44 protein-coding genes (2 of these 44 cut by a window edge) are annotated in these 57,671 nt (G+C 73.7%); 20 read left to right on the top strand and 24 right to left on the bottom strand.

Features of this window, described 5'->3' with window-relative positions; all coding sequences use genetic code 11:
• On the top strand, positions 1–272 hold the end of the coding sequence (locus ACZ6R9_RS14175) for an MFS transporter (protein WP_465538362.1). Its footprint begins 1,039 nt before the window's first position; the window shows 272 of its 1,311 coding nt (coding positions 1,040–1,311); its start codon lies off the left edge, out of view; its stop codon occupies positions 270–272.
• 6 nt (positions 273–278) lie between these two features.
• Here the strand turns inward: ACZ6R9_RS14175 and ACZ6R9_RS14170 are convergent, their stop codons facing one another.
• Positions 279–413 (bottom strand): hypothetical protein, encoded by a 135-nt coding sequence (locus ACZ6R9_RS14170; RefSeq protein WP_380478166.1) that lies wholly within the window; start codon positions 411–413, stop codon positions 279–281.
• A gap of 163 nt (positions 414–576) precedes the next feature.
• Here ACZ6R9_RS14170 and ACZ6R9_RS14165 point away from each other — a divergent pair, with 163 nt between their 5' ends.
• Together ACZ6R9_RS14165 and ACZ6R9_RS14160 are read left to right on the top strand one after the other, a co-directional pair.
• Positions 577–993 carry a hypothetical protein gene (locus ACZ6R9_RS14165; protein WP_380478167.1) on the top strand — a complete coding sequence of 139 codons (417 nt, stop codon included), beginning with the start codon at positions 577–579 and terminating at the stop codon, positions 991–993.
• Between the two features lie 94 nt (positions 994–1,087).
• A complete protein-coding gene (locus ACZ6R9_RS14160) occupies positions 1,088–2,656 on the top strand; it encodes a multicopper oxidase family protein (RefSeq protein ID WP_465538361.1) in 1,569 nt (522 codons plus the stop codon).
• Positions 2,657–2,733: 77 nt separating this feature from the next.
• On the opposite strand, the gene ACZ6R9_RS14155 is transcribed toward ACZ6R9_RS14160, so the two are convergent.
• The 4 genes from ACZ6R9_RS14155 to ACZ6R9_RS14140 all read right to left on the bottom strand — a co-directional run bounded on the left by ACZ6R9_RS14155 (position 2,734) and on the right by ACZ6R9_RS14140 (position 7,201).
• Positions 2,734–3,990: a lytic transglycosylase domain-containing protein gene (locus ACZ6R9_RS14155; protein WP_465538360.1), complete on the bottom strand. Its 1,257-nt coding sequence runs from the start codon at positions 3,988–3,990 to the stop codon at positions 2,734–2,736.
• Positions 3,991–4,108: 118 nt separating this feature from the next.
• Complete coding sequence (locus ACZ6R9_RS14150; protein WP_465538359.1) at positions 4,109–5,020, bottom strand: 2-hydroxyacid dehydrogenase; 912 nt, start codon at positions 5,018–5,020, stop codon at positions 4,109–4,111.
• Positions 5,021–5,127: 107 nt separating this feature from the next.
• Positions 5,128–5,802 (bottom strand): response regulator, encoded by a 675-nt coding sequence (locus ACZ6R9_RS14145; protein WP_380478170.1) that lies wholly within the window; start codon positions 5,800–5,802, stop codon positions 5,128–5,130.
• An 88-nt stretch (positions 5,803–5,890) separates the two neighbouring features.
• Positions 5,891–7,201: a sensor histidine kinase gene (locus ACZ6R9_RS14140; protein WP_465538358.1), complete on the bottom strand. Its 1,311-nt coding sequence runs from the start codon at positions 7,199–7,201 to the stop codon at positions 5,891–5,893.
• 167 nt (positions 7,202–7,368) lie between these two features.
• Between ACZ6R9_RS14140 and ACZ6R9_RS14135 the strand changes: the two genes are divergently transcribed.
• Together ACZ6R9_RS14135 and ACZ6R9_RS14130 are read left to right on the top strand one after the other, a co-directional pair.
• Positions 7,369–8,301, top strand: coding sequence for an ATP-binding cassette domain-containing protein (locus ACZ6R9_RS14135; protein ID WP_380478172.1), 933 nt, complete (start codon positions 7,369–7,371; stop codon positions 8,299–8,301).
• Positions 8,291–9,052 carry an ABC transporter permease gene (locus tag ACZ6R9_RS14130; RefSeq protein ID WP_465538357.1) on the top strand — a complete coding sequence of 254 codons (762 nt, stop codon included), beginning with the start codon at positions 8,291–8,293 and terminating at the stop codon, positions 9,050–9,052. Before ACZ6R9_RS14135 ends, ACZ6R9_RS14130 begins: the two co-directional genes overlap by 11 nt.
• An 83-nt stretch (positions 9,053–9,135) precedes the next feature.
• Here the strand turns inward: ACZ6R9_RS14130 and ACZ6R9_RS14125 are convergent, their stop codons facing one another.
• The 6 genes from ACZ6R9_RS14125 to ACZ6R9_RS14100 form a co-directional block, all read right to left on the bottom strand.
• The gene (locus ACZ6R9_RS14125) at positions 9,136–9,915 is read right to left on the bottom strand and encodes a GntR family transcriptional regulator (RefSeq protein ID WP_380478174.1); all 780 of its coding nucleotides are present in this window, start codon (positions 9,913–9,915) and stop codon (positions 9,136–9,138) included.
• A 172-nt stretch (positions 9,916–10,087) separates the two neighbouring features.
• On the bottom strand, positions 10,088–10,876 hold the full coding sequence (locus ACZ6R9_RS14120; RefSeq protein WP_465538356.1) for a sulfite exporter TauE/SafE family protein: 789 nt from the start codon (positions 10,874–10,876) through the stop codon (positions 10,088–10,090).
• Positions 10,873–12,339, bottom strand: a complete 1,467-nt coding sequence (locus ACZ6R9_RS14115) for an MBL fold metallo-hydrolase (protein ID WP_380478176.1) — start codon at positions 12,337–12,339, stop codon at positions 10,873–10,875. The genes ACZ6R9_RS14120 and ACZ6R9_RS14115 overlap by 4 nt, the downstream gene beginning before the upstream one ends.
• Positions 12,340–12,406: 67 nt before the next feature.
• Positions 12,407–13,606 (bottom strand): NAD(P)/FAD-dependent oxidoreductase, encoded by a 1,200-nt coding sequence (locus tag ACZ6R9_RS14110; protein ID WP_380478177.1) that lies wholly within the window; start codon positions 13,604–13,606, stop codon positions 12,407–12,409.
• 226 nt (positions 13,607–13,832) lie between these two features.
• Entirely contained in the window at positions 13,833–15,368 is a 1,536-nt protein-coding gene (locus ACZ6R9_RS14105) for a M1 family metallopeptidase (RefSeq protein ID WP_465538355.1), read from the bottom strand.
• Between the two features lie 304 nt (positions 15,369–15,672).
• A complete protein-coding gene (locus ACZ6R9_RS14100; RefSeq protein ID WP_380478179.1) occupies positions 15,673–16,851 on the bottom strand; it encodes a LuxR C-terminal-related transcriptional regulator in 1,179 nt (392 codons plus the stop codon).
• 231 nt (positions 16,852–17,082) lie between these two features.
• Between ACZ6R9_RS14100 and ACZ6R9_RS14095 the strand changes: the two genes are divergently transcribed.
• From ACZ6R9_RS14095 to wecB, 7 genes are all read left to right on the top strand, one after another.
• Positions 17,083–18,360, top strand: coding sequence for an ATP-grasp domain-containing protein (locus tag ACZ6R9_RS14095; protein ID WP_465538354.1), 1,278 nt, complete (start codon positions 17,083–17,085; stop codon positions 18,358–18,360).
• A gap of 208 nt (positions 18,361–18,568) precedes the next feature.
• Complete coding sequence (locus ACZ6R9_RS14090; RefSeq protein WP_465538353.1) at positions 18,569–22,291, top strand: amino acid adenylation domain-containing protein; 3,723 nt, start codon at positions 18,569–18,571, stop codon at positions 22,289–22,291.
• 44 nt (positions 22,292–22,335) lie between these two features.
• Positions 22,336–27,345, top strand: a complete 5,010-nt coding sequence (locus ACZ6R9_RS14085) for an amino acid adenylation domain-containing protein (protein ID WP_465538352.1) — start codon at positions 22,336–22,338, stop codon at positions 27,343–27,345.
• Between the two features lie 89 nt (positions 27,346–27,434).
• Positions 27,435–28,763 carry an MFS transporter gene (locus ACZ6R9_RS14080; RefSeq protein WP_465538351.1) on the top strand — a complete coding sequence of 443 codons (1,329 nt, stop codon included), beginning with the start codon at positions 27,435–27,437 and terminating at the stop codon, positions 28,761–28,763.
• Positions 28,764–28,776: 13 nt separating this feature from the next.
• Positions 28,777–29,967 carry an ATP-grasp domain-containing protein gene (locus tag ACZ6R9_RS14075; protein ID WP_465538350.1) on the top strand — a complete coding sequence of 397 codons (1,191 nt, stop codon included), beginning with the start codon at positions 28,777–28,779 and terminating at the stop codon, positions 29,965–29,967.
• Between the two features lie 103 nt (positions 29,968–30,070).
• Positions 30,071–30,589 (top strand): isochorismatase family protein, encoded by a 519-nt coding sequence (locus ACZ6R9_RS14070; RefSeq protein ID WP_465538349.1) that lies wholly within the window; start codon positions 30,071–30,073, stop codon positions 30,587–30,589.
• 569 nt (positions 30,590–31,158) lie between these two features.
• Positions 31,159–32,328, top strand: a complete 1,170-nt coding sequence (gene wecB, locus ACZ6R9_RS14065) for a non-hydrolyzing UDP-N-acetylglucosamine 2-epimerase (RefSeq protein ID WP_465538348.1) — start codon at positions 31,159–31,161, stop codon at positions 32,326–32,328.
• Between the two features lie 34 nt (positions 32,329–32,362).
• On the opposite strand, the gene ACZ6R9_RS14060 is transcribed toward wecB, so the two are convergent.
• Entirely contained in the window at positions 32,363–33,253 is an 891-nt protein-coding gene (locus tag ACZ6R9_RS14060) for a universal stress protein (protein WP_465538347.1), read from the bottom strand.
• Between the two features lie 294 nt (positions 33,254–33,547).
• Here ACZ6R9_RS14060 and ACZ6R9_RS14055 point away from each other — a divergent pair, with 294 nt between their 5' ends.
• The 3 genes from ACZ6R9_RS14055 (at position 33,548) to ACZ6R9_RS14045 (ending at position 35,641) form a co-directional block, all read left to right on the top strand.
• Positions 33,548–34,240: a response regulator gene (locus ACZ6R9_RS14055; RefSeq protein ID WP_465538346.1), complete on the top strand. Its 693-nt coding sequence runs from the start codon at positions 33,548–33,550 to the stop codon at positions 34,238–34,240.
• Positions 34,241–34,354: 114 nt separating this feature from the next.
• Positions 34,355–34,648 carry an SHOCT domain-containing protein gene (locus ACZ6R9_RS14050; RefSeq protein WP_380478189.1) on the top strand — a complete coding sequence of 98 codons (294 nt, stop codon included), beginning with the start codon at positions 34,355–34,357 and terminating at the stop codon, positions 34,646–34,648.
• Between the two features lie 15 nt (positions 34,649–34,663).
• Positions 34,664–35,641 (top strand): Acg family FMN-binding oxidoreductase, encoded by a 978-nt coding sequence (locus ACZ6R9_RS14045; RefSeq protein ID WP_465538345.1) that lies wholly within the window; start codon positions 34,664–34,666, stop codon positions 35,639–35,641.
• A gap of 2 nt (positions 35,642–35,643) precedes the next feature.
• Here ACZ6R9_RS14045 and ACZ6R9_RS14040 read toward each other — a convergent pair whose 3' ends face one another.
• Positions 35,644–37,362 carry a sensor histidine kinase gene (locus ACZ6R9_RS14040; protein WP_465538344.1) on the bottom strand — a complete coding sequence of 573 codons (1,719 nt, stop codon included), beginning with the start codon at positions 37,360–37,362 and terminating at the stop codon, positions 35,644–35,646.
• Positions 37,363–37,671: 309 nt separating this feature from the next.
• On the opposite strand from ACZ6R9_RS14040, the gene ACZ6R9_RS14035 reads away from it, so the two are divergent.
• Entirely contained in the window at positions 37,672–40,449 is a 2,778-nt protein-coding gene (locus ACZ6R9_RS14035; RefSeq protein ID WP_465538343.1) for a bifunctional acetate--CoA ligase family protein/GNAT family N-acetyltransferase, read from the top strand.
• 52 nt (positions 40,450–40,501) lie between these two features.
• Here the strand turns inward: ACZ6R9_RS14035 and ACZ6R9_RS14030 are convergent, their stop codons facing one another.
• Entirely contained in the window at positions 40,502–40,729 is a 228-nt protein-coding gene (locus ACZ6R9_RS14030) for a DUF1918 domain-containing protein (RefSeq protein WP_380478193.1), read from the bottom strand.
• Positions 40,730–40,955: 226 nt separating this feature from the next.
• Between ACZ6R9_RS14030 and ACZ6R9_RS14025 the strand changes: the two genes are divergently transcribed.
• Positions 40,956–41,654, top strand: a complete 699-nt coding sequence (locus ACZ6R9_RS14025; protein WP_465538342.1) for a CBS domain-containing protein — start codon at positions 40,956–40,958, stop codon at positions 41,652–41,654.
• A gap of 9 nt (positions 41,655–41,663) precedes the next feature.
• On the opposite strand, the gene ACZ6R9_RS14020 is transcribed toward ACZ6R9_RS14025, so the two are convergent.
• The 5 genes from ACZ6R9_RS14020 to ACZ6R9_RS14000 form a co-directional block, all read right to left on the bottom strand.
• Positions 41,664–43,493, bottom strand: a complete 1,830-nt coding sequence (locus ACZ6R9_RS14020; RefSeq protein WP_465538341.1) for a hypothetical protein — start codon at positions 43,491–43,493, stop codon at positions 41,664–41,666.
• On the bottom strand, positions 43,486–43,959 hold the full coding sequence (locus tag ACZ6R9_RS14015; RefSeq protein WP_465538340.1) for an ABC-three component system middle component 2: 474 nt from the start codon (positions 43,957–43,959) through the stop codon (positions 43,486–43,488). Before ACZ6R9_RS14015 ends, ACZ6R9_RS14020 begins: the two co-directional genes overlap by 8 nt.
• On the bottom strand, positions 43,956–45,068 hold the full coding sequence (locus ACZ6R9_RS14010; protein ID WP_465538339.1) for an ABC-three component system protein: 1,113 nt from the start codon (positions 45,066–45,068) through the stop codon (positions 43,956–43,958). Before ACZ6R9_RS14010 ends, ACZ6R9_RS14015 begins: the two co-directional genes overlap by 4 nt.
• A gap of 91 nt (positions 45,069–45,159) precedes the next feature.
• Positions 45,160–47,526: a phosphoenolpyruvate synthase gene (gene ppsA, locus ACZ6R9_RS14005; protein ID WP_465538338.1), complete on the bottom strand. Its 2,367-nt coding sequence runs from the start codon at positions 47,524–47,526 to the stop codon at positions 45,160–45,162.
• Between the two features lie 261 nt (positions 47,527–47,787).
• On the bottom strand, positions 47,788–48,339 hold the full coding sequence (locus tag ACZ6R9_RS14000) for an Rv1733c family protein (RefSeq protein ID WP_380478196.1): 552 nt from the start codon (positions 48,337–48,339) through the stop codon (positions 47,788–47,790).
• A gap of 779 nt (positions 48,340–49,118) precedes the next feature.
• Between ACZ6R9_RS14000 and ACZ6R9_RS13995 the strand changes: the two genes are divergently transcribed.
• Entirely contained in the window at positions 49,119–51,401 is a 2,283-nt protein-coding gene (locus ACZ6R9_RS13995) for a DUF7927 domain-containing protein (RefSeq protein ID WP_465538337.1), read from the top strand.
• A gap of 202 nt (positions 51,402–51,603) precedes the next feature.
• Positions 51,604–52,203: a class I SAM-dependent methyltransferase gene (locus ACZ6R9_RS13990; RefSeq protein WP_465538336.1), complete on the top strand. Its 600-nt coding sequence runs from the start codon at positions 51,604–51,606 to the stop codon at positions 52,201–52,203.
• 202 nt (positions 52,204–52,405) lie between these two features.
• Here ACZ6R9_RS13990 and ACZ6R9_RS13985 read toward each other — a convergent pair whose 3' ends face one another.
• The 5 genes from ACZ6R9_RS13985 to ACZ6R9_RS13965 form a co-directional block, all read right to left on the bottom strand.
• A complete protein-coding gene (locus tag ACZ6R9_RS13985; RefSeq protein ID WP_380478199.1) occupies positions 52,406–53,581 on the bottom strand; it encodes an MFS transporter in 1,176 nt (391 codons plus the stop codon).
• A complete protein-coding gene (locus ACZ6R9_RS13980; RefSeq protein ID WP_380478200.1) occupies positions 53,578–53,916 on the bottom strand; it encodes an ArsR/SmtB family transcription factor in 339 nt (112 codons plus the stop codon). Before ACZ6R9_RS13980 ends, ACZ6R9_RS13985 begins: the two co-directional genes overlap by 4 nt.
• Before the next feature lie 93 nt (positions 53,917–54,009).
• Complete coding sequence (locus tag ACZ6R9_RS13975; protein WP_465538335.1) at positions 54,010–55,437, bottom strand: RtcB family protein; 1,428 nt, start codon at positions 55,435–55,437, stop codon at positions 54,010–54,012.
• A gap of 5 nt (positions 55,438–55,442) precedes the next feature.
• Positions 55,443–56,426 (bottom strand): CapA family protein, encoded by a 984-nt coding sequence (locus ACZ6R9_RS13970; protein WP_465538334.1) that lies wholly within the window; start codon positions 56,424–56,426, stop codon positions 55,443–55,445.
• Between the two features lie 26 nt (positions 56,427–56,452).
• Positions 56,453–56,860, bottom strand: coding sequence for an archease (locus ACZ6R9_RS13965; protein WP_380478203.1), 408 nt, complete (start codon positions 56,858–56,860; stop codon positions 56,453–56,455).
• A 348-nt stretch (positions 56,861–57,208) separates the two neighbouring features.
• Here ACZ6R9_RS13965 and ACZ6R9_RS13960 point away from each other — a divergent pair, with 348 nt between their 5' ends.
• On the top strand, positions 57,209–57,671 hold the beginning of the coding sequence (locus ACZ6R9_RS13960; protein WP_465538333.1) for a site-2 protease family protein. 662 nt of this gene lie beyond the right edge of the window; only the first 463 of its 1,125 coding nucleotides appear in the window; it begins with the start codon at positions 57,209–57,211; its stop codon lies off the right edge, out of view.

Raw genomic sequence — 57,671 nt, 5'->3', positions numbered from 1 at the left:
ACCTCCAGGGCCGGATCTCGGCGGCGGTCATCCTGCTGGCCGGCAGCATCGCCTGGGCCGGGCCCGGCATCACCGGTTTCCTGATCTCCGGCACGGGCGGCCCGACCGCCTCGGTCGTCCTGGTCGCCCCCCTGCTGCTGCCCCTGGCCGCCCTCGCCGCCAGCCCGCGCCTGCGCGCCGCCGTCAACGCCGGCCCCGCGCCGGCGCCCGGCCCGGCCGCCACCCAGGAGCCCGCGCAGGTCGCCCCGGCCGCGCCTGCCGCGCAGAGCTGAGATCCGTCAGAGCTGACGCCAGTGGAGTTCGTCGGGATCGGTCACCCGGGTGGCGGTCCTCCCGGCGAACACCCCACGGGTCCGCCGCCCGTCCAGCGGAGCGGCGACGGCCAGGCGCGGGGCACGCTCGGCGATGGGCACGACCGCACCACCGGCCGACCCGTCACCCGCTCACTCATCGCCTACGTCCACTGACCGACTTCGGAACTACTCGTCCAGCCGGTCCGGCGGCTTGGCCCGGCGTTGGCGCGGCTACAGTTTGCGGACGGCGGCCGGGACCGCCCACAGAAACGGGCAGGAGCACATGGCGGCAGCGCTGACGTTCGGAGGACCGGTACGCCGGCCACGGGCACGCCTGCTCCACGTCCTGCTGCTCGCCCTGGCCGCGGCGCTGGCCCTGCTCGTGCATCACAGCGTCTCGGCCGAGGCGTCCCCGGCCATGTCAGGGATGCCCGGCATGGTTCACGGCACCACCATGTCGGCGGGTGTCCCGGTACCGGACGCGCAACTCGCCCACGCCCCCGCCGGCCAATCGTGCGCGGCCGGCACGCACTGTGTCGGAACCGACGTGCGTGGGCCGGTGCTCACCGCGCCGGCGGCGCACCCGGCGCCCGTCGTCGCGGCGGTGGCCGACACCGGATCCGGCGGCCCGCACGGCGGCCGGCATTCCGCCGGGCCGTCCCCGCCCGATTCGTCGCTCCTCTCGGTCCTGCGCATATAGGCGCGGGCCGCGGCTGCCGCATGCCCGGCGGCCGCTGCTGCCCACGTCCATCGGCACGGCCGGGCCGTGCCATGCGCACCCACCAAGAGGAACGATGAACACGATCAACCGACGCTCCCTGCTGCTCGCCGGACTGGGGCTGGTCGGCGGCGGAGCGTTGGCCGCCTGCTCCAGCACGAAGAGCGGCTCCGCCGAACTCGTCGACCCGTCCGGCTCCGCTGTGGCGGCGGCCGAGAGCAGGCGCGCCACCGGCGGCAGCGAACGCACCGTCGAACTGACTGCCGCCGCCACCCCTGTGGACCTCGGCGGTCTCACCGTCAACACCTGGACCTTCGGCGGGCAGTTGCCCGGTCAGGAGATCCGCCTCACCGCAGGCGACACCCTGGTGGCCCAGCTCGCCAACACCCTCGCCGCGCCGACCTCGATCCACTGGCACGGCCTGTCGCTGCGCAACAACATGGACGGCGTCCCGCCGGTCACCATGCGCGAGGTGCCGGCCGGCGGCGGCTTCGGCTACCGCTTCGTCGCGGACCGGCCCGGCACGTACTGGTACCACCCGCACGTCGGGGTGCAGCTCGACCGCGGGCTGTACGGACCGCTGATCGTCGAGGACCCGCACGAGCCGATGAAGTACGACGACGAGTGGGTCGTCGTCCTGGACGACTGGCTCGATGACGTGAGCGGCACCCCCGACGAGGCGTTCGCCGAACTCTCCAAGGGCATGGGCGGGATGGGCGGCATGAACCACGGCATGGGCGGCATGGACCACGGCTCGGGCGGGATGGGCATGGGCCAGAGCCCCTCGTCCACCGGCGGCATGGCGATGAGGTTCATGCTCATGGGCGCCACCAGCCCGCTGCTCGGGGGCGATGCCGGAGACGTGAATTACCCGCACCATCTGATCAACGGCCGACTGCCCACGGCCCCGGCGGTCAAGCAGGCCAAGCCGGGGGCCCGGGTGCGGCTGCGGATCATCAACGCGGGCGGCGACACCGCCTACCGTGTCGCCCTGGCCGGCCACAAGCTCACCGTCACGCACACCGACGGCTACCCGGTCGAGCACCAGGAGGACGACGCGCTGCTGCTGGGCATGGGCGAGCGGTACGACGTCCTGGTCACCCTGCAGGACGGGGTGTTCCCGCTGGTGTCGCTCGCGGAGGGCAAGAACGCCACCGGCACGGCGCTGATCCGCACCGGCTCCGGCGGGGCCCCGGCACCGTCCTTCCGTCCGACCGAGCTGGACGGCAGGCTGCTGACGGCCGATCAGCTGCGCGCCGACGCGAGTGTCCGGCTCGCCGCCCGCACGCCCGACGTCACACACCGGCTCCAGCTCACCGGCACCATGGCCGGCTACGACTGGTCGATCAACGGGCGGCGCTTCGACATGGACGACCCGGCCGCCGGTGCGTTCCTGGTCGGCCAGGGCCGGCGCGTGCGGCTGGAGTTCACCAACGCCGGCCAGATGTGGCACCCGATGCACCTGCACGGCCACACCTTTCAGGTGGGCGACACGGGACCGCGCAAGGACACCGTGATCGTCAAGCCGAAGCAGCGGGTCGTCTGCGACTTCGACGCCGACAACCCCGGCCAGTGGATGGTGCACTGCCACAACGCGTACCACGGCGAGAGCGGCATGATGGGCCTGGTCGCCTACCGCGCCTGACGGCAGACCACCGACCGGGACCGGCACCCGAGTGCCGGTCCCGGCGGCCTACCGGCCCGCCCGCAGCCCCGGCTTCCTCACCTGGCCGGAACGGGTGCGGGCGAGGACGACGGGGCACCACCGACCGCCCGCGCCGACGGCGACGGCGACGGCGATGGCGACGCGGACGCCGACGGCGCGGGAGCGTTGCAGCCGGGCGAGGGCGAACCCGTGGGCGTCGCGGAGGGCCCCGGCGCGGACGGCCACGGCGACGCACTCGTCATCGCCGACGGCGAGGCACTCGCACTCGTACTCGGGCTCGAACTCGCCGACGGGGACGGCGACGGGCAGCCGGAGGGAGTCCCGCCCGGTGTGGCGGACGCCGACGGTGACGGGCTCGCCGTGGGCGAGGGCGAGCCCGTCGGAGACGGACCGGCAGTCGGCGCCGGTGCGGACGCAGACGGGGACGGGGACGGGGACGCAGACGGGGATCGGGACGGGGTGGCAGCCGGCGCCGGTGCCGGAGCCGATGCGGCCTGGCCGGGCCGGTCCGCCGCCACCGAGGTGCCGGCCTGGAAGTGCACCATCCACGCCCGGACCGTCCGCAGGTACTCCGCCGAGTTGTTGTAGCCGAGGACCGCCCGGTCGAGCTGCGCCGGCACGGCCAGGTCCCGGCCGCCCGCGCAGAGGTAGCGGCCGGCGGCCAGCGCCGCGTCCCAGATGTTGTTCGGGTCCGCCTTGCCGTCGCCGTTGCCGTCCGCACCCCAGGTCTCCCAGGTGGACGGGATGAACTGCATCGGACCAACTGCCCGGTCCCACACGGTACTTCCGTCGTACCGTCCGCCGTCGGTGTCGGCGATCGCCGCGAAACCGTTCCCGTCGAGGACCGGGCCGAGGATCGGGCGATAGGTCGTGCCGGTGGCGTCCACCCGGCCGCCGTCGGCCTGCCCGGACTCCACCTGGCCGATCGCGGCGAGCAGCTGCCACGGCAGGTGGCACCCGGCGGACGAGGTGGCCAGGGACGCCTCCGCCTTGCGGTAGGCGTCGAAGACGGTGGACGGCAGCCTCGCCCTGCCCACGTCCTGGAGCGCGACGGTCTGCGCACCCGCACCCGGCGTCTCGTCCACCGGCGCCGGCGGCTGTGGGAGGGCACGGTCACCGCCACCGTCCAACGGCACCTGACCCGCCGACAGGTCGGCCACCGGGCCGCCGTCCCCGGCGGCGTCGAGCGAGCCGACTGCCGGTGCCTGCGCTGCCAGGGGTTCCGCCGGTGCCGTGGGTGCCGTCACCGCGGCGAGGGCCACCACCGCCCCTGCCGCGTGCAGGAGCATCCGCTTGCGTATCCGTCGTCCCATCCGGGTACCTTTCGCCGATCCTGCGGTCAGCAAGTCGGACGAACCGACGGCCGATCAGGTTCCAGGCCCGCGCGCACCACTGACCGCCGCACTCCCACCAGTGGCCCGGCCGCAGGTGTCAGCGCCCGGGGGCGAGCAGCTCGCCGTTCTCGAACCGCAGGATCTGCCGGCGCAGTGTGCGCTTGGCCCGCGGCAGGAAGGCGCTGCTGGGGCCGCCGACGTGCGGGGTGATCAGCACGCCGGGGGCGTGCCAGAGCGGGTGGTCGGCGGGCAGCGGCTCCGGGTCCGTGACGTCGAGCGCCGCCCGCAGCCGCTGCGCGGAGAGCTCCGCGAGCAGCGCCCCGGTGTCGACCACGGGTCCCCGCGCGACGTTGACGAGCAGCGCGCCGTCCTTCATCCGGGACAGGAACCCGGCGTCCACGAGATGGCGGCTCTCGGGGGTCAGCGGCGTCAGCAGCACGACGACGTCCGCATCCGGCAGCAGCGCCGCCAACTCCGCCACGCCGTGCACCCGTTCCTCGGGACGGGCGCGGCGTGCGACCCGGACGACCTCGCACTCGAAGGGCTCCAGCCGCGCGGCGAGCGCCCGGCCGATCGAGCCGTAGCCGAGGATGAGCACCGTCCGGTCGGCGAGGGACTGGTGGAACTCCTGGCTCCAACGCCCCTGGTCCTGAAGGCGGGTGAAGTGCGGCACGCCCCGCAGCGAGGCGAGGATCAGCGTCACCGCCAGCTCGGCGGTGCTGGCGTCGTGCAGTCCGCGCGCGCTGCACGCGAGGACACCTTCCGCCACGTGCGGCAGGACGTCGTCCATCCCGGCCGTGAGGGTCTGAACCACCTTCAGCGACGGCAGGTGCGGGATCAGCGGAAGCGCGGCGGCGTGCCGCAGGTAGGGCAGGCAGAAGAACTCCACCTCGCGAAGCGCCTCGTCCGGCGGCACCGGCCCCTCCCCGTCCCACACGAGGGCATCGAGACCGGCGGGCAGACCGCCGATCACGTCGGGGGCGTACGGAAGAAGGTAACGGGCGCTCATGCTCCGACCCTAGCCAATGCTCCCGCCGGTGGTCCCCGGCAGTCCTCCCGGCCTGCCCGGGCCCCCGGAGCAGCGGAGGCCCTGCGGCGGGGGCGGGTGCCGGACGGTCAGACCCGGTGGCGCGGGGTGAGCAGGCCGCTCTCGTAGCCGATGATCACCAGCTGGACGCGGTCCCGGGCGTCGAGTTTGTCCAGCAGGTGGCCCAGGTGCGTCTTCACCGTCGATGCGGAGACGTGCAGTTCCTGCGCGATCTCCGCGTTGGAGCGCCCGGCGCCCACCAGGTGGAGCACCTGCCGCTCCCGGCCGGTCAGACCGTCCAGTGCGGGTGACGGACCGGCCGGTTCGAGGGCGGGGTGGCGGCAGAACTCCGAGATCAGCCGCCGGGTGAGGTTCGGCGAGAGCAGGCCCTCGCCCGCGGCCACCACCCGGATCGCGTGCAGCAGTTCGGCCGGCGGGATGTCCTTGAGCAGGAACCCGGCGGCTCCGGCCCGCAGCGCCGCGAAGACGTGCGCGTCCAGGTCGAACATGGTGAGCATCAGGACCCGCACGCCCGGGTTCCGCCGGCAGATCGTCCGGGTGGCCTCGATGCCGTCCGTTCCGGGCATCCGCACGTCCATCAGCACCACGTCGGGCCGGTGCTCGGCCGCCAGCTCGATCGCGGCGGCGCCGTCCGCCGCCTCGCCGACCACGGTCAGGCCGGGTTCGGCGTCGATCAGCATCCGGAAACTGCCGCGCAGCAGCGCCTGGTCGTCCACCACCAGGACACGGACCGGCTCGGTCACAGGCTTTCCTCCACACGCTCGTCGTCCCGCCCGGGGGCGGGGTGCGCCACGGGGGCCGTCCCCGGGCGCCCGGTCGGGCCGGTCCCGGTCAGGGCTCCACCGGAACCTCGGTCCGGTACGGCAGTTCGGCCCGCACGGCGAAGCCGCCGCCGGGCAGCGGCCCGGCGGCGAACCGTCCGCCGAACAACTCCACCCGCTCCCTCATGCCGATCAGGCCGTGGCCGCTCCCGTCCCCGGCCGCCCCGGCCTCCCCGGTGGGCCCGTGCCGGGTGAGGTATCCGCCGCCGTGGCCTGCCCGACGGGCGGCCCGGGCCGGGGCGGCGCCCTCGTCGGTCACCTCGATCCGCAGCTCCCGCCCGTCGGCGAGCAGCTCCACCCGGCAGTGCGTCGGCCCGGCGTGCTTGAGGACGTTGGTCAGCGCCTCCTGCACCACCCGGTACGCCGAACTCTGCACCCCCTGCGGCAGATTGGCGGTGCCCTCGGTGCGCAGCTCGGCGGTGAGCCCGGCCGCGGTGGCGCCGGCCACCAGCTCGGGCAGCGCGGCGAGCCCGGGCGCCGGGCGCAGCCCGTCCGCCCCGTCGGTCTCCGGACCGGACTCGCCGGCCCGCAGCACGCTGAGCATCTGCCGCATCTCGGCCAGTGCCGAGCGGCTGGCCGTCTCGATCACCCGCAGCGCCTCGCCGGCCCCCTCCGGGCGGGTGGCCAGCAGGTGGTTGGCCACCCCGGCCTTCACCGCGATCACCCCGACGTGGTGCGCCACGATGTCGTGCAACTCCCGGGCGATCCGCAGCCGTTCCTCGGCGACGGCCGCCACGGCGACCCGCCGGGCCGAGCGGGCCGCCTGCGCACGCCGCTCGCGGACCGCCCGGCCGAGCACCCAGGCCATCCCGGCCACGGCCAGGCCGGCCAGGCGGAGCACCAGGTCCGGCCCGCCGCCGTGCGGGGAGCCCGAGATCAGGAGCAGCACCAGTACGGCGCCGCTCACCGCCCCGATCACCGGGGTGAGCACCCGCCGGGCCCTGGGGCCTGTCCGGCCGATCCTGCGGGGCGGACCGGCCCCGGTGGAGACGGCCACCTGGTAGAGCGCGAAGGCCACCGCGAGGAACGGCTCCCGGACGGCGCCAATCACCGAGGCCACCACCGAGGCCGCCGCGACCAGGGCACAGACCGCGGCCGGACGGGCCCGGCGCAGGGCCAGCGGCAGTCCCATCGCGGCCGCGAGGGCGAACCGGAGCGACCACCCGCCGTCGGGGCGCCACGCCGGGCCCGGCAGGGCCAGGAAGAGCGCGGTCAGCACCACCGCCACCAGGCAGTCGAGGGCCACCAACTCCCGGCGGCGCAGCGGCCGGACGGCGCCGTCACGGTACAACGGCTGCCAGGTCGAGGGGAGTTGGGACATACGCTCACCGTATCCGCTCGAACCCACCGGCACCTCGGCCGCGAGAACGACCGACCGTGGGAGGAGATCGGCGCCGGTGCGGCCCGCCGCCTCCGCCGCCCGGTGGAGGCGGCGGTTCGGAGCGCCGGGCGATGTGCCGGGGCACCGCTGCGCGACAGCCTGGTGCCGTGATCGAACTGAGGCAACTGACCAAGCGTTATCGCGGCACCGTCGCGATCGACGGGCTCACCTTCACGGTCCGGCCCGGCCGGGTGACGGGCTTCCTGGGCCCGAACGGGGCGGGCAAGTCCACCACCCTGCGGATGATGCTCGGCCTGGAGCGCCCCGACCGGGGCGAGGTCCGCTACGACGGCAGGGCCTACCACGAGCTGCGCGATCCCCTGCGGCACATCGGTGCGCTGCTGGACGCCGGGGCGGTGCAGAGCGGCCGCACCGCGTACCACCACCTGTTGTGGCTCGCCCAAACCAACCGGATCGGCCGCGACCGGGTCCGCGAGGTGCTCGCCCTGGTGGGCCTGGAGTCCGTCTCCGCCCGCCGGGCCGGCGGCTTCTCGCTCGGCATGAGCCAGCGGCTCGGCATCGCCGCCGCGCTGCTCGGCGACCCGCAGGTGCTGCTGCTGGACGAACCGGTCAACGGCCTCGACCCGGAGGGCGTGCGCTGGATCCGCACCCTGCTGCGCGGCCTGGCCGCCGAGGGCCGGACGGTTCTGGTGTCCAGTCACCTGATGAGCGAGATGGCGATCACCGCCGGGCATCTGGTGGTGATCGGGCGCGGCCGGCTGCTCGCCGACACCGGCATGGACGCGTTCGTCGCCGAGCACTGCCGTGCGCAGGTGCTGGTCCGCACCTCGCAGCCGGACCGACTGCTGGACGCCCTGGGCCGCGCCGGGCTGACGGCACGCCAGGAGGAGCGCGGCGCCGTGGTCGTCGACGGTGCCGGAACGGAGCAGGTGGGCCGGATCGCGGCCGGGGCCGGGCTGGTCCTCGGCGAGCTCGCCACCCGCACGGCCTCCCTGGAGGACGCCTTCCTCCGTCTCACCGACGACGCCGCCCAGTACCGGGCGGAGACCTTCACCGGGGGGAACCGGCATGTCCTCTAACGCCCTCACGGCCGTGGTCCGGGCCGAACTGACCAAGATCCGCACGGTCCGGTCGACGCTCCTCCCGCTCGTTCTCGTCCCGGTCGTCAGCGTCGGGATCGGCGTGCTGAGCTGCGCCTCGGCCCGTTCGGCGATCGACCGGAAGAGCAGGCTGCTCCGCCCCGACTTCAATCCCCTGGACGCCGGCTTCGTCGGCGTCCAGATCGGCCAGCTGACCCTGATCGCCTTCGCGGTCCTGCTGGTCTGCGCCGAATACGGCAGCGGCATGATCCGCACCTCGCTCGCCGCAGTGCCCGACCGCGGCCTGTTCCACCTCTCCAGGATCACCGCCGCCGGCGGGGTGGCCCTGCTGGTGGCCGTCCCTACGGTGTTCCTCTCCTTCCTCGCCTCCCAGGCGGCCCTTGGCCCGTACGGCGTCGGACTGAGCCGTCCCGGAGCGCTGCGCGCCGCCGTCGGGGCCTGCCTGTACCTGACCCTGATGTGCCTGTTCTCGGTGGGCGTCGCGACCCTGCTGCGCAGCACGGCGCTCGCGCTCACCCTGCTGTACGCCCTCGTCCTCGTGCTCCCTCCGGTGGCCAACGCCGTCCCGGGGCTGCGCACCGCCGCCCGCTACCTCCCCGACCAGGCCGGCACCGAACTCATGAAGGCCGATCCGACGCTCGCCCCGGGATGGGCTCTGCTGGTCCTCGCGGCCTGGACGGCGGCGGCCCTGCTGGCCGGCCACCTCACGCTGCGCGGCCGGGACAGCTGACCGGGGCCCCGCCCGGACGGCCCGGAGATCCGGCGCGAGCAGACATACCCACGCCGCACCGTGCGTGCACCGGACGGCCGTGCTCAGAGCGTGTGGATCGGTGCGCCCATGCGGTAGTCGGTGTGGGAGAACGCGGCGGAGACGGCGAAGCGGTCCGCGCGGACGAGGGTCTGGCGCCACTCGATCAGGCGCCCGTCGGTGTCGCGGCCGAGCCGGTCGATGGCGAGCAGGGCGGTGGTCGGGGGGCAGTCGAGCAGGATGCGCTCGCCCCGGCCGGGCACGACGGCGCGGATGCGTTCCCAGCCGCCGCAGATGCGGCTGCCGCAGTGGCGTTCGAGTTCGTCGTAGAGGGAGGTGTGGGTGAAGTCGACGTCGAGGAGTGGGCGGGCCACGTCCGCGGGGAGCCAGATCCGGTCGACGGCGAGTGGCTCCTCGTCGGCCAGGCGGATTCGTTCCAGGTAGATCAGCGGGGTGGATTCCTCCAGCCCCAGGCGGGCGGCGACGACGCCGTCGGCGCGCTGGTCGAGTGCGCGCACGACGCTGCGCTGGACGGCTCCGACTTCCTCGACGGAGCGGAAGAGGCTGTATCCCTCGCCGACGTCCTGCTCCAGCGGGCGGTTCGCGGTGAACCGGGAGGCCTTGCCGCGGTGCGCGCTGACGAGGCCTTCTTCGCGGAGCTTGCGCAGGGCCTCGCGGACGGTGTGCCGGCTGACCTGGTACTCGGCGACCAGGTCGTGCTCGCCGGGGAAGACGTCGCGGAACTCGCCCTCGTCGAGCCGGCGCAGCAGGTCGGCGCGCAGTTGTGCCCAGAGCGGGTTCCCCGGGGCTCGGACGAGGGGCCGGGGGCCGGGGGCGGTGGTCACGGCGCCGTCCTGGGGGTGATGGGTCGGATCGGGGTGCGGGGCACGGAGTGAATGTTGGTACCTCCGCCGGGATAGCACAAAATCGGCGCCGGCCGCACTCGGCGGGCGTCCGGGGTGAGCCGGCGACCGCTGCCCGGCGGGGTCGTTCCGGGCAGCGGTCGTGCGGGGGCGGTCAGGCGAGGACGCCGGTCATCATGGCGGCGGCCACCGCGAGCAGCAGGGCGGCGAAGGTGCGCTGCAGGGCGGTGCCGGTGAGTTTGGCCGCCAGTCGCTTGCCGTCCCAGGCCCCGAGGACGGCGGCGCCCACGAAGGGTCCGAAGACCGCCAGGTCGAGGGACAGGCCGGAGACCGTCAGTCGGGTGGCGAGCGAGACCAGCGAGTTGACGAGGATGACCACCAGGCTGGTGCCCACCGCCTTGCGCATCGGCAGGCGGAGCACCGATACCAGGGCGGGCACCGCGAGGAAGCCGCCGCCGACTCCCAGCAGCCCGGTCACCGCGCCCAGTCCGGCCCCGGCCGCGAGCGTCCCCAAGTGCCCGCCCCGGCCGCCGGTCTCGCCGCCGCGGTCTGCGCTCTCCGGGGTGGGAGCGCGCCGCGCGGCGCGGGTGCCGCGCAGCATCGCCGCGGCGGCCAGCGCGGCCAGCACGGCGAACGCGGTGGTCAGCACCGCCTGCGGGATGCGGTGGGCGAGCGCGGACGCCCCGATGGCGGGGAGCACGCCGGCCGCGGCGAACAGCAGGCCGGTCCGCCACTCGATGGTGCCGGCGCCGCGGTGGCGGGCGAGCGCGGTGAGCGAGGTGGCGATGACGATGACCAGGCTGGTGGTCCCGGCCTCAGCGGGCGCGACGCCCAGCAAGTACACCAGGGCCGGGACCGCCAGCACTCCCCCGCCGCCGCCCAGCGCGCCGAGCGCCACGCCGACCACGGCTCCGCAGAGCAGAGCGGTGATCAGCACGCTCACGCCGTGACGCCGTCCACGTCCTGGCCTGCGGCACAAACGTCCTGGCCGGCGTCACAAGCAGCCTGGCCGGTGGGACGCGCGACCTCGCCGTGCCAGGCGGCGAAGCCGCCGCGCAGGTCGGTGGTGTCGAAGCCGCGGGCGCGCAGCACGGAGGCGGCCACCGAGGAGCGGTTGCCGCTCGCGCAGATCACGGTCAGCGGCTGCCCGGTCGGCAGTTCGCCCAGGCGGGCGAGCAGTTCGGGCAGCGGGATCAGGCGGGCGCCGGGGATGGTGCCGTTGTCCCGCACCTCGCCCGGGCCGCGCACGTCCAGCAGCGTGAACTCGGCTTCCGCATCGGCCAGTTGGCCGGCGAGGGCGTCGGCCTCCACCCGTATCGCCTGGGTCAGGTACTCGGCGCCGACCTCCTCCACCGGGCCGGCCAGGGCGCCCAGTACGCGGTCGAAGCCGATCCGGGCCAGGCGGGTGCGGGCCTCGGCCGCGGTGTCCGGGTCGCCGCACAGGACGATGGCGTCCTGGGCGTCGAGCACCTGGCCGGCGAGTTCGGCGAACCGGCCGCCGAGCGGGATGTTGACCGCGCCGTGCAGGTGCGCGGCGGCGAACGCCTCCGGGTTCCGGGTGTCCAGCACGATCGCGCCGCCCGCCCGTGCCTGGAGCAGTTCCTCCACGGTGAGCGACGGGACGAGGGTGTCCTCGTCCAGGACCGGGCGGGCCTGCCGGTTGCGCACCGAGGTGAACGCGAAGTAGGCGGGCACGGCGGGCTGGCCGTCGGTCACCACGGCGACGAACTCGTCCTCGGTCATGTCGGCCAGCGCGTAGTTGCCGGTGCGCTGGTTGCCGATGGTGCAGCTCAGGTCGCTGGAGAGGTTCTTGCCGCAGGCCGAGCCGGCCCCGTGCGCCGGGTGGACGCGCGTCTCGTCGGGGAGGGTGAGCAGCGCGCGGGTGGAGCGGTACAGCAGCCGGCCCATCTCCTCGGCCGACCGGCCGCGCGAGCTGAGCAGGTCGGGGCGGCCGACGTCGCCGATGAACAGGGTGTCGCCGGTGAGCACGCTGTACGGGACGGTGTCGCCCGCATGCTCGCGCACCAGCACGCAGATCGACTCCGGGGTGTGGCCCGGGGTGTGCAGGATCTCCAACTCGACCTCGCCGAGGCCGAGGCGCTCGCCGTCGGCCAGCGGGTCGGTGTCGAAGTCGAGGGTGGCGGCGGAGCCGTAGGAGATCCGGGCGCCGGTGCGCTCGGCCAGCTCCAGGTGGCCGGAGAGGAAGTCGGCGTGGATGTGGGTCTCGATGACCCGCTCGATGGTCAGGCCGTGGTGCTCGGCGGTGGCGAGGTACTCGTTGACGTCGCGCTGGGGGTCGACCACGACGGCCCGGCCGGTGGTGCGGTCGCCGACCAGGTAGGAGGCGTGGGAGAGGCAGTCGAGGTAGAACTGCACGAAGACCAGCGGTCCGGCGTTCTCGGGCATGACGGGCTCCTGGGAGTGAGCAGGGATGGTTGCGCCGCGAGGCACGGGGTGGGTGGGGGCCGGCGGCTCAGGCGAGGCCGCGGAGCATCAGGTTCCAGTAGAGGAACGGCAGTCCGCGGCGCTTGAGGTGCCACATGTCGGCGCGCTCACGGATGGTGTTGATCACCGGGATGGACGGGGCGGGCCGTCCGCTGTAGTCGAACTCGGCGAGCAGCATCCGGTTGCGGGCGGTGGTCAGCGGGCAGGACGAGTAGCCCTGGTAAGCGGCCGTGGGTTCCCGGCCGTTGAGCACGGCGAGCAGGTTCTCCACCACCACGGGCGCCTGCTTGCGCACCGCGGCTCCGGTCTTGGAGTTCGGGGACGATCCGGCGTCGCCGAGGGCCCAGACGTTCGGGTAACGGACGTGCCGCATGGTGTGCTTGTCGATCTCGACGTAGCCCGCCGGGTCGTCGGCGCCGGCCAGCGGGCTGCGCTTGATCCAGTCCGGGGCGCTCTGCGGCGGCACCACGTGGGCCATGTCGTACGGCAGGGTCGTGGTGGCCCCGCCGTCCAGCTCGGTGACGACCAGCTCGCGGGCCCCGGGGCGCACTTCGGTGACTTCGCTGCCGTAGTGGACCTTGATGCCGTACCGGCGCACCACGCCTTCGAGCACGCTGGCGAACTCCGGCACGCCGAAGATCGCGGTGCCGGGGAGCACCAGGTGGACGTCGATCTTGTCGAGGACACCCTGCTGGCGCCAGTAGTCGGCGGCGAGGTAGGCGATCTTCTGCGGGGCGCCACCGCACTTGACGGCGCCCGTCGGCGCGCTGAACACCGCGGTGCCGGAACGGGTTTCGCGGATGAAGCGCCAGGTCGCGGGGGCGTGCTGGAACGAGTAGTTGCTGGACAGGCCGTCCTTGCCGAGCCCCGCCGCCAGGCCCGGTATGCGGTCCCAGTCCAGCTGGATGCCCGGGCAGACCACGAGCTGCTCGTACGAGACGGTGCCGCCGCCCTCCAGCGCCACCTCCTGCGCCTCGGGGTCGATGGCGACCGCGGCACGGCGGATCCACCGCACGCCCTTCGGCATGACGGACGCCTGCGAACGGACGCTCTCCCCCAGCGGCGCCCGTCCCCCGCCCACCAGCGTCCACAACGGCTGGTAGTAGTGCTGCTCGCTCGGATCGAGCACCGCGACGTCCCGTTCCCCCGCCCGGCGGAGCCGAGCCGCGACCGTGATCCCGGCGGTACCGCCGCCGATGATCACGATCCGGTGGTGCTGCTTGGTCATCAAGGGCCTCCTCAAATGTACGGACATTAAACTAGGACGGCACGGCCCGAACACGCAAGCCACCTGCGGCGATTCAGCCCCAATTTGTCCGTACATTCAAGTGGCAGTCCCAGAAACACGTGAGCCGCAGTGGGCTTCCCCACTGCGGCTCACATCGTTCAAGCCCGGCCCCGCCCTCCTTCACGGGGTGTCCGGGCGTCCCCGGGCATGGTTCACCGCGCGCCCGTCACGGCCGGCCCGCGTGAACGGCATTGGCCTCCTGGATCTTCCGCCAGGACTTCGGTTCCACCGGCAGCCGCCCGTCGCCCCGGCCCGCAGCCGCACCGGCCGCCGGCCGGGCGGCAGCCGTGGTGCCGGTCGGCACCGGCCCGACGGCGGGCTTGCCGGGGGTGAACAGCCAGGTGTTCAGCAGCTCGCCGAGCTTCCGGCCGGAGAGCTTCTCCGCGTACGCCTGGAAGTCCTGGATGGTGGCGTTGCCGTAACGGCGCTCGGTGGGCCAGCCCTTCAGGATCCGGAAGAAGGTCTCGTCCCCGACGGTGTTGCGCAGCGCCTGAATGGCGAGCGCGCCGCGCTGGTAGACCGCGGCGGAGAGCTGGTTCTCCTCCCCCGGGTCGCCCGGCTTGACGCTCCAGAACGGGTCGTCGGCCGGGTAGTAGGCGTAGATGTAGTCGGCCAGTTCCTGCACGGTGCCCTCGTCCTCGTGCTCGGACCAGAGGTACTGCGCGTACTGGGCGAAGCCCTCGTTCAGCCAGATGTCGCTCCAGCGGGAGAGCGAGACGCTGTCGCCGTACCACTGGTGGGCCAGCTCGTGCACGACGACCGAGGTGTTGGATCCCCGCGCGAACAGTCCGGGCCCGTAGAAGACCCGGGTCTGGGTCTCCAGGCCGCCACTGGTGCGGACGTTGGGCACGAAGCCGCCGACCGAGCTGAACGGGTACTCGCCGAAGTAGCCGCTCAGCCAGTCCACCAGCTCGCCGGTGCGCTCCACGCTCGCCCGGGCCGCGCCCGCGTTCTCGCCGAGGTCCTTGCTGTAGGCGTTGTAGACCGGCAGCCCACTGGCCGTGGTGTCCTGGGTGACGTCGAACTTCCCGATCGCCAGGGTCGCCAGGTAGCTGGCCTGCGGCTTGTCCTCGCGCCAGTTGTAACGGGTCCAGCCCGCCCGCGAGCTGGTGCCGGTCAGCACCCCGTTGCTGATCACCTGGGTGCCGTCCGGCACCAGCACCGAGACGTCGAAGGTCGCCTTGTCGCTCGGGTGGTCGTTGCTCGGGAACCACCAGCCGGCCGACACCGGTTCCCCGGCCACCACCGCGCCGTCCGGGGTACGGCGCCAGGCGGTGTAGCCGCCGTACTTCTGCACGGTCGAGGGCACGTCCCGGTAGCGCACCACCACGGTGGCCGGGGAGCCCTTGGCCAGCGGCCGGTCCGGGGTGATCTCCAGCTCCTGGTCGCCACTGGTGGCGAAGGCCGCGAGCCGCCCGTTGACCCGGACCTCGGAGACCTTCAGCGCGAAGTCGAGGTTGAACCGGGAGAGGTCCTGGGTGGCCGTGGCCAGGATGGTCGTGGTGCCCTCCAGCTCGTCGGTGGCGGGCTGGTACTTCAGCCGGACGTCGTAGTGCGAGACGCGGTAGCCGCCGTTGCCGAGGGTCGGGTAGTACGGGTCCCCCAGGCCGTCCGCACCCGGCTGGAAGCCGGAGGCCGAGGCGGGGACGGCCAGGAACAGGCTCAGCGCACTGGCAGCAGAAACGATCAACCTCTTGCGCACATGGTCCTCCAGGGATCACCAAAACGGTGGGGTCGGATCGATCCCTGTCCCGGCAACTCCCCGCCTACTCCCCGATTGTGAGAATTTCATGAAGGGAAACGCCTCGGCCGACACATATGACTCTCCGTCAGCTCCGGCTGCCATGAAAGGAGTTGACCCCTCGAAAGCTCAACCGGCCGGCGATGCGGTGCACCTGACCGCGAAGCCGCCGACCAGGGCGCGGCAGGCGGCCCTGCGGGCTTCGCCCGGCTCGGCCCGCCGCCGGTGGGCCGGGGTTCGGCGGGAGAACCGGGCGAAGCACGGATCACCTCTCGGTGCGGCGGCCGGCGGGTCTGGGAACGGCGCCGAGCGGGACCGGGACGACCCCGTCTGCCTTCCCGCACCCCGTGAGGCCGGTCCCGCCCGGGCCGGCCTCCTCGTGGGCGGCCTCGGGCGGCGCTGTCATGGCCGGCCCGGCCGGGAGGTCGTCGTCCGGGGGCGGGAAGCTGATGCCGGCCAGCTCGTCGCGGAGCAGGTAGCCGGCGTGCAGCCGGTTGCGTGCGCCGATCCGGCGCATGATCTCGGAGATGTGCCGTTGGCAGGTGCGCACGGACATGCCGAGGCGCTTGGCGATCAGCTTCTCCTCGTAGCCCTGCACCAGCATCCGGACGATGGCGGACTTGATGTTGTTGGAGGTCTCGCGGACGCGCTGGCGCTGCTGCACGGCGGGGAATTCGTCGGACGCCACCCAGGCGCGTTCGAAGGAGGCGACGGCGAAGGCGATCATGCTCGGGTCCTGGACCAGGGCGGCGCCGAGCGGTTCGTCGTGGAGTTCGATCAGGGCGGTGGTGCGGTCGAAGATGAGCACCCGGACGAAGGCGTCGCTGACCGTGCGGATCTCGGCGCCGAGTGCGGTGACCTTGCGGACGTACTCGACGGTGGTCTGGTCAAACTGCGCGGTGTGCTGGTAGATGGTACGCATCCGCACGCCGCGGTTCAGCAGGGCCTCGGTGCGGCTGAGCGATTCGTTGAGCACCTCCTCGGAGCGGGCGCCGCCGGGCTGGGAGGCGAGCACCTCGGTGGTACTGCGGGCGGCGAGCTCGGTGATGGTGCGGCGCACCGATGCCAGATCGGTGAGGCGTTCCACCTGTTGTCCGGAGACCCGCCCGAGGGTGCTGGACTCGTATACCGGTAACAACGCGGCCAGGGTGCTGTGCATCTCCTGGAGTTCGCGGTGGTGCCGGACCAGGTCACGGACGGCGGGGGCGAGCGCCTCCAGGCCCGCCCGGGCCGGGGTGTCGGCGTGCAGGCGCCCGTCGGGGGCCTGCCGGACCAGGCGCAGCTCCAGCAGGTGCCGGACGGCTGCGTTGAGGTCCACGCGGTCCTCGGCGAGGGCCGCGTGGAGTTCTGCGGGAGTGGCCGGGCCGTGGTCGGCGAGGTGACGGTACACCTCGGTGCCGACGGTGCGGGCCACTGCTGGATCCAGTTGCGTACTGATTTCCACCTGTTCCTCACTTCATGCCCGTCGTTTTCCTGCCTGGCGAGGATACGAGCCCCAGGGGACACATCACTCACACTTTTGATCATGCACAGTAATTTCTGAGCGGCGACGACCGGTTGCCGCCCGGATTTGACGGGTTATCACCATGTCCACGCGTTTCGTCCGTGACCTCGGGTGGGGCTGACCGTCGACGCCCGACCGTACGAACCCACGCTTTCGAACGGAGCAGGTCAGTTGTCCAGCGCACCCAACCCCGTGTCACCCGACCGGCGTTCCCCGCACGAGCTGCCCCTGCTGGCGGTCGTCTACGACCTGGGGGCGGTGGGACCGGCGGAGATCGTCGCCGCCGCCCGCGGCCTGTGCCGGGTCATTCTGTTGTGCGACCCCGCCCGCCCGCACGTCGCCGGGATCCTGCCCGAACTGCGCAGGTTCGCCGACGTGCTGGAGACCGGAGCCGACCCCGAGCAGAACGCCCGCACCCTGGCGGAGCTGACGCCGGACGGCATCACCACCTTCAGCGAGTACGCGATCCGCACCACCGCGGACCTCGCCGCCCGGCTCGGCCTGCCGTACCACGACGGCCCGACCGCGAGCCGGCTCACCGACAAGTACCTGCAGCGCGAGGCGCTGGCGGCGGCCGCGGTGGACGCCGTGCGGTGCGTCGCCGTCCGGCAGCGGCCGGAGATCGACCGGGCGCTGGCCGAGGTCGGCGCGCCCGCCGTGGTCAAGCCCCGCCGCGGCGCGGGCAGCCGGGCCACCCACCGCGTCGACACCACCGCCGAACTGGCGGACCTGCTCACCGTCCTGACCGCCGACGGCGAGGAGGAGTACGTCGTCGAGGAGTTGCTCGCCGGCGACCCGGCGGCGGCCGGCGCCGAGTGGGGCGACTACGTCTCGGTGGAGTCACTGGTCCGCGACGGCGAGGTCCGGCACGTCTGCGTCACCGGCAAGTTCCCGCTGGCCGAACCGTTCCGCGAGGTCGGCCAGTTCCTGCCCGGCGTGCTGCCGGCCGGCCTCGCCGAGCGGTGCACCGCGCTCACCGAACGGGCCCTGCGCGCCCTCGGCGTCACCGTCGGCGTCACCCACACCGAACTGAAGCTCACCGACCGCGGCCCGCGCGTCATCGAGGTCAACGGCCGGATCGGCGGCTACGTCAACGACGTGCTCAACCGCTCGGCCGGCTACAACCTGCTGGCCGCCGCGTTGCGCACCGCACTCGGGCTCCCGCTGCCCGACGGCGGACCGGCGTTCCGTCAAGTCGCCTTCCGCCGCTACCTGGTGGCCCCCGCCACCGCCCGGCAGGTCCTCAGCCTGGACGGCGCGGAGGCGATCGGCGCCATCCCCGGCGTCCAGTACGTCGAGTGGCGGGCAACTCCCGGCGCCCCGCTCGACTGGCGCGACGGCACCCAGGGCTGTCTCGGCGTGGTCTACGGCATCGCCCGCGACCACGACGCCCTGCGGCGGATCGGCACCGAGATCGACCGCCTCTTCACGCCCGTGTTCGCCCACTGAGCGACCCCCCGACCGGGCCTTCCACCACCTCTCCCCCGTCGCAGGCCATCGACCTCCGGCCGCGGCGCGGCTTCCGCACGCCCTGTTCCGGTTCACCGGCACCGCCCGGCCCGCCCCCGACCGGGGTCACCGGGCGGCTCGCCGCCGCGTCCCCGAGCGCCTGACCGGCCCAACCGTGTCCGTCCCACCACCGAAGGAGCGCACGTCCGTGGATCGTCATGCCGTCGGCGCACCCGCCGACCCACCCCACTCCCGACCGGTCCAGCGTCCCGAGCGGCCGCTCGACCTGCCCGGCGCACGGCCCTGCACCGGCCGCTGCGAACTGCGGCACACCACCGTCCGCCTGCCGCGCACCGGCGGCGACCCGCTCGCCGCCCTGCTGCTGGTGCTGCGCAAGTACACCGGCGCCGACCTGATCCCACTCGGCCGCCTGGACGCGGCCGGCCGGCCGCTGCCCGCCGTCGAGGCGAGCATCGACCCGGCCGCCACCCTCGCCGAGTTCACCGCCCGCGCCGCCGAGGCGCTGCGCACCGCCGACGGCGGCACCGGCCCGCAGAGCGTGCTGCTCGCCGACTCCCCGCAGGCGCTCGACGCGTACCTCGCGGCGGAGGGCGGCCGGGTGCCGTTCGACCTCGCCGTCTGCGCCGCCGAGGACGGCGCCGAGCTGCGGCTCGACGCCTGGGTGCACGCCGACGCCGTCGATCCGGCCCTCGCCGAGGCGCTGCCCCGGCACCTCGCCCTGGTGCTGGACGCCCTCGCCGACCGGCCGACCCGGCGGGTCGCCGACACCGGCATCATCAGCGCGCCCGAGCGCGACTTCGTGCTGCACGAGGTCAACGCCACCGCCGTGGACTACCCGCGCGACGCCTCGCTGCACGCGCTGTTCGCCGAGCAGGCCGCCGCCCATCCGACCCGCACCGCGCTGGTCGGCCCGGACGGCGAGACCCTCGACTACGCCGAACTCGACCGGCGCTCCGCCCGGTTGGCAGAGCGGCTGCGCGCCGCCGGGGTCGCCCCCGGCAGCCGGGTCGCGCTGCGCGCCGAGCGCACCACCGCGATGGTGGTCGCCACCCTGGCGGTGCTGCGGGCCGGCGCGGCCTACGTGCCGATCGACCCGGGCTACCCCGAGGATCGGGTCAGCTACACGGTGGCCGACAGCGGCGCGGTGCTGATGCTCACCGCCGACCCGGGCCGCCCGGCCCCGCTGCCGCTGCTGTCCTGGGACACCGCCGACGGCGACCCGACCGGTCCGGACAGCCCGGCGGCCGCCGCGGCGACCGCGTACGTGATGTACACCTCCGGCACCACCGGCCGGCCCAAGGGCGTGCCGATCAGCCACCGCAACGTGGTGCGCCTGGTGCGGGGCAGCAGCTTCGCCGAACTCGGCCCGGACACCCGGGTGCTGCAGACCGGTGCGCCGGTCTTCGACGCCGCCACGCTGGAGATCTGGGGACCGCTGCTGAACGGCGGCACCCTGCACCTGGTGGACGACGCCGTGATCCTGGACGCCCGGGCGCTCGGCCGGGCGGTGCGCGAGCGCGGCATCACCACCATGTGGCTGACCGCCGCCCTCTTCAACCAGCTGGTCGATCAGGACCCGGCCCTGCTCACCGGCCTGCGCGAACTGCTGGTCGGCGGCGACGCGCTGTCCGTCCCGCACATCGACAAGCTGCTCACCGCCTGCCCCGGCCTGAGGGTCACCAACGGCTACGGGCCGACCGAGAACACCACCTTCTCCACCACCCACCTGGTCACCCGCCCGCTCGGCGAGCGCATCCCGATCGGCCGGCCGATCGCCAACTCCACGGCGTACGTGGTCGATCCGGACGGCGCCCTGCAGGCCGTCGGCGTCCCCGGCGAGCTGCTGGTCGGCGGCGACGGCCTGACCGCGGGCTACCTCGGCCGGCCCGACCTGGACGAGCGTGCCTTCGTCCCCGACACCTTCGGCGGCAGTGGACGGCTGTACCGCACCGGCGACCGGGTGCGTCTGCTGCCCGACGGCGCGCTGGAGTTCCTCGGCCGGGTGGACCACCAGGTCAAGATCCGCGGCTTCCGCGTCGAACCCGCCGAGGTCGCCCAGCAGTTGATGCGGGAGCCCGGCGTGCGCGAGGCCGTGGTGGTGGCCCGGCAGTACCCGGAGACCGGCGAGAAGTACCTGTGCGGGTACGTCGCGGCCGACGCCGCCGTCGATCCGGCCGCGCTGCGCACCGCCCTGGCGGCCCGGCTGCCCGAGCACCTGGTGCCGGCCCGGATCGTCCGGCTGGACGCGCTGCCGCTCACCCGCAACGGCAAGGTCGACCGGGCGGCGCTGCCGCTGCCGGAGACCGCCGCGCCGGACCTCGCCGGGTACGCCGCCCCGCGCGACGATTTGGAGCGCTTCCTGTGCGAGCAGTGGCAGCAGGTGCTCGGCCGTGAACTCGTCGGCCTGGACGACGACTTCTTCGACCTCGGGGCGAGTTCGCTGACCGCCGCGATGCTGGCGGGGGCGATCCAGCGCGAGTACGCCGTCGACTTCTCGGGCGTGCTGATCCTCACCCACCCGACGGTGCGCGAGGTCGCCGAGCTGCTGCGCGCGGCGCTCGCCGAGGCCGACGGCGGCCCGCAGGAGCTGCCGACCGCGCCCGAGCTGCCCGACCACCCCGTCACCCCGCAGCAGAAGCGGCTCTACGTCGAACAGTTGAAGGACCCCTCGACCACCCAGTACCACGTCCCGCTGGTGATCGACCTGCCCGCCGGGCAGGTGGACGCCACGGCGCTGGAGGCGGCGCTGCGACAGCTGATCGCGCGTCACGAGGTGCTGCGCACCGCTTTCGTGCACGACGGCGAGGAGCCCCGCCAGCGGGTGCTGTCCGACGTGCCGTTCGCGCTGGAGCGCGGCGCGCGGACGGTGCGCGAGCTGCTGCGGCCCTTCGACCTGGCCGAACCGCCGCTGCTGCGCGCCGCGTTCTTCCGGCACGGCGAGCACGACCGGCTGCTGCTGGACATCCACCACATCGTGGCGGACGGCACCTCGGTGGCGGTGCTGCTGGCCGAACTGGCCGACCTGTACCGGGGCGTGCCGCTGCCGGAGCCCAAGCACCAGTACCGCGACTACGCGCACTGGTGGCGGCAGAGCGGCGAGGCGCTCGCCGAGCGCGAGCACCGGCCGTACTGGCTGGAGCTGTTCGCCGAGCCGCAGGACGCCGCCGACCTGCCGGTGGACCGGGCGCGGCCCGCCACCCGGGGGACGGCCGGCGACCGGATCGCCTTCGACCTCGGACCGCAGCGCACCGCCCGGATCCGGGAGTTGGCGGCCCGTCGGCGGGTGACCGTCTTCGGGTTCCTGGCCGCCGTGCACGCGCTGTTCCTGTCCGCGGTGACCGGCAGCCACGACGTCACGGCGGGCGTGCCCACCGTCGGCCGGACGGTGCCGGGCACCGAGCGGCTGCCCGGCATGTTCGCCGGCACGGTCTGCCTGCGCAGCCGCTTCGAGCCGGACACCCCGTTCGCCGAGCACCTGCGGGCGGTCGCCGACCAGGCGGTGCAGGCCTTCGCCCACCAGGACCAGCCGTTCGACACCCTGGTCGAACTGGTCGCCGGGGAGCGGGACTACAGCCGCAACCCGCTGTTCGACGCGATGCTCGCCTTCCAGGGCGGCGGGGTCGGGCCGGGCGAGTTCCTCGGCGCGCTGCCGAGGTTCGCCGACACCGACACCGACCACACCATGTTCGACCTGAACCTCCAGTTCCACGAGGCCGGCGAGTCCGTCGAGGCGGTGTGGGCGTACAGCACCGACCTGTTCGACCGGGCCACCGCCGAGGCCTTCGTCCGCCTCCTGCTCGACCTCGTCGACGGCGCGCTGGCCGACCCGCACGCGCCCGTCGGCCGGCTGATCCGCCCCGCGGCGCCCACCGTCGTCGTGTCAGCCCTCGCCTTCGAGTTCGACCTGTGAACCGCGCCCCGGGCGTCCCCGCTCCACACCCCAAGGAGAAGACCATGGCCCAGCACGAGACCTTCGGACAACGCAAGATCATCGCGGCGCAGCGCCCGCTGGCGACCGCCTACTGGAAGGGCCTGATCCGGCCCGGCCGGTACCGATCCGCCTTCCCCGCCGACCTGCACCACGGCATGCCCGAGGACGCGCCGCGGGTCACCGCCGACGTCCCGCTCGGCGAGGGTGCGACCGCCGTGCTCGACCGGCTGACCAAGGGCAGCCCGGACGCGCTGCACACCCTGCTGACCGCCGGCGTCGCCGCCCTGCTGCACCGCTACGGCGCCGGCGAGGAGCTGACGCTGGCCCAGCCGTACCCGGCGGCCGACTCCGAGCCGCTCGGCGACGCTCTGCCGCTGGACCTCGCGCTGGAGGCGGACACCGACCTGCGCACCGCGCTGGCCCGCACCCGGGAGGCCGTCCTCGGCGCCCTGGAGCACCGCGACTACCCGCTGGACGTGCTCGCCGTGGAGGCCGGGCTGACCGCCCCGGCCGGCGACAACCCGCTGTTCGACGTGGTGGTCCGGCTGGAGGGCCTGCACGCGGCGGCCCCGGCCGCCGGCGTCCGCTTCGACGTCCGCCGCGAGGCCGACGGCCTGCACCTGAGCGTGGACTGCGACGGCCGCCGCTACGAGGCCGGCACCGCGCGGCGGCTCGGCGCCCACCTGGCGCTGCTGCTGGAGCGCTGGGCGGACGCGCCCGGGACCGCGCTCGGCGACCTGTCGCTCTTCACCGAGCAGGACGCCGCCCGGCTCGCCGAGGCCAACGCCACCGAGGCGCCGTTCGAGGACGGCGTGCGGCTGCACGAGCTGTTCGAGCGTCAGGTCCGGGCCACCCCGGACGCGCCGGCCGTCGTGCTGGACGGCGAGAGCGTCAGCTACGCCGAGTTCAACGCCCGCGCCAACCGGCTGGCCCGCACCCTGGTCGAGCGGGGCGTCGGCGCGGACACCGTCGTCCCGGTGGTCGCCGAGCGCTCGGTGGAGATGCTCACCGCCGTGTACGCCGTGCTCAAGGCGGGCGGCGCCTACCTGCCGGTCGACCCGTCCTACCCGGCCGAGCGGGTCCACTACCTGCTGCAGGACAGCGGCGCCGGGCTCGCCCTCGCCCGCACCGCGCACCTGGGCCTGCTGCCCGACGGCGCCGCCGTCCTGGACCTCGACGACCCGGCCTCCTACGCGGACGCGGACAGCGACCTGGAGCGCCCCGGCACCGCCCGCGACCTCGCCTACGTGATCTACACCTCCGGCTCCACCGGCAACCCCAAGGGCGTCGCCGTCGAGCACCGCTCGGCCGTCAACCGGATCGGCTGGATGCAGCGCGCCTACCCGATCGCCCCCGGCGACGTGGTGCTGCAGAAGACCTCGATCTCCTTCGACGTCTCGGTGTGGGAACTGTTCTGGTGGGGCCGGCAGGGCGCCGCCGTCTGCCTGCTCGCCCCCGGCGGCGAGAAGGACCCGGAGACGATCATCCGCACCGTGGAGCGGCACCGGGTCAGCACCCTGCACTTCGTGCCGTCGATGCTCGCGGTCTTCCTCGACTACGCGCACGGCACCGGCGCGACCGGCGCCCTGACCACCCTGCGGCAGGTCTTCGCCAGCGGCGAGGCGCTCCCGCCGCACCTGGCCGCCCGGTTCGCCGAGGTGCTGCCCGGCAGCCGGCTGATCAACCTGTACGGGCCGACCGAGGCCACCGTCGACGTCACCCACCACGAGGTGCACGGCCGGCCCCACCGTGTCCCGATCGGCGCGCCGATCGACAACACCCGCCTGCACGTGGTCGACCACAAGCTGCGCCCGCAGCCGATCGGCCTGCCCGGTGAGCTGTGCATCGCCGGCGTCGGCCTGGCCCGGGGCTACCTGCACCGGCCGGAGCTGACGGCGGAGAAGTTCGTCGAGCGGCCCTTCGACGGCGAGGAGCGGGTCTACCGCACCGGCGACCTGGCCCGCTGGCTGCCCGACGGCACCATCGAGTACCTGGGCCGGATCGACAACCAGGTCAAGATCCGCGGCTTCCGGATCGAGCCCGGCGAGATCGAGGAGCAGCTGCGCCGCCACCCCGCCGTCACCGAGGCCGTGGTGGTCCCGCACCGGGGCGCGGACGGGCAGCTCCAGCTGCACGGCTACGCGGTCGCCCCGGCCGACGGCCCCGACGAGCGCGAGCTGAAGGAGCACCTGCGGGCCGCGCTGCCCGAACACCTCGTCCCCGCCCGGGTGGTGCGCCTGGACGCGCTGCCGGTCACCCCGAACGGCAAGCTCGACCGGCGTGCCCTGCCGCTGCCCACGGACGCCTTCACCGGGCCGGAGTACACCGCGCCGAGCGGCGCCACCGAGCAGCGGCTGGCCGAGATCTGGGGCGAGGTGCTGGGCCTGGAGCGGGTCGGCGTGCACGACTCCTTCTTCGCGCTCGGCGGCAACTCGATCCACTTCGTCAGCGTGCTGGCCCGCAGCCGCCGGCACGGTCTTGAGTTCACCTTCCAGGAGTTCTTCCAGCACCCGACCATCGCCGAGCTGGCCGCCCTGCTCGACGACGAGGGCACCGAACGCACCGGCGAGAGCCAGGAGTTCGCGCCCTTCTCGCTGATCTCCGAGGCCGACCGGGCGCTGCTGCCCGCCGACGCCCAGGACGCCTACCCGATGTCGATGCTGCAGGCCGGCCTGATCTTCCAGAGCGAGATCACCCGGGGCACCGCGCAGTACCACGACATCATCAGCTACCTGATCACCAGTCCGTTCGACGCCGAGCTGTTCACCGAGGCGGCGCGGATCCTGGTCGAGCAGGCGCCGATCCTGCGCACCACCTTCCACCTGGTCGGTTTCTCCGAGTCGCTGCAGATCGTCCGCTCCGAGGTGCCGCTGCCGCTGACCATCACCGACCTGCGCGGGCGCACCCCCGACGCGCAGCAGTTCTGGTTCGAGCAGTGGGTGAAGGAGGAGCGCGGCCGGCGCTTCCGCTGGGAGGAGCCGGGCCTGATCAGCCTGCACGTCCAGGTGCTGCGCGACGACCTGTACCGCTACAACATCAGCCTGCACAACTCGGCGCTGGACGGCTGGAGCATCAACCTCGTCCACACCCGGCTGTTCGACATCTACTACCGGCTGCGCGACGGCCGCCCGCTGCCCGAGGCGCCCGGCGACCACCTGCGCAACCACGTCGGCCTGGAGCTGCGCGCGCTGAACTCCCCGGCCGCACGGGAGTTCTGGGCGAACATGCTGGACGGCGCGCAGAGCACCGCGGTGCCGCGCCCGGCCGTGCCGGACAGCGAGGAGTTCGCGGTCGGCATCCGCCCGGTGCCGATCCCGGCCGAGCTGTCGGCCCGGATCGTCCGCCTCGCCGACCAGCTCGGCGTCCCGGTGAAGAACGTGCTGCTCGCCGCCCACCTGCGGGTGCTCGGCCTGCTGGCCGGCCGCACCGACGTGCTCACCGGCTACGAGCACAGCGGGCGACCGGAGCTGGAGGGCGCCGACCGCTCGATCGGCATGTTCCTCAACACCGTGCCGCTGCGGATCGAGCTGACCGGCGGCAGCTGGGCCGAGCTGATCCGCTCGGTCTACCGGGCCGAGACCGACCTGCTGCCGCACCGCCGCTACCCGATGGCGCGGATGAAGCAGGACGTCGGCGCCCACCAGCCGCTGTTCGAGACGGTCTTCAACTTCACCCACTTCTACCTGCTCAAGGAGCTGAAGAAGCTCCCCGAGTTCGCGCTGCTGGACGTGCAGGTGCAGGCGGAGACCGAGTTCGTGCTGCGGGCCGAGTTCTCCCGGCACTTCTTCGAGGACAACGTGCGGCTCAGCCTGCACCACCACGCCGACGTGCTGAACAGCGAGCAGATCGACCGGATGGGCGGCTACTACCTCACCGTCCTCGACCTGATGACCGCCGACCCCGACGGCCCGTCCGTCACCCCGGAGCTGGCCCTCGCCCCCGAGGACCGCGAACTCCTGCCCCCGGACGCGCAGTCCGAGGCCCCCGCGCCGGCGGCCAAGCCGACCGCCGGCGGCCCGACCGCCGTCCAGCGCCGGATCGCCGAGGCCTGGTCGCAGGTGCTGGGCGTGCCCGCCTCGCGGATCGGCGCCGGGGACGACTTCTTCGAGCTCGGCGGCAACTCGCTGGCCGCGCTGCGGGTCGGCATGATGCTCGACGGCACCGTCTCGCTGGTCGACGTGATGCGCTACCCGGTCCTCGGCGACCTGGCCGCCGCCGCCGAACGCTCCGCCGGGCGGAGCGAGGAGCAGCCCGGCCACCTGCAGCCGCTCACGGTGCCCGACGGCACCCCCGACGCGACGCTGGTGTGCTTCCCGTACGCGGCCGGCAACGCGGCCAACTTCGTCCCGCTGGCCCGCGAACTGGCCGCACTGGACGACCGGATCGCGGTGTACGCCGTCGAGCTGCCCGGCCACGACCTGCACCGCACCGAAGAGCCGTGCCTGGACGCCGCCGCCACCGGCCGCCTGGTCGCCGAGGAGATCACCCGGCGCATCGAGGGCCCGGTGCTGCTGTGGGGCCACTGCGGCGGCGCCGCGGTCGCCGTGGAGACCGCCCGGGAGCTGGAGCGCCGCGAGGCGGACCTGCGCCACCTGGTCATCGGCGCCAAGCTGCTCAACCCCGTCGAGGACATCCACGAGGCGATCGGCATCCTGCACGGCATGTCCGACCAGGACATCGTCGACTGGCTGATCGAACGCACCGGCTACAGCATCGACGACGGCCTGGCCATGGAGCGCGCCCGCACCATCGCCACGCTGTTCCGGCACGACGTGGAGTCCAGCCACCGCTACCTGCTCGCGGTGCGCGAGCAGGCCGGCACCCCGCTGCGGGCGCCGCTGACCTTCGTGGTCGCCCAGGACGACCAGACCACCGTCGAGTACCCGCAGTACCACCAGGACTGGAAGCTCGTCGCCCCCGACCTGCGGCTGTGCGAACTCGACTCCGGCGGCCACTACTTCATCCGCACCAGGGCCGCCGACGCGGCCCGGATCGTCCGCGAGGCCTGGCAGCAGGCCGCTCCCGCCAGCTGATCACCCCTCGTCCCGGGCCGGTGCGGCACCCCGCCGCACCGGCCCCGGCCGACCGCACCGCCCGACCCCTTTGAGATGAGAGATCCCCGATGAAGTCCTATCTGTCCGTCCTGCGCCTGCGGGACTACCGACTCCTGTGGTCGGCCTCCGTGCTCAACCTGCTCGGCGACGGCGCCACCTGGACGGCACTGTCCTGGCTGGCCATCTCCAAGGCCGGCGCGGGCGCGCTCGGCGTGCTCGCCATCTGCTACACCATGCCGGTCATCGTCGGCGGCGCCTTCGTCGGCCCGCTGCTCGACCGCTTCTCCCGCAAGGCCGTGCTGATCGGCGACTCGGTCCTGCGCGGCATCGTCGTGGCCGGGGTCCCGCTGATCGCCCTGTTCGGCGACGTGCCGCTGTGGCAGCTGTACGCGGTGGCGGGCACCTACGGCCTGCTGAAGATCGTGCCGCTCGGCGCGGTGCCCACCATCGTGCCCGAGCTGGTCCCCAAGGAGCAGCTGCAGCCCGCCGCGGCGCTGGAGACCATCGCGTACGGCGCGGCCGGCTTCGCCGGTCCGGCGCTCGGCGGTGTGCTCATCCCGGTGATCGGCGGCGAGGCGGTGCTCGCCCTGGACGCCGTCAGCTACCTGCTCTTCGCGCTGGCCATCTGGGCGATCCGCGCCCCGCTCAAGCGGCCCGAGCCCGCCGCCCCGGCCACCCCGGCCACGGCCGGGGGGAAGAAGAAGAGCTCCGGCAACTGGGGTTGGGGCCCGGTGTTCGCGCTGCTCAAGCAGGACAAGGTGCTGCTGAGCATCACCGTCGGCTTCGCCCTGTTCAACTGCGCGATGGGCATGCTGCGCGTCACCAACCCGTGGCTCGCCCACAACGCGCTGCCCGGCGGCGCCGAGACCCTCGGCCTGCTGCTCGCCGCCGCCAACGGCGCCGGCCTGATCGGCTCGCTGATCGCCGGTGCGCTCAAGCCGTCCGACAAGCAGATGGGCCGGATCGGCCTGCTGCAGATCTTCGCCGGCGCCTCGCTCGGCCTGCTGCTCGTCCTCAACCTGCCGGTGGTGCTGATCGGCCTGGTCCTGTCCGACCTGCTCTCCGCGCCGATGACGGTCTCCTCGCAGGTGGTCCGCATGGTCCGCATCCCGGCCGAGGTCCGCGGCCGCACGATGACCTTCATGCGCACCCTGATGAACAGCACCAGCCCGGCCGGTGCCGCGCTCGCCGCCGCCCTGTTGGCGAGCAACATCTACCGCCCGACCGTGGTGATCATGACCCTGGTCGCCGCCGTCCCCGGTGTGTTCATGTGGCTGGCCTACCGGAAGACCTCCTTCTCCGAGGAACTGGGCCTGAACAAGCCCACCGAGCCCGCCGACGCCTCCCCCGAGCCCGGCTCCGAGCCGACCGCCGCGGCCCCCGCCCCGGCCCGCTGAGAGGACACCGCCCATGCCCAAACTGCTGCTGGTCGGGGTCGGTGAACTCGGCCTGCCCTACCTGATCGCCGCCAAGCGGCTGCAGGCCTCCGTCGGCCTGGTGGAGACACCGAGCCGGGCGGCCCTGCTGCGCGACCTGGTGGACGAGGTCTTCCCGGTCGCCGGGACGGCCGAGGAACAGTGGTCCGAGGCCGCCCTCGGCGCCGCCGCCCGCTGGTCCCCGGACGGGGTGCTGGCGCTCGGCGAGCCGCAGGTGCTGGCCGCGGCGCTCACCGCCGAGCGCCACGGCCTGCCCGGGCCGTCGCTGGGTGCCGCGGTGGTCTCCCGCAACAAGGCGCTCCAGCGGGCGGTCTTCGCGGCGGCCGGGCTCCCACAGCCCGCCTTCACCGTCACCGAACGGCTCGGCGCCGCGGCCGACTGGGCCGCCGAACGGCTGCCCGTCGTCGCCAAACCGCTGTCCTCGTCCGGCAGTTCCGGCGTCGAGCTGGTCCCGGACGGCGCCGCCTGGGCGGACGCGGTGGGCCGTCGCGACGGCGAGGGCCGGCTGCTGGTCGAATCCGCCGTCACCGGACCCGAGTTCAGCTGGGAGGGCCTGGTCCGGGACGGGCGGGTGCTGCTCGGCAACGTCACCGAGAAGGAGACCGGCCCCGCGCCGTACTTCGTCGAGGTGGCGCACCGGGTCGGCACCGCCGCCCCCGCCGCCGTGACGGCCGGTCAGCACCTCGGCCGTCAGGTCGTCGAGGCGCTCGGCATGCGTACCGGCATCGTCCATCTCGAGTTCCGGCTGACCGCCGACGGCCCCGCCATCATCGAGGTCGCCGTCCGCACCCCCGGCGACTCGATCATGGACGCCGTCGGCCTGGTGCACGGCCTCGACCTGTACGAGGCCGTGGTCCGGCTCGCCCTCGGCCTGCCCACCCCGGCGGTCGAACGTGCCCGCCAACTGCGGTGCAGCGCCAGCCTGTTCCCCACCGCCGAGCCCGGCCGGGTGGTCGCCGTCCACGGCACCGCCGACCTTCGCGGCCGCCCCGGCGTGGCCCGCGTCCACGTGGGCGTCCGGCCCGGCGACGCGGTCGGGCCGGTCCGCTGCTCGGCCGACCGCCCCGCCGCCGTCCTCGTCGAGGCCGCCGACCCCGAATCCCTGGAGAAGGCCGTCGCCGACGTCCGCGCCACCCTCCTCATCGAAACGGAGCCCATCCTCTGACACCCCGCCGGCGGGGCCGGCCCCGAACACCGGCCCCGCCGCCTCCTCCCCCCTTGCTCCCCTCGTGGCACGCGGGCGGTCCGTCACTCGCTAGAGTCACCCCGTGACTACTCAAGGACGCCTCGCCCTGATGCTGATCGACCTTCAAACCCGAATCGTGGACCAGGAGTTCAAGCCGCGCAGCGGCCGGGAGGTGGTGGCGGCCGCGCTCACCCTCGCCGACGCCTACCGCACCGCCGGCGCCCCCGTCGTCGTGGTCCAGGTCCACCGCCCCGGCGTCCCCGAGCAGCCCCCGGGCAGCGAACTGGTCGACGACGTCCTGGCCGAGGGCGACCTGCTGTTCACCAAGCGAGCCATCGGCGCCTTCCACAGCGGCGAACTCGACACCCAACTGCGCGAGCGCGGCATCGACACCCTTGTCCTCGCCGGCCTGGTCACCAACCTCGGCGTCGAATCCACCGCCCGCGCCGCCGTCGACCACGGCTACAAGCTCCACTTCGTCGAGGACGCGATGGCCGCCCTCACCGCCGAGGAACACGAGCACGCCTTCCGCCACACCTTCCCCCGCTTCGGCACCATCACCACCGCCACCGAAGCCGCCACCCTCCCCCGCTCCTCCTGAGCTCCGCCCGCCAGGAAGGCGCGGCTGATTCCACCGGGTCGTCCGGGCAGCCGTTGCCCAGACCCGGAGCGGTGCCCACGTCGCCGACACGTGGGCACCGCTCCACCCCGCGCACGTCAGAGCCGGCCTCTCACCCGCCGGCCCCGACCGAGGTGCGGTCGGTGGCACCGGACGGCAGAAGACCGCAAGGAATTGGCCCGGGCGCGATAATCCCTCCTTCTTCTCCGTCGAATGACCGGCACCATTCGACAAATCGGCCGGGACAGCCCGGGTGATGCCGGACCTCCCGCCGTCGCCGGAGTGACGCCACGCCCCGCCGGCCGCGCAGCCACCCGCATGCCGCACCACGCGAAACCGCCGCCCCGACTGCGGCATCAAAAAGCAGAACCCCCACGTCAGCACGGGCTTCGAAGGCTCGACCGCGAGCCGCGCAGACCCCGCACGCGTCTGCCGCACACTGGGCCACCCGGGCGGTGTCGGCGGGATCCCGGCGAATTCTCCGCATTTCACGGCCGTCAACGGGTCGATACTGCACCAGCACCCGAGACACCTCTCACCGTCGGAGAACAATGCCCTCCCCCGCTGTCGCCCTGATTTTCGGAACCCGGCCGGAAATCGTCAAACTCGCCGGCGTCGCCCGCCTTCTCGGAACCCGGGCCAGGCTCGTGTGGACCGGCCAGCACTGGGACGCCAAGCTCACCACCTGCTTCTTCGACCAGTACGGCCTGCCCCGCCCGGACCACGTCCTCGACGGCATCGGAGGAGAGGCCCGCGGCCGGCAGATCGGCCGCATGGTCGCCGCCCTCAGCGACCACTTCACCAGGCAGCCCCCGGCCGCCGCCGTCGTGCAGGGCGACACCAACACCGCCGCCGCCGGAGCACTGGCCGCACACTGCGCGGGCATCCCCGTCGTCCACGTCGAAGCGGGCCTGCGTTCCTTCGACAACGCCATGCCCGAGGAGGCGAACAGGCGCCTGATCGCCCCGCTCGCCGACCTGCACTGCGCCCCGACTCCGACGGCGGCCGCCCACCTGCTGCGCGAAGGCGTCGAAGCCGGGCGGGTCCTGATCACCGGCAACACCGTCGTCGAGGCGACGCTCGAATCCCTGCCCGGCAAGGCCGAGGCCGACCGGCTCCTGACCCGGCACGGGCTGACCGAAGGCGGCTACGTACTCGCCACCGTCCACCGTCCGGAGAACACCGACGACCGCGCCCGCCTGGCCCGGCTCCTCGACCAGCTCGCCGGCGTCGGCCTGCCCGTGCTGCTGCCCCTGCACCCGCGCACCCGGGCCGCCGTCGACCGGTTCGGCCTCCACCGCTCGATCGCCCGGCTCCGGCAGACCGACCCGCTCGACCACGCCGCCTTCCTCGGCCTGGCGCGCCACTGCCGTCTGCTCGTCTCCGACTCCGGCGGTGTGCAGGAGGAGTGCACCGTCCTCAAGCGCCCGCTCGTCGTCGTACGCAACTCCACCGAACGCCCCGAAGCCGTCCGGGCCGGCTTCGCCCGCCTGGCCCGGCCGGGCCAGCAACTCGCCCTCGCACTGCGCGAGATGCTCGCCGACACCACCGCCACCGAGCGCCTCGCCCGGACCCCCTCCCCGTACGGCGACGGCAGCGCCGGCACGGCCATCGTCGCCGCCCTCCGCGAGCGCTACCTCGGCCCCGAACCGACGGCCGCCACGCCGCTGCCCTCGCCCGGCCACCTGCACCCGGCGCCTGCCGCCACCGCCCTGGCCTGAGCGACGGAGTCTGATCGCGGCACGCGGCCTTCGCTCAGCTCTCCCGCGCCAGCGGTTCGTCCGCGCCGCGCCCAGCCGGAACGGTGACGACGGGGCAGAGCGCTCGACGGATCAGGCCGTGCGGGACGGAGCCGAGCCGCAGTCCGGTGATTCCGCCGTACCCGTGCCGTCCGACCACGACGGCCAGCGCGTGGGCGGACACCCGGACGAGTTCGTCGACGGGCTGGCCGCCGATGATCTCGTGGGTGAGGTCGAGGTCGGGTTCCTCGGCGGCGCAGCCCGCGGTGGCCTCGAACAGGCGCCGCCGGATCTCCGGCTCGCTCTCCAGCCGCTCGAACGGCCGCACGGGTGTCCGCCGGACCCGGACGGCGCGCAGGGCCGCTCCCCGGCGGGCGGCCAGGTCGGCGGCGAAACGCACGGCGGCCTCGCAGTACGGGGAGCCGTCCACGCCGACGACGACGTGGGGCGGGCGGAGGGTGGTGTGCTCGGGTTCCCGTACCACGGCGACCGGGCAGTGCGCCTGGGCACTGACCGGAACGGCCACGGAGTAGCGGCTCAGCTTCTCCTCCAGCAAACCCAGGCGACGCGAGCCGAGCACCACGAGCGCGGCCCGCGCGGACTCGGCGCACAGCAGCGGGGCCGGACTCCCCTCGCGCAGGACGGACTGCACCAGGAGCCCGGGGTGGCGTTCCAGCGCGATGCCCTCGGCCTTCTCCAACGCGAGGGATCCGGCCTCCCGCAGCGACTGGAGGTAGCTGCGGCCGTCGCCGTGCAGGTCCCGGGGTTCGTCGGGGACGGCCTGCACCAGGCGGAGCGGGATCCCGCGCCGCTCGGCCTCGGCGGCGGCCCAGCCGACCACCATGGGGCTGACCTGCCGGGCATCGACGCCCAGCACGATCGGGCGGGGTTCGGTGGGCGACGTCATGACTCCTCCACCGTCACGCCGGCCGTTGTCCGGTGACGGCCGGATCGACTTCCACGCTAGGCGCGCCCGGTGGAGCGGGCGAGGGCCGACCGGCCCCGGCCGGGTGGGGCGGTCGCGCCGCCGGCCGGCCGCGTCGCAAAAGCGCACCGTTCCGGGTTCCTGCCGCCGTGCCGGGGGCCCGCTGCCGACGGCGCACAGACCTCGTGGTGGGCCCACCGGGCGGCAGCCGTGCCGCCCCGGCGGGCGGCGGGCAGAATCGGAGGGGGATCGAATCCGACGTCTCCGGGAGCCGACATGAACGGGACCCAGCCCGGCGCGGCCGGACAGCGGGTGACGGTCTTCCTGCTCGACGACCACGAGGTGGTGCGGCGCGGCGTGAAGGACCTGCTGGAGGCCGAGCCCGGTATCGAGGTGGTCGGCGAGGCGGACAGCTGCGCCCGGGCCCTGGCGCGGATCCCGGCGCTCCGCCCCACGGTGGCGCTGCTGGACGTGCGGCTGCCGGACGGTGACGGCGTGACGGTCTGCCGGGAGCTGCGGGACCGACTGCCGGAGCTGGCCTGCCTGATGCTGACCTCCTTCGATGACGACGACGCCCTGCTGGACGCGATCATGGCGGGTGCCGCAGGGTACGTGCTGAAGCAGGTCAAGGGCGCGGACCTGGTGAGCGCGGTGCGCACCGTGGCCTCGGGCCAGTCGATGCTCGACCCGGCCACCACGCGCAAGCTGATGGAGCGCCTGCGCCACCACGACGAGAGCGGCGCCGAAGCGGCCCTCGCCCGGCTCACTCCTCGGGAGCGGGAGATCCTGGCGCTGATCGGCCGGGGTGAGACCAACCGCGAGATCGGGCACGACCTGTACCTCTCCGAGAAGACCGTGAAGAACCACATCTCCCGGCTGCTGGCCAAGCTGGGCGTGGAGCGGCGGCTGCAGGCCGCCATGCTGGCCGCGCACGCCGAGGAGGGACAGCGGACCGCGCGTCCGCGCTGAACCCGGTCGGCCGGCCGGTTGGGGCCGGTCGGCCCAAGCAGCGGCGGCCCGCCCGGGCGCACCGTGGACGGTGAAGGGCACCGGCCCGGTGCCCATCGGCCCGGGGAGGCCGCGATGATGTACTGGAACGACGATGGGATGAACGGCTGGGGCGTCGGCCTGATGATGCTGTCGATGCTGGTGTTCCTGGGCCTGCTGATCGCCGCGGCGGTCGTCCTCTTCCGCCACCTGGGCCCGATCGAACAGCACGCCGCGCAGCAGCACCCCTCCCAGCAGCACCCCGCACAGCGGCACCCCGAAGCCGAACAGGTGCTCGCCGAACGCCTCGCCCGCGGCGAGATCGACCCCGAGGAGTACCGCCGCCGTCTGGAGGTGCTGCGCGACAGCACGGGACCGGGCACGGGCTGAGTGGAGGTGGGCACCATGACCGTCCCGGCCCTGGACGCCCTCGCGCTGGAGACCCTGGTCTCCGCCGCGGTCGCGGCGCCGTCCATCCACAACACCCAGCCGTGGCGCTTCCGGCTGGTGCCCGAGACCTCCGTGCTGGAGGTCAGGGCCGCCACCGAGCAGTCGCTGCCGGCCGCCGATCCGGAGGGCCGGGCGCTGCACATCTCGGTGGGCGCCGCCGTGCTCAACCTGCGCACCGCGGCCCGCCATCTCGGGTGGGCGCCCGAGGTGCGGCTGCTGCCCGACCCGGCCGAGCCGGAGTTGCTGGCGGGGGTGCGCCTCGACGCGTCCGAGGTCTGCCACCTGCCGGCCGTCGAGGCGCTGTACGACGCGATCTGGCGGCGGCACTCGATCCGCTCGCCGTTCACCGGGCCGCCCGTCCCGGCCGAGGTGCTGGCCGAACTCGCCGACGCCGCCCGCGCGGAGGACGCCGAGCTGCTGCTTCCCGACGACACGGAGACCGAGCGGCTGCTGCGGCTGACCGCCGAGGCCGAGCGCCGCAACACCACCGACGCCGGCCAGCGGGCCGAGAGCCGCAGCTGGATCCAGGCGCCCGGTGCGCCACCGTACGGCATCCCCGTCTCCGCCCTGGGGCCGCAGGACGCGGGCGGGCACCTGCCGATGCGGGACTTCGGCGCGCTCGCGCCCGCGCGTCACCTCGCCCCGGTGCGGTTCGAGGCGCGGCCGCGGATCGCGGTCCTGCTGACCCATGGCGACCGCCCGGTGGACTGGCTGCGCGCGGGCCTGGCCCTGGAGCACGTGCTGCTCGCCGCCACCGTCCACCGGGTGCGGGCCTCGCTGCTGCACCAGGCGATGGAGTGGCGGTTCCTGCGCTGGGAGGCCCGGGAAGCGCGGCACGGGCCGGCGTTCGCGCAGATGCTGGTCCGGCTCGGCTACGGCCCGGAGGGCGCGCCGACCCCGCGACGGCCGGCCACCGACGTGATCGACGGCTGAGGTCAGTCGTCCGGCAGCGGTACCCGCCAGACCAGTTCGGTGCCACCGGAGGGGCGGGCCCGGGCGTGGAACTCGCCGCCCAGCGCGGCGGCCCGCTCGGCCAGGTTGGCCAGCCCGCTGCGCCGGCCGCCCTCGGGCAGGCCCACGCCGTCGTCGGACACGGTGACCGTGAGGTGCCCCCCGCCGACCTCGACCACCACCTCGACGGCGCTCGCCTTGGCGTGCTTGGCGGTGTTGGACAGGGCCTCCTGGAGGACGGTGGCGGCCTCGTCGGCGACCTCCCCGGGCACGCCGACGTCGAGCAGTCCGGTCATCCGCACCGCCGGGGCGAAGCCCAGCAGGCCGGTGGCCCGTTCGGCGGCCGACACCACGGCGGCGCGCAGGCCGTGGGCGGCCGGTCCGGCGTCGCGCACCCGCAGGCCGAAGATGGTGGCGCGGATGGTCCTGGAGGTCTCGTCGAGCTCGTCGATGGCCCGCAGCACGCGTTCCTCGGCCTCGGGGTGCTCGATGAAGCGGGTGGCGCCCTGCAAGGTCATGCCGACCGCGAACAGCCGCTGGATCGCCAGGTCGTGCAGGTCGCGGGCGATCCGGTCGCGTTCCTGGAGCAGCGCGACCTGCTCGGAGTCGCGGCGCCGCTCGGCCAGCTCCATCGCGACGGCGGCCTGCCCGGCGAAGCCCATCAGGGGTGTCGACTCGTCCGACTCGAACAGCGCCGACCCGGTCGTCCTGGCCAGCATGAGGACGCCGCGCACGCCCAGCTCGGCGGTGCCGATCGGGACGGCGACGGCCGGGCCCAGGCCCGCCCAGCGGGGCGGTCCGACGGTGATCCGCGGATCGTTGCGGACGTCACTGCTGGTCACCAGGGCGCCGGAACGGGCGGCCACCCCCATGAACGTGCCGTCCAGCGGGAGCATCAGCCCGCGGTGTTCGCGGGCCCCCCGGCCGACGGCGATCCGTACCTCCAGCTCCTCGCTGCCGGGCAGCAGCAGGGCGACCGCCGCGAGGTCGGCGCGGGCGATCTCGCCGGCCCGGGTCACCAGCAGGTCGAGCACCTCCTGCTCGGCGCTGCCCGACAGCAGGCTGCTGGTGACGGCGGCACCTGCGGCCAGCCACTGCTCGCGCAGCCGGGCCCGGGCGTACAGCCGGGCGTTCTCGATGGCCACGCCCGCCGCGACGGCGAGGGTCTCCAGCACCGCCTCGTCCTCGGCGTCGAACTCGTCCGCGCCGCGCTTCTCGGTCAGGTAGAGGTTGCCGAACACCTTGCCGCGGATGCGGATCGGCACGCCCAGGAAGCTGTTCATCGGCGGATGGTTCGGCGGGAAGCCGTAGGAGGCGGGGTGGTCGGCGATCCGGGCGAGCCGTAGCGGTTCGGGGTGGCGGATGAGTTCGCCGAGGATGCCGTGGCCGGAGGGCAGCGGGCCGATCCGCCGGACCTGCTCCTCGGTGACGCCGACCGGGACGAACTGCGACAGCCGCTGGTCCTCGCCGATCACGCCGAGCGCCCCGTACGCGGCGTCGACCAGGTTCACCGCGGCCTCGACGATGTGGCGCAGCACCTGGGCCAGGTCGAGGTCGCGTCCGACGGCGAGCACGGCCTCCAGCAGGCTGTGCACCCGGTCGCGGGTCGCCCGCGCCGCGTCCAGCCGGCTCTGCAGCTCGTCCAACAGGTCGTCGAGCCTGAGCTGCGGCACCGGGTTCGGGCCTTCTTCTGCGCTGCCCACCGTGATCCTCCGGACTGGGTGACGGCGTCTTCCAGGGTAGGCGCGGGGCCCGGACGGCGCGTGGCGCGGCCCCGGACCCGGCAGGCCCTGGCCGGGGCGGTTCGGGGACCGGGGCCGGAACTTGGCGGCGGACGCGAATCGCGGCGGGCGTGCGAGCAATCCGGGCCGGGGTGGGCCGGGCGGCCCCGGTTGAACAGGGTCCGCTGCGCCCCGGAAGGTCCCCGCGAGCCCTGGCCGGTGCTGCCGCACCGTCGCACGGTGGATCGGAGGGGTCCTTGTCCCGGACCCACCGGCCGAAGGAGCGCCGCCATGACCGAGCAGCCCGCGAGGACCACCCCTTCCCCGGCACCGCGTGGACGAGCGGGCCGGACGCCCGGCGAGGAGGCGCTGCTCGCCGACGGCAGCACCGTGTCGATCCGGCCCCTCGTCCCGGCCGACCGCCCGCAGGTGCTCGCGCTGCACACGGAGCGGATGTCGGAGGCGAGCCGGCGGCTGCGCTTCCTCGGCACCAGCCGCCGCGCCCCGGAGCTGACGGCCGACCGGCTGTGCGGGCCGCCCCGTCCCGAGCTGTACGCGCTCGGCGTGTGGGCGGGCGGCGTGCTCGTCGGGGAGGCCGACGTCGAGACCGCTGCCGAGCAGCCCGGCACCGCGGAGCTCGCCCTCGCGGTGGCCGACGCCTGGCAGCACCGGGGCGTCGGCAGCCTGCTGCTGGAGCACCTGGTGCACGCCGCCCGGGAGCGCGGCGTCACCGTCTTCGAGGCGGACGCCCTGGCGGGCAACAGCGCCGTGCACCGCCTGTTCTCCGACCTCGGGCTGCCGGTGCACCGCCGCTACCGGGAGGGCGAGGTCCGGATCCTGGTGCCGCTGGCCGGCGCGAAAACGGACGAGCACTACCTGCGGGCGGTGGAGGAACGCGGCCGCACCGCCGACCTCGCCAGCCTCACCGCCCTGCTGCGGCCGCGCTCGGTCGCCGTCCTGGGGGCCTCCCGGCGGTCCGGGTCGGTCGGGCAGAGCGTGCTGCGCAAGATCCACGACGGCGGTTTCCGCGGCGAGGTGTGGGCGGTCAACCCGCACGCCGAGCAGGTCGCCGATCTGCCCTCCTACTCTTCGCTCGCGGCGCTGCCCCGGGCACCGGAGCTGGCGGTGCTCGCCGTTCCCGCCGACGCGGTCCCCGCCGCGGCCGAGGAGTGCGGCCGGGCCGGCGTCCGCGCCCTGGTGGTGCTGACCTCCGGCCTGGACGCCGACCAGGCCCGGCAGCTGCTGCACAGCTGCCGGGCGCACTCGATGCGGCTGGTCGGCCCGAACAGCCTGGGCCTGGCGCAGACCGATCCGGCGGTACGGCTGGACGCCGAGTTCGGCGGGGCGTTCCCGCAGCCCGGCACGGCCGGGGTCGCCGCGCAGTCCGGCGGCGTCGGCATCGCGCTGCTGGAGCGGCTGGCCTGGCTGGGCATCGGCGTGTCGACGTTCGTCTCGCTCGGCGACAAGTACGACGTCAGCGCCAACGACCTGCTGCAGTGGTGGGAGAGCGACGGCCGCACCGACCTGGCCCTGCTGCACCTCGAATCCTTCGGCAACCCACGGGCGTTCGCCCGCACCGCCCGCCGGGTCACCCGCCGCTTCCCGGTCCTGACCGTCGATGCCGGACGTTCCTCGGCCGGCCGTCGCGGGGCCGCCGCGCACACTGCCGCCGCCGCCGTCCCGGCCGTCACCCGGGCCGCGCTGTTCGACCAGGCCGGCATCACCGCCACCCGCTCCGTCGCCGAGCTGGTGGAGACCGCGGCGCTCCTGCACACCCAGCCGCTGCCCGCCGAGCGCGGCACGGTCGCCGTGGTCTCCAACGCCGCCGGGATCGGCATCCTCACCGCCGACGCCTGCGCCGAGGCCGGCCTGGACCTGCCCGGTCTGCCGGACGGCCTCGCCGCCCGGCTGCGCCGCGCGCTGCCCGACGGCGCGGGCACCGGCAACCCGGTCGACATCACTCCCGCCGCCGGGCCGGACCAGCTGCTCCACTGCCTCGACCTGCTGGAACACAGCGACGCCGTGGACGCCCTGGTGGTGTGCCTGGTGCCCACCGCGCTGACCGAGGGCCCGGAGCGTGATCCGCTGCGCGCCCTCCTGGACGGCCCGGGCCGACGCCGTCTTCCGCTCGCCGCCGTACGGATCGACCAGCAGGCGCCGGTCAGTTGCCTGACCGCCCGGGACGGCGCGCTGATCCCGGCCTACGCCGACTCCCGTTCGGCTGCGTCCGCCCTGGCCGCCGCCCGCGCGCGGGCCCGGATGCTGGCCCGTCCGGCGGCCGCCGAGGCCGAGCTGCCGGGCTGCGACCCCGAGGCCGCGCAGCGGCTGGTGGACGGCTTCCTCGCCGAACGGCCGGACGGCGGCCTGCTCGACCCGGCGCGCACCGCCGACCTGCTGGAGTGCTACCGCCTGCCGCTGACCACGACGGTGTGGGCGCCCGACGAGCACACCGCCGTCCTCGCCGCCCGCTCGCTGCGCCTGCTCGGCCACGGCGGCCGGGCCGTGCTGAGCGCCCACCGAACCGGGCACCCGGCCGGGGACGCGCCGAGGACGGTCCGCACCGACCGCGAGACGCGCGACGCCTTCCGGGAGGCGACCGCTTCGGCGGGCGGACGGACGTCCGGCGGGCGAACGGCCGGCGTGGTGGTGCGCCCGGCGGCCGCGCCCGGTGCCGACCTGCGCGTCGATGTCCGCCAGGACGAGGTGTTCGGCCCGCTGGTGCTGCTCGGCCTCGGCGGCCCGACCGGCGAGGTGCTGCACGACCGGTCCGCCCGTCTCGCGCCGCTGACCGATGCCGACCCGGCCGCGATGGTCGCCGAACTGCACGCCGACCCGCTGCTGCCGGGCCACCGCCCGGCCGACCTGGCCGACCTGCACCGGGTGCTGGTCGGGGTGTCCCGGATGGCCACCGACCTGCCGCAGCTCACCGAGGCCCGGCTCGGCCCCGTCCTCGTCCGGTCCGACGGCGTGCTCTGCACCGACGCCCTGATCCGCGTCGAACCGCGGCTCCCGTTCGACCCGTACCTGCGCCGGCTGCTCCGTCGGCCGCTGCCCGCGCAGGACGGATGAATCGCCGGCCGGCGGGCACGGACCGACCGCCGGCCCGGCGACCGGGGCGGTGTCAGCCCGAGGCGGGGTGCGGCCGCTGCTGCGATTCGGGCCCGGGGTAGTGGTGGATCCGGGCGTCGGGGCCGGGGAAGTACTCCGACACCCGTCCGGTGTCGGACCAGCGCACGTCGTACGGCGGGCTGCCGTCGGTGTGGTGCAGGGCGACGACTTCGCCGTCGCGGCGGGCGGCGCCGGGGCGGGTGCCCTCGACGATGATGCGGTCTCCGATCGCGGCTCTCATTCCGCGTTCTCCTCTCCTGAGGGCACACCGCCGAACCGGCCCGGGCACGGTGGCGGGCCGGTCGATCCCTGACGGCCTCCCGGGGTCCCTTTCCAGGATCCGCCGGTCCGCCGGGCGTCCGCGTGGGCCGCCGGGGCCGGACGCGGGGCCGGTCGGCCCTGTCCCGGTACCGGCGGTCGGGCCGATGGTGGAGGTAGCGGAACCGAGCGGCGGAGGAGTGAGGACCATGCAGCACCGCAGTGTCGCCGAACTGATGACCCGTGAGGTGGTGACGGCCCGGCCGGACACCCCGTTCAAGGAGGTCGCCGCGCTGTTCCACCGCAACGACATCACCGCCGTGCCGGTGGTCGACGACCAGGACCGGCCGGTCGGCATGGTCTCCGAGGCGGACCTGCTCCGCAAGGAGGCCGTCCTGCCGGACCCGGAGGACCGCCATCCGGGCCGCTGGCTGCGGCCGCCCGACCAGGCCCGGGCGGAGGCGGAGACCGCCGGGGGGCTGATGACCAGCCCCGTGGTGACCGCGCGCGCCTCATGGAACGTCGGCGAGGCCGCCCGCCAGATGGACCGCCACCGGGTCAAGCGCCTGCCGGTGGTGGACGAGGCGGGCCGCCTGATCGGCATCGTCAGCCGGGCCGACCTGCTCCAGGTGTTCCTGCGGCACGACGGCGCGATCCGCGAGGAGATCGTCCACGACGTCCTCGGCCACACCCTGTGGCTGGCCCCGGACGCCGTCGCCGTCGCCGTGCAGGACGGCGTGGTCACCCTCACCGGCCGACTGCCCCGCCGCAGTCTGATCCCCCTCGCCGAACGCCTGTGCCGCGCGGTCGACGGCGTGGTGGCCGTCCACCAGACCCTCGACTGGACCGAGGACGACACCAGCCCCGACTTCGAGCACCCCCACGCCTACCGGACGCCCGACCGCTGAGCGTCCAACTCAGGCAGATCCAGGCCGGGTCGGGAAGAATCCGTGTCGGCCGTTTCCGGTCCTGCGGAACATCACCACATGGGCATGTTCAACGACGTCGAGGGGAGGCGGTGTGTTCTCCACGATGATCGTCTGTCCTGGCGAGCGGAGGAAGTGCCGGTAGAAGCTGTTGTTGACCTCCGGGGCCAGATGATCCTCATCCTCGTCACGGAGTTGCCCGTAGGTCACCAGCGGCGAGTCCAGCACGAGGAAGCCCAGGTGTGGGAGCCTGCGTTCGATGCAGTACTCGGCCAGCGCGGCGGAGAAGGCGGAGCGCAGCAATGCCTGCATGCCCCTGCCGTGGTCGGCTCGGGCCTGGCCGCCCGCACGGACGTCTCCGCCGTAGGGGTCGTAGCCCGCATGCGAGGTACCCGGTACGTGCCAGCGTTCGAGAATCCGCTGGAGCACGGAGTCGAACGCTCGCACGGCCCGTCCGGGGATGGACGACTCCACGCGTTTGGACGGCACTGCTCCGGCCGCAACCAGTTCCGCACGGTGCTCGTCGAGTTCTCCAATGCGTGCCAGCACTTCGAGGTTGCGCTCGATCTCCGAGCGCTCCGCCAGGAGCCGGTCGAGCTCACCCTTCGCTGGGAGAAGCTGCTCCTCGAGCATCCGGATCCTGCGGTCGAGTTCGGCGCCCCGGGCGCGCATCCGCTCCTGCTGTCGGAGGAGGTCGTCCTCCTGTTCCTCCAGATCGGCGATGGTAAGCCGGAGGTCGGCCAGCAGGGCCTGGGTCTTGGCGGTCTCCGCGCTGACCGCCTCGTACAGGTGGGTGGTCTCATGGTTGTCGTGCGCAGGTTCCTGGTACTCGGGTTCTGCTCCGCAGAACACACAGCGGCCGGTCCGGAAGTAACCGAGCAGGTTGCCGGCCTCGCCGACCATCTCCAGCCGAGCGAGGTCCGACTCGTACTGCCGTCGGAGGATGTCGAAACGCCCCAGCAGGTCGCGCACTTCGCCGAGGCGCACCGCCAACCCTTCCTCGGCTTCGGTGTGCTTCGTCCGCTCGGCCGCGGCTTGGCCCTGGTGGTCCGTCACCTCACGCAGCGAGGCTGTCACCGCGTCGAGCGTGGCCGCCAACCGGGCTTGGCGTGCCCGCAGTTGGCCTTCATTCTCCTCGGTGGTCTGCTTCGCGGACAGGTCGATCACCAATTCGTCGAGCAGGGCGATCTTGCTCCTCTGGATGCGGCGTTGGGCAGCGTTTGGCACCTTGCTCACCGGCGGTTCGTCCTCACCCGTGAGGACGAGTTTCATCACGGACCTGGCGGCAGTCTTCGCGGCGTTGCCCCGAACCCGCTGCGAGGGCGGTGTCTGGTCGACCATCCGCTCGTCGGTGACGACTGCCAGGTGGGTGAGGTCTGCGAGTCTGAGGTGCTCGGTGCTTCCCGCCTCATTGGTGCGGATGTAGACATCAGCCAGCCCGAGCCGGTCGAGCAGATAGTGCGAGACGTCGCGCCGGTTCTTCGTCCGCCGGGCGAACAGCACCGCGTCCGGGGCGGCGTGGACGAGTCCCCGCAGGTCGGCGACGTGCACGTGCACCTTGTTGTTTCCCGGTGCCCGGACGAGGGTGAGCGGCGTGCCGTTCGGCAGGAGCAGGCCGAGCAGGATCTGGCTGTAGCCCTCCGAGTGCGGGATCGCCGGGGCGATGTGCCCGCCGAGCATGTAGTCGATGGAGTCGACGATGAAGGACTTGCCCGTGTTGGAGTCCCCACAGATCAAGGTGAACGTCGGGGAGAACACGACCTGCGCGTCAGGGAGGCCGGAGCCCGCATAGGTGAGGTGCGTCAGTTTGAGGTCATTCATGTCCGCCCCCCGGATGGTGCGCGCCGGCGGCGAACCGCTCGCGCCAGATCTGTGTGATGGCCCGCGTGGACGCCAGCGCGTCTGTGTGCGGGGCGAGTCGCTCCACTGCCCAGGACGCCCGCTCGCACAGTCGGCCGACATAGGGAGCTTCGAAGATTCCCAGGAAACTGGAGCCGCGGGCGGTCGCCCGGTAGACCAACCCTTCGGCCGTGGCATCGATCGACGCCAGACCCGCTCGTATGAGGACGGACAGGCCCTCATGGAGGAGTTCGCGCTTGCGGCCGAGTTCGCCCGGCTGGGCGGGCAGTTCGGGCAGCAGGCTGGGCGGCCCGCCGAACTCCTCGCTGTGCAGGACCGCATGGTCGAGCACGACCAGTGCGGCGAGATCCAGCGACTCCGGGTGGGCCTCGGCAAGCAGGGCCAGCGCCCGCACGCCCACCTCCACCGGGCCGTTGAGGACATTCACCGCTCGCCTCCGTCGCACCACGTCAACTTGTCGTCGTTCGCAAACTGGTGACACATGCCCTTGCGCTGGACCTGCTGAAAGTACGACGCGATGACCGAGCCCGACACCTGCAGGTTCCCGGCCTGGGTGACGACTGCCCGCAGCCGGTGCCAGCCCGATTCGTGGTCGTCGTCCGCCACTTCCACCAGGTTGGCGAGCACGTCGTCCTGCAGTTCCGTGTAGGCGTCGCCGGGCACGCTGTCCCGCGCGTACATGCGCAATGCCTCCGCTGCATAGAACGCCTCGCGCTGGCGCCGCAGGTGCCCGCCCGACCGGGCATGGGTGAAGGCATCATCCACCGACACGATCTGCTCCCCGAACCGCTCCCGGTACACGTCGACCAACTGCTCCAAGAACCGGGCCTCGTCATCGGCGGGCCGATCCGGAATGGGGAGCTTCGCGGGCTCGCCGGAGGGCGGATAGTTGAACCGGGCGGCAAACAGCGGGGACTTGCTGTAGACCTCCAGCATTTCGTCCAGGTTGACAGTCCAGAACATCGAAAAGTCGGTGGCCTCGGCGCGCTTCACGACCTCACGGAGAACCTGCACGGACAGCTTCGCCACTGCCTGCGAGCGCCCGTGAAGGTGCTCCAGGAATCGGGACTTGAGCTCATCGGGCGTCAGGACCAGGTCCTTGAGTCGGGGGTGGATCCTGGGGGCGACGAAGGTATAGCGGGTCGGCAGCGTCCTGGTCGTCTCCACTGCCGCGACGAATGGCTTGATCATCTCGGGCAACGCATCCGCGAGCACCAGTTCGTCGTGGTAGAGCTTGCACTGAAAGCAGTGCCACTCTCCGTTGAGTCGCCGCTCGGTGGAGAACGCCACGACGTCGGCACCCCGGTCGTTGCTGCCGCCGATGATCTCAACGCCCAGGTAGCCCTCCTGCGGTGCCCGCATACGCACCCACTCGCAGGTGAATCGCTCCCACTCGACGGGCTCCCAGAACCAGACCTGTTGCAGGGGCGTGCGCCGGTCGAACCGGTTGAGCGGCACGAGGGCGGCCGGAACGGTGTACTGCGACACAGACACCGCGTTCGCCGCACCAGCAGGCCCGAGCGACAGGTCTTCCATCCCCACCTCCAACGCGCGACCGCGATCAAGCGCACTGGGTGTCCATACCACCACGGACCGCCGACGAAAACTCCACGCGGGTCACAAGGCGTCAGCCGCCGCTCTCCGCGTCGGCCACGCACTGTTTGACGGCGGCGAAGCTGTCCGGCGCGACGGACACCGAGTCGATGCCGCAGCGCACCAGGAAGCGGGTGAACTGCGGGTCGTTGCTGGGGCGTTGGCCGCACAGGCCGACCGGGCGGCCGGCCGTGTGGGCGGCGGTGACCAGATGCTCGATCGAGCGGGTGACGGCCGGGTCGGTCTCGTCGAAGAGGTGGGAGAGCAGGTCGGAGTCCCGATCGACGCCCAGGGTGAGCTGGGTGAGGTCGTTGCTGCCGATCGAGAAGCCGTCGAAGCGTTCGGCGAACTCCTCGACGAGCACGATGTTGGAGGGGATCTCCGCCATCACGTACACCTTCAGGCCGTGGTGCCCGCGCTCCAGCCCGTTGGCGGCCATTTCGGCGAGCACCCGGTCGGCCTCCTCCGGGGTGCGGCAGAACGGGATCATCACCACGAGGTTGGTCAGGCCGATCTCGTCGCGGACCCGGCGCAGCGCCCGGCACTCCAGCGCGAAGCCTTCGCGGTAGCGGTCGTCGTAGTAGCGGCTCGCGCCGCGCCAGCCGATCATCGGGTTGGCCTCGACGGGTTCGAAGGGGCGGCCGCCGAGCAGGCGGGCGTACTCGTTGGTCTTGAAGTCGCTGGTGCGGACGATCACCGGGTCGGGCCGGCGGGAGGCGACGAGCGGGGCGATTCCCTGGGCGAGCCGGTCCACGAAGTACTCGGTGCGGTCGGGCGTGCCGTCGGTGAGGGCATCGACGGCCCGCCGGTCCTCCGGGGACAGGCGTTCCGGGTGGACCAGCGCCATCGGGTGGACCCGCACCTGGTGGGCGACCACGAACTCCATTCGGGCCAGGCCGACGCCGTCGGCGGGCAGCTGCCACCAGCGGAACGCGGCGGCCGGGTCGGCGAGGTTCAGCATGACGCGGGTGCGGGTCTGCGGGAGCGCGCCGAGGTCGGTCTGCGTCTCCTCCCAGGCGACCCGTCCGGCGTAGACGTGGCCCTGCTCCCCTTCGGCGCAGGAGACGGTGACTTCCTGGTCGTTCGCCAGGACGTGGGTGGCCCGGCCGGTGCCGATCACCGCGGGGACGCCGAGTTCGCGGCTGACGATCGCGGCGTGCGAGGTGCGGCCGCCGTGGTCGGTGACGATCGCCGAGGCGCGTTTCATCAGCGGTTCCCAGTCGGGGTCGGTGATCGTGGTGACCAGGACGGCCCCTTCGGGGAAGCGGGCGATCTCGCCGGGGGCCGACAGCGCGCAGACCGGGCCGTGCCCGACCGCCTGGCCGACGGCGAGGCCGTCCACCAGCCGTTCGCCGGTGCCGGTCAGCCGGTAGTGGCGCAGCACCGCGCCGGCCCGCCGGGACTGCACGGTCTCCGGCCGGGCCTGGACCAGGAAGAGTTCGCCGGTCCGGCCGTCCTTGGCCCATTCGAGGTCCATCGGGCAGCCGTAGTGCCGTTCGACGGCGACGGCCCACCGGCCGAGCGTGTCGAGGTCGGTGTCGTCGAGGACCCGGGCGGTGCGTTCCCCGGCGGTGGTGTCGACGATCCGGGTGGAGCCGTGCTCGTCGTAGACCGCCTTGCGGCGTTTGGCGCCGACGGTGGCCCGCAGCAGCGGGGTGCGCGCGGCGCCGCCGTCCAGCAGTGGCTTGTCCAGCAGGTACTCGTCGGGATCGACCTGTCCGCCGACCACGGTCTCGCCGAGCCCCCAGGCGGCGCTGATCAGCACCACGTCCGGATATCCGGTCTCGGTGTCGAGGGTGAACGCGACGCCGGCGCTGCCGAGGTCGGAGCGCACCATCAGCTGCACCCCCACGGAGAGGGCGACCGCGAGCTGCTCGAAGCCCAGCCGCTGCCGGTAGTCGATCGCCCGGTCGGTGAACAGCGAGGCGTAGCAGCGTCGGCAGGCGTCCAGCAGGGCGGGGACGCCCCGCACGTTCAGGAAGGTCTCCTGCTGCCCGGCGAAGCTGGCCTCGGGCAGGTCCTCGGCGGTCGCGCTGGAGCGCACCGCGACGTCCGGGTCGGACCGGCCGGCGGATTGCGCCAACTTCCGGTAGGCGTCGGCGAGTTCCGCTTCGAGCTGCGGCGGCAGCGGGGTGGCCAGCAGCGCGGCCCGGACGGCCGCGCCCACCTCCGGCAGCGGCGCGTCCCGGTGCAGCCGGCCGAGCTGTTCCTCGACCCGCTGCCGCAGACCGGCGGTGTCGAGGAATTCGCGGAAGGCGTCCGCGGTGGTGGCGAAGCCGTCGGGTACCCGGACTCCGGCCGCCGCGAGCCGGGTGGTGAGTTCACCGAGCGAGGCGTTCTTGCCGCCGACCAGGGCGACGTCGGCGCGGCCGAGTTCGTTGAAGGGAATGATCCGTCGCATGTCGTCTCCCCGGTCAGTAGGGCATCGGTCGGCCGGACGGGGTCCGCGGGTCCAGGGGCGGGCGCGGCTGCGGGCGGGGCGGGCGCCGGGGGATCCGGATGCGGTCCATGGCTGCCACCTCCTCGGGGGGTGTCTCCTCCACGGTCCCTCGCCGCCGGGCCCGCTCCCAGGGCCGCGCAGCCCGAACCCCCGGGGCCGACCGGCCCAGGGGGCGGGCGGGTGCGCGGGTGGGCCGGTGCGGCGGCGGTCGGCCGGGGGTCGTCAGCTCGGCTGACGGCGGGTCCAGCGGGGCTCCACCTGCCGCCACTCCGCGTCCCAGCGGGCGTAGCGGCCGCGGTCGAGGACGTACAGCGTGCCCTTCCATGCCAGCGCACCGGCCGCGGGCAGGGCGGTGGCGGTGACCAGGGCGGCGGTCCACGCCGCCGCGGTGGCCCGGCCGGTGGTGGCCGGCGGGTGGACGACGGCGCCGTTGGCGTCCAGCCAGATCCGCACCGGGGTGCCGGCGCTCCGGCCGGGTGCCACCTCGGCGGTGGCCCGGTGGAGGGTGCCGTCGGCGGACCAGGTGACGGCGGCCGGCACCTTGCCGACGAGCCCGGCCGGGGCGTCCTCGGCGAGCCGTGCCACGACGGGGTGCCGGGCGGCGGCCTGGGCCCGGGCCGCCGCGGCCTGCTCGTGCTGGACCGCCAGGCCGACGGCGAGCGCCGCCGGGAGGCCGGCGACCGCGAGCACCAGCAGCACCCGGGCCACCCACCACTGGACGCGGTCGCTGCCCCGCCTCAGCGGGTTCGTCCGTTGCCGCGCACGCGTGCGCATGACGTCCGCCTCCTCATCGGGTCGGCGTGACTCCCCTCGTTCCCAGCCTTCCCTGGACGGGCGTGGCTCCACGTGGTCCGAACGGCCCTTTCGCCCCGGCAACCGGACCGGGCAGCCCCGTTCGGCCTGCTCGGCCCAGGCGTCCTGCACGGCGCCGACGAGGGCTACCGGGTCGCCTTCACGGCCCCGGCAGCGCGGACGCCGTCCTCGCGGCGATGTGGGCCGATCCGGCAAGCGCCGGGACGCGGTGGCGATCGGCACGTGTCCGAGCCCCGTGGGGTCACCGATCGCCTCCGGGCGGCTCGCTGGGCGGTTGCGGGGCAGCCACCGGGGAACGCCGGTCCGAGGAGGGGCCGCCGGCGCGCAAGTCCCGGTGCGCCGGGCGCAGTTGGCGGTTGTGCCCGTGAGTGAAGGCGGGAACGTGCCCAGCACGGACGGACCCCGCCGAACAGCCGGTCCGTGGCACCGTGCCGCAACCGGTCCGTGTCGTCGATGGAGTCCGCCCCGGCGCACACCGCCGCGACCGGGGCCATCACCTTCGCGGCCGGATGGGCGCCGGCGCTGCTTTCAAGGCCTTCGATCCGCAGCCGCTCGCGGGCGAGGCGGGGCGGCCCGGCCCGCGCCTTCGCGGTCCCGTCACCGGCGCACCGGCCACACTCCGGGCGATCCGGCCAGCCGGGCTGCTCCGGCGGAGTGAAGAGCCCGGCCGTCGGGCTTCGGCGGTCGTGCGGGCAGGTACGAGGTTTGCTGTTCGTGTCCCTCCTGACAGCGAGGTTCCCGTGTCTTCTGTCCGACGACCGCGCCGGCGTCCGCCGCGCGTCCTGTCCACGTTGCTGGCGGTGGTGCTCGGTGCGGGTGCCGCCACCCTGACCGGCGCGGCCCCCGCGGCCACCGCCGACACCACCGGGTCCGGGCAGGCCCAGGCCGCCGCCCGCCCCGCCCTGCCGCCGGCGAAGCCCGCGGCCGAGGCGGTCGGCGCCGCCGGGGCGAGGCCGCGCGGGGCCGGGACGCAGCGTCCGATCGGCCCGGACCCGGTGGTCGACCTGCTGGCGCACGGCAACCTGACGATGGCCTCCAACTCGGTGCTGACCTGCGACGACAGTGACGGCACGGTCTGTTCGGACACCGAGGGCTCGAACAACGGGCGGACCAAGTTCATCAAGGTCGACCCGAACGCGCCGGGCCCGAACGCCTCCTCCGCGCAGCTGCTGCTTCCGGCCGGCGCGAACGTCCTGTCGGCCCGCCTGTACTGGCAGTTCAACCCGACCAACACCAGCACCGCGGGCGGCACCTCCGGCGATATCAACACGGGCAACCAGGTCTTCTGGAAGGTCCCGGGCGCGAGCGACTACCAGCAGGTGACCGCGGACACCTACGACTGGTTCGACCAGAAGGTCGGCGGGAACCCGCCCGAGCCGCTGCTGGCCGCCGGGGCGGTCAAGGACGTGACGGCCGAGGTCAGGGCCGCCGGCGCGGGCAGCTACACCGTCGCCGACATCCAGGCGTGCGCCGGCCGTTCCTCGGCCCAGAACTTCGGCGGCAACAACGTGGGCTGCTGGGGCGGCTGGTCACTGGTCGTCGCCTACGAGGACCTGGCCGAGCCGATGCGCTACCTCCAGGTCTGGGACGGCTACCAGCTGCTGCGTGACCCCGACAGCGAGACCACCCTCACCCTGGGCGGCATCCGCACACCCGCCACCACGGCCCCCCGGGCCACCCTGGGCATCACCGTCGGCGACGGCGACGCACCGATCGCCGGGGACACCCTGGCCGTCGGCTCCACCCCGGAGAACCTGATCCTGCTGCCGATGCCCGGGCCCACCGGGGTCAGCACCGACAACGCGTTCACCAGCCGGATCGACCACGTCGCGGCGGACGGCACCGGCACCAACATCACCACCCGCGACCCCGACCCGATCAACAACTACGGCTACGACGCCCGGATGATCGACGTCACCGGCAAGATCCCGGCCGGTGCCGCGCAGGCCCTGGTCCGCATCAGCGGCGCCGGCGACGCCCTGGAACCGCAGGCCGCCTGGCTGGCGCTGGACGCCCTCGAACCCGACCTGCGGATCACCAAGGCCAACACCCCGCCCGGCAACCCGGACGACAACCCGCCCGGCCTGGTCGGCCCCGGCGAGACCATCACCTACACCTTCACCGTCGCCAACCGCCGCCAGGACGGCAGCTCCGCCGACCTCGACACCGCCACCGAGATCACCGTGACCGACACCATCCCGGCCGGCACCACCTTCGTCCCCGCCTCCAACCCCGACTGCCAGGCGAGCGGGCAGACCGTCACCTGCACCGTCAACGACCTGCCGCCCGGCGCCGAGACCAACGTCGCCCTCCAGGTCACCGTCGACGCCGACGCCGCCATCGGCACCCACCTCGACGACACCGCCACCCTCCAGTTCCAGGGCAGCCAGACCGGCCGCGTCCAGGAGCGCACCAGCAACACCGTGCGCAACACCGTCGCCGCGGTGCCCGGCTACACCATCATCAAGACCGCCGAGCCCACCGGCGCCGAGCCCGGCGACACCGTCCACTACCGGATCCAGGTCACCAACACCAGCCGGACCGACGCCCCCGGCGTCACCCTCACCGACGACCTGGCCGGCGTCCTGGACTCCGCCGCCTACAACAACGACGCCACCGCCGACCGCGGCCAGGTCCAGATCTCCGGCACCACCCTGACCTGGAGCGGGGACCTGCCCGTCGGCGCCACCGCGACCATCGACTACTCCGTCACCGTGCGCTCCACGCTGACCGCCTCCGCGGTACTGCGCAACGGCGTCACTTCCACCACTTACGCGAACAACTGCGCGCCGGGCTCGACCGACGCGCGCTGCCGCACCGAGGTCCCGGTCACCGTCCCCAGCCCCTCGCCGAGCCCGAGCCCGAGCCCGACCCACGCGCCCCCGCCCGGCCATGACCACGACCACCACGGCCACCTCCCCGAGACCGGTAGCAACGTCCTGCCCGTCGCCGCCCTCGCCGCCCTCACCACCGTCGCCGCAGGCGCCCTCCTGCTGCTGAGAAGCCGCCGCCGCACCCACTGACCCCCACGACCACCCCACGGCCGCACCCACGCCCCCGCGTTGGTGCGGCCGTGGTATGCCGTGCCCCGCACTTTGGTCGGCTGCCTTCCTTGAGGTGTGCCGTCCGGACCGCCCGCACGAAGGCCGTCACCAGCGCCGATGGCCTCGTCTTAGGATGCGAGGCATGGACGGGACCACGCTGCCACCTGGAGAGCCCATACCGATGACGACGCGACGAACCCGCTGGCAGGAGGCGGGAAACAGCGGAAACTTCGGCAAGCGGTTCGCCGAGTTGATCGCCGCCGGCGAGGACGTCGACGGCGAGGCCCGGCTGGCCGACACGCTCCTGCCGCGCGGCGCCCGGGTGCTCGATGCCGGTGCCGGCATGGGCCGGGTGGCCGCCGCGCTCCGGAAGCGGGGGCACGAGGTGGTCGCGATCGAGCCCGACGAGGCCCTGGTCCGGCAGGCCCGGGAGACCTATCCCGGACTGCCGATCGAGGAACGCGACATTCTCGACCTCGGCCCCGGCGACGGCCCGTTCGACCTGGTCGTCTGCGTGGGCAACGTCGTCGTCTACCTGGCCGAGGGCACCGAACGCGCGGCCCTGCGCGCCATGCGCGACGTGCTCGGCGAGAACGGCCGGATCCTGGTCGGCTTCCACCTCCAGGACCCTCCGCCGCACGCCCGCACCTACCCCGCGGCGGAGTTCGAGGCGGATCTGACCGCCGCCGGCCTGCGCATCGACCTGCGGGCCGGCACCTACCAGCTGCACCCCGCGAACGACGCCTACGGCGTCTGGATCCTCAGCCGCGCCCGGGACTGACCCCCGCCCCTGGGGTCGGCAGCTCCGGCTGCCGACCCCGCAGCCGATCCGCCATGGCCGGACGATCATCCGCCGCACACCACACCCTGTGCTGGTCCCACTGGCACCGCCGACGCCGACACCGAGCCCCGACCAGGCATGACAGGCGACAAGGCCACAGCCCAGGAGCTGAGGCCTCGTCACGACCAGCACCGTTGCAGGATCAGCCCACGACCTCGCACGCGAGGTCGGTCGCGCGGCGGCGCGCGCCGAGCGCACTGGTGCCGAGCCATCCGGTGAGCAGCAGCGCCAGAGCCGTGGGCACCAGCGCCCAGGCGGGCAGTTCCCGCGGATCGGTGCCGTGGGCGAGCAGGCTGCTGCCTGCGGCGGCCCCGGTGGCGGACCCGAGGTACATGGCGGCCATCTGGAACGCGACGATCGGCATCGCCTCCTGCGGCCGGTGCGCGGTCAGCGCCTGCTGCAGCGTCGGGACGCACGCCCATCCCGCCGCGCCCCACAGCGTCGCCGCGGCAAGCCACACCGCCGGGGCGGTGAAGACCCAGAAGGCGGCGAAGCCGCCCAGGAGCGCAGCGGGCAGGGCGATGAGCAGGGCGCGGGGCCCGAAGGCGTCAAGGGCCCTGCCGATCAGGGCGGAGCCGGCGACTCCGCCGATGCCCCAGGCCCACACCAGCGCGAAACCCCAGCCCTGGAGTCCGCGGGCCTCGGCCAGGGGCAGCAGGTAGGTGTAGAGCCCGAGGCTGGCCACGCCGAGGAGGAAGGCGGCGGCGACCCCGACGAGGGTCCGCGACGACCGCAGCACCGCGAAGGCGGGTCCGCGCGAGGCGGGCAGCGGCGGAATCGTACGTGCCTTGACCGCCAGCGCGGCCATGCTGACCAGGCCGACGGCGACGACCAGGCTCATGGTCCACCGCCAGTTCAACCGGTCGCCGACGATCATCCCGATCGGCACTCCGGCGACCGTTCCGGTGGACAGACCGAAGGTCACCAGGGCCATGGCGCGGCCCCGTTCGTGGTCGGCGGCCATCGCGGTGGCGGTCGCGGTCGCCACCGCGGTGAGCACCCCCGCACCGGCTCCGGCCATCACCCGTGAGGCGAGGAACACCTCGACCCCCGGGGAGAGCACGGTCACCAGGTTGCCGAGATTGAACACGCCCAGCGCGATCAGCAGCGCCGCCGCGGTGCTCCGCCGGATCAGCGTCCTCGACAGCAGCGGCCCCGCCAGGGCGTACGCGGCCGTGAAGGCCGTGACCCCCAGGCCGACCGCCGCCACCGTGGCAGCCAGCGAATCGGCGATCGCGGGCAGCACTCCGGCGAGGACGTAGGCATCGACGCCCAGCGCGGCTGCGGCCACGACCAGTGGCCAGAGGCGGCGGATCACGCGCCCTCCCCCGCCGGAGGGGCTTCCTGGTACCCGGCGAGGACCGTGTCGATCAGGCCGGGGAACCGCCTCTCCAGGTCCTCGCGGCGCAGCCGGATCATGCACTTGCGCCCTTCGGCGCGGACGAACGTCACGCCCGTCTCGCGCAGGAGGCTGGTGTGGTGGGTGAGTGTCGAGCGCGGCAGGTCCGGTCCCAGTTCGATGCTGTCCACCTCGCCGCGCTCCGCGAGCATTCGCACCATCGACAGCCGCAGCGGCTCGCTCAACGCGAACAGCACTCGCGGGATGGCGATCTCGTCGGCCTCGGGATGTTCGTACACCCGTGGCGGTGCCATGGGAACCACCTCCGTATATCGTGCGGATATTTTCGCACGATGATAGTGCGGGAATTCTCGCACGATCAAGCGGATCCGCCGAACCTCGCCCGGTCAGCCTTTGACCACGCCCAGTGGCACCAGCCGGGCGACGAGGCGGGCGAGCCCGGCACCCTCGGTGGCGGCGGTGACCGCATCGACGTCCTTGTAGGCCTCCGGCGCCTCCTCCGCGAGGCCGCGCCACGAGGACGGGCGCACGGCGATGCCGTTCGCCTCCAACTCGTCACGGAGCCGTTCGCCGCGCACCATGCGCAACGCGTGGTGGCGGCTCCAGACCCGGCCGGCGCCGTGGCAGGCGGATTGGAAGGCACCGTTGCCGGGCATGCCGACCATCACGTACGAGGCGGTGCCCATCGTGCCGGGGACCAGCACCGGCTGGCCCGCGCCGGCGAGATCCCCGGGCAGGCTCGGGTCACCCGGCGGCAGCGCCCGGGTGGCGCCCTTGCGGTGGACGCACAGGCGGCGCTCCACCCCGTCGACCTCGTGGGTCTCGACCTTGGCCGTGTTGTGCGAGATGTCGTAGACCAGTTCCAGACCCGCCCCGACGACGTCGGCGAAGGCACGGCGGGCGGCCTCGGAGAGCAACTGCCGGTTGGCGCGGGCGTAGTTGGCGGCCGCGGCCATCGCGCCGAGGTAGTCACGGCCGGGTGGGGAGTTCACGGGCGTGCAGGCGAGCTGCCGGTCCGGGACGTCGATCCGGTAGCGGTGCATCGTACGGTCCATGGTGCGGACGTGGTCGGTGCACACCTGGTGGCCCAGGCCGCGCGAGCCGCAGTGGATCATGACGCAGACCTGGCCGGTGTGAAGTCCGAAGGCGGCCGCAGTATCGGCGTCGTAGAGGTGGTCGACGGCCTGCAGCTCGAAGAAGTGGTTGCCGCTTCCGAGGCTGCCGACCTGGTGCAGGCCCCGTTCCACGGCCCGCCGCCCGACCTGTCCGGGGGCGGCGCCGTCCAGGGCGCCGGAGTCCTCGCAGCGGTCCAGGTCGCGCGGCACGCCGTGGCCGTGCTCGACCGCGTACCGGGCGCCGCCGACCAGGAGCTCGTCCATCTCCTCGGGGCCCGAGAGATTCCAGAGGCCGCCGCGTCCCATGCCGCGCGGGACGGTGGTGTCCAGGACGTCCATCAGTCGCGTCATCCGGTGGTGGTCGAGTGCCTCGCGGTCGATGCCGGCGGCCAGCAGCCGTACGCCGCAGGAGATGTCGAACCCGACGCCGCCGGGTGAGACGACCCCGCCGCGGGCGACGTCGGTGGCGGCCACCCCGCCGATCGGGAAGCCATAGCCCCAGTGCACGTCCGGCATGGCGAAGGAGGCGCGGACGATGCCCGGCAGGGTCGCCACGTTGGCCACCTGTTCCAGCGCCTTGTCGCCCGCCGCCTGTGGCAGCAGGTCCTTGGACGCGAACACCACCCCGGGGACCCGCATCCGGTCCCGCTGCTCGATGCGGAAGCGGTTGGGGTTCTCCTCGACGAGCGTGATCTCCACCGTTCTCATCTCCAGTCGACGGTCAGCCGTCCGGCCCGCTCGCCCACGTCGGTGCCGAGCTCGGCGCAGGCGGTGGTGAACCGCTCGCGGATCCACTCCCACTCGTCGCCGCGGGCGAGGCGGGTGTGGCAGTGGTCGAGGAACATGGGCAGCGTTTCCAGCCGGACGGGGGCCAGGCGTGCGGGCCCGGGCCCGTCGAAGGTGACCAGGAACAGCAGCCCCAGGTCGTTGCGCAGCGCCGGGTGGACGGCGTAGTCGTCGAGGAAGTCGCCCATGTCGTAGATGATCCGGTCGGCGACGCCGTGGAAGACGTGGGCGGAGTGTCCTGCCACCAGTGCCGCACCGGCCGTCAGCAGCTGCGGTGCCGCCGCGAGCACGTGCCGCGGCGGCCGGGAGGTCATGTTGGGGCCCCAGTGCGCGGTGACCAGCACGATGTCGGCCTCCTGCGCGGCCCGGACCACCAGCGCCCGGAGCCAGTCGGGGACGCCCGCGTGAAGATCGGCCCAGGCCACCCCGGGACGCTGCTCCTCGGCCGCGTAGTCCTCCGGGTGGTCGGTGGCGGCCACCACCGCCAGCCGCACCCCGCCCGTCTCCAGCACCGCGAACCGCCGGGCCGCCAGGACGTCCCGGCCCGCTCCCACCGTACGGACACCGGCGCCCTCCAGCAGGGCACGGGTATCGGCAAGGGCGTCGAAGCCGTAGTCCAGGGCATGGTTGTTGGCCAGGGTCACGCAGTCCACCCCCAACTCGGCGAGCACCCTCGCGGCAGCGGGAGGCGCGCGGAAGAAGAACGGCTTGTACGGGTCCGGCCAGCGGTGCCCTCGGTCGGAGACGCAGCACTCCAGGTTGAGCACCACGAGATCGGCCTCCGCGAGTGCTTCCCGCACCTCGGCGGCGAACAGCGTCTGCGGCGTCGGCGAACGCCGCAGCTCCTCGGCGACGCCACGCCCGAGCATCGTGTCGCCGGCCAGTGCCACCGTGAGCGCCATCTCTCCGCTGTGCTCCCCAGTCGTGTTCAGACGTCGAGCGTCACCTGGCAGGTCCAGCCCCCCGGGCCACCGTCCAGGTGGAGCCCGTGCAGCGAGACTGCCTTGGGCACCGCCCCGACCAGCTCGGCGGTGTCGGCGTCCACCATCGTGAAGCGGACCGACACGGCCCGGCCGTCCGCCGTGTCCCGGATCGCGCCCAGCGCAGCGCCGAGCGGTAGTTCACCGTGGACCTCCAGGCGGTAGATCACTTCTTCCAGCACCGAGACCAGCAGGTCCTCGTCCTTCTCCGCCGTGACCTCGCACCCGCGCTCACCGGCCGAACGGGCCGCGGAGATGTCGGCGAAGCCCTCGACCACCCCGCCCACCGCCTCGGCGATGCAGTCCTCCGCAGTCGGCGCCCACGCCTCCACCCGCATGTCCGCCGTGTGTGCCACGGCCCGATGACCGCTCCGAGAACTCCACTGCTCGGTCATCATCGCTGGCTCTCCTCGTGCCGTCCGCGACCGAAAAACCGTCCTACCCTCCAGACTCGACCCGCTCCCCGCCCGGGGCAATCCCCCTCGTCCTCGCCGCCGGACACCACCTGACCATGCACGTCCTCGACGCGGCCCCACCGGCACCGGCGCCCGCATCGCCGCCCGATCTCCGCGAGAGAACTCCCCCGGAAGGCATGCCGCGGCGGCCCTGGGCCCGGCGGGCCCGTAAGCCCTTTGAAGACCGTCGCGGTGGGAGGACATTGGAAGGGGCGAAAGGCTTGGGGGCAGAATCCGAGAGAGGCCGAAATGCACGGGTCGGCGCCGCTGGGCAGGATCTTCGGCATACCGCTGCGGTTCCACTGGAGCGCGCCTGTCCTGATCCTGGTCCTCGGCATCGGTCTGGCCGGGCAGACGCTTCCCGCTTGGGTTCCGGGCCGCTCGGCGGCCGCCTACGGCTTCGCCGGCGTGGTCGGGGCGCTGCTGCTCACCGTGAGCCTGCTGCTGCACGAGACGGCCCACGCCGTCACCGCACGCCGCGCGGGCGTCCGTGTGGACGACATGACGGTCTTCGCCCTCGGCGGCATCACCCGCATGGGACGCCCCCCGAACCCCCGGCTCCAGTTCGCCGTCGCCGGGATCGGACCGCTCACCAGCCTCGCACTGGGCGGGCTGTCCGTGGCCGCCGGGCTCGGTGCACTGCGCACCCTCCACTGGACGTTGCCCGCGGCGGTGCTGCTGTGGACCGGCTGGACCAACCTCCTGCTCGGCG

Source organism: Kitasatospora sp. NPDC048662, from assembly GCF_055587065.1.
Note: the sequence above shows the minus strand (reverse complement) of the source record. Positions and strands in the feature narration are given on the sequence as shown.

What these genes read in the sequence shown, in the direction of transcription:
- ACZ6R9_RS14165 (WP_380478167.1), top strand. Translation starts at nt 577, where the DNA reads ATGGCGGCAGCGCTGACGTTCGGAGGACCGGTACGCCGGCCACGGGCA.
- ACZ6R9_RS14160 (WP_465538361.1), top strand. Translation starts at nt 1,088, where the DNA reads ATGAACACGATCAACCGACGCTCCCTGCTGCTCGCCGGACTGGGGCTG.
- ACZ6R9_RS14155 (WP_465538360.1), bottom strand. Translation starts at nt 3,990, where the DNA reads ATGGGACGACGGATACGCAAGCGGATGCTCCTGCACGCGGCAGGGGCG.
- ACZ6R9_RS14150 (WP_465538359.1), bottom strand. Translation starts at nt 5,020, where the DNA reads ATGAGCGCCCGTTACCTTCTTCCGTACGCCCCCGACGTGATCGGCGGT.
- ACZ6R9_RS14140 (WP_465538358.1), bottom strand. Translation starts at nt 7,201, where the DNA reads ATGTCCCAACTCCCCTCGACCTGGCAGCCGTTGTACCGTGACGGCGCC.
- ACZ6R9_RS14130 (WP_465538357.1), top strand. Translation starts at nt 8,291, where the DNA reads ATGTCCTCTAACGCCCTCACGGCCGTGGTCCGGGCCGAACTGACCAAG.
- ACZ6R9_RS14115 (WP_380478176.1), bottom strand. Translation starts at nt 12,339, where the DNA reads ATGCCCGAGAACGCCGGACCGCTGGTCTTCGTGCAGTTCTACCTCGAC.
- ACZ6R9_RS14110 (WP_380478177.1), bottom strand. Translation starts at nt 13,606, where the DNA reads ATGACCAAGCAGCACCACCGGATCGTGATCATCGGCGGCGGTACCGCC.
- ACZ6R9_RS14085 (WP_465538352.1), top strand. Translation starts at nt 22,336, where the DNA reads ATGGCCCAGCACGAGACCTTCGGACAACGCAAGATCATCGCGGCGCAG.
- ACZ6R9_RS14080 (WP_465538351.1), top strand. Translation starts at nt 27,435, where the DNA reads ATGAAGTCCTATCTGTCCGTCCTGCGCCTGCGGGACTACCGACTCCTG.
- ACZ6R9_RS14075 (WP_465538350.1), top strand. Translation starts at nt 28,777, where the DNA reads ATGCCCAAACTGCTGCTGGTCGGGGTCGGTGAACTCGGCCTGCCCTAC.
- wecB (WP_465538348.1), top strand. Translation starts at nt 31,159, where the DNA reads ATGCCCTCCCCCGCTGTCGCCCTGATTTTCGGAACCCGGCCGGAAATC.
- ACZ6R9_RS14060 (WP_465538347.1), bottom strand. Translation starts at nt 33,253, where the DNA reads ATGACGTCGCCCACCGAACCCCGCCCGATCGTGCTGGGCGTCGATGCC.
- ACZ6R9_RS14055 (WP_465538346.1), top strand. Translation starts at nt 33,548, where the DNA reads ATGAACGGGACCCAGCCCGGCGCGGCCGGACAGCGGGTGACGGTCTTC.
- ACZ6R9_RS14050 (WP_380478189.1), top strand. Translation starts at nt 34,355, where the DNA reads ATGATGTACTGGAACGACGATGGGATGAACGGCTGGGGCGTCGGCCTG.
- ACZ6R9_RS14045 (WP_465538345.1), top strand. Translation starts at nt 34,664, where the DNA reads ATGACCGTCCCGGCCCTGGACGCCCTCGCGCTGGAGACCCTGGTCTCC.
- ACZ6R9_RS14035 (WP_465538343.1), top strand. Translation starts at nt 37,672, where the DNA reads ATGACCGAGCAGCCCGCGAGGACCACCCCTTCCCCGGCACCGCGTGGA.
- ACZ6R9_RS14030 (WP_380478193.1), bottom strand. Translation starts at nt 40,729, where the DNA reads ATGAGAGCCGCGATCGGAGACCGCATCATCGTCGAGGGCACCCGCCCC.
- ACZ6R9_RS14025 (WP_465538342.1), top strand. Translation starts at nt 40,956, where the DNA reads ATGCAGCACCGCAGTGTCGCCGAACTGATGACCCGTGAGGTGGTGACG.
- ACZ6R9_RS14020 (WP_465538341.1), bottom strand. Translation starts at nt 43,493, where the DNA reads ATGAATGACCTCAAACTGACGCACCTCACCTATGCGGGCTCCGGCCTC.
- ACZ6R9_RS14010 (WP_465538339.1), bottom strand. Translation starts at nt 45,068, where the DNA reads ATGGAAGACCTGTCGCTCGGGCCTGCTGGTGCGGCGAACGCGGTGTCT.
- ppsA (WP_465538338.1), bottom strand. Translation starts at nt 47,526, where the DNA reads ATGCGACGGATCATTCCCTTCAACGAACTCGGCCGCGCCGACGTCGCC.
- ACZ6R9_RS14000 (WP_380478196.1), bottom strand. Translation starts at nt 48,339, where the DNA reads ATGCGCACGCGTGCGCGGCAACGGACGAACCCGCTGAGGCGGGGCAGC.
- ACZ6R9_RS13990 (WP_465538336.1), top strand. Translation starts at nt 51,604, where the DNA reads ATGACGACGCGACGAACCCGCTGGCAGGAGGCGGGAAACAGCGGAAAC.
- ACZ6R9_RS13980 (WP_380478200.1), bottom strand. Translation starts at nt 53,916, where the DNA reads ATGGCACCGCCACGGGTGTACGAACATCCCGAGGCCGACGAGATCGCC.
- ACZ6R9_RS13970 (WP_465538334.1), bottom strand. Translation starts at nt 56,426, where the DNA reads ATGGCGCTCACGGTGGCACTGGCCGGCGACACGATGCTCGGGCGTGGC.